Annotated in this window: 56 protein-coding genes and 1 pseudogene; 19 read left to right on the top strand and 38 right to left on the bottom strand. The window is 40.8% G+C overall.

Annotation, left to right across the window (positions count from 1 at the left end; all coding sequences use genetic code 11):
- Nucleotides 1–135: 135 nt before the first annotated feature.
- The 5 genes from VB836_RS26155 (at nucleotide 136) to VB836_RS26135 (ending at nucleotide 3,514) form a co-directional block, all read left to right on the top strand.
- Nucleotides 136–411 carry a zinc ribbon domain-containing protein gene (locus tag VB836_RS26155; RefSeq protein ID WP_072075579.1) on the top strand — a complete coding sequence of 92 codons (276 nt, stop codon included), beginning with the start codon at nucleotides 136–138 and terminating at the stop codon, nucleotides 409–411.
- 78 nt (nucleotides 412–489) lie between these two features.
- A complete protein-coding gene (rpmE, locus tag VB836_RS26150; protein WP_046279224.1) occupies nucleotides 490–738 on the top strand; it encodes a 50S ribosomal protein L31 in 249 nt (82 codons plus the stop codon).
- 243 nt (nucleotides 739–981) lie between these two features.
- Nucleotides 982–2,088 (top strand): peptide chain release factor 1, encoded by a 1,107-nt coding sequence (gene prfA / locus VB836_RS26145; RefSeq protein WP_046279225.1) that lies wholly within the window; start codon nucleotides 982–984, stop codon nucleotides 2,086–2,088.
- Nucleotides 2,089–2,412: 324 nt separating this feature from the next.
- Complete coding sequence (locus VB836_RS26140) at nucleotides 2,413–2,853, top strand: hypothetical protein (protein ID WP_235440939.1); 441 nt, start codon at nucleotides 2,413–2,415, stop codon at nucleotides 2,851–2,853.
- Nucleotides 2,843–3,514 (top strand): hypothetical protein, encoded by a 672-nt coding sequence (locus VB836_RS26135; protein ID WP_235440940.1) that lies wholly within the window; start codon nucleotides 2,843–2,845, stop codon nucleotides 3,512–3,514. Before VB836_RS26140 ends, VB836_RS26135 begins: the two co-directional genes overlap by 11 nt.
- Here VB836_RS26135 and VB836_RS26130 read toward each other — a convergent pair.
- A complete protein-coding gene (locus VB836_RS26130) occupies nucleotides 3,511–3,924 on the bottom strand; it encodes a hypothetical protein (RefSeq protein WP_046279226.1) in 414 nt (137 codons plus the stop codon). The genes VB836_RS26135 and VB836_RS26130 overlap by 4 nt on opposite strands.
- Nucleotides 3,925–4,032: 108 nt before the next feature.
- Between VB836_RS26130 and VB836_RS26125 the strand changes: the two genes are divergently transcribed.
- The gene (locus VB836_RS26125; protein WP_046279227.1) at nucleotides 4,033–4,239 is read left to right on the top strand and encodes a hypothetical protein; all 207 of its coding nucleotides are present in this window, start codon (nucleotides 4,033–4,035) and stop codon (nucleotides 4,237–4,239) included.
- 94 nt (nucleotides 4,240–4,333) lie between these two features.
- Here the strand turns inward: VB836_RS26125 and VB836_RS26120 are convergent, their stop codons facing one another.
- The 9 genes from VB836_RS26120 to VB836_RS26080 all read right to left on the bottom strand — a co-directional run bounded on the left by VB836_RS26120 (nucleotide 4,334) and on the right by VB836_RS26080 (nucleotide 12,594).
- Nucleotides 4,334–5,602 (bottom strand): RNA-guided endonuclease InsQ/TnpB family protein, encoded by a 1,269-nt coding sequence (locus VB836_RS26120; RefSeq protein WP_323223913.1) that lies wholly within the window; start codon nucleotides 5,600–5,602, stop codon nucleotides 4,334–4,336.
- A gap of 421 nt (nucleotides 5,603–6,023) precedes the next feature.
- Nucleotides 6,024–6,587: a hypothetical protein gene (locus VB836_RS26115; protein ID WP_323223911.1), complete on the bottom strand. Its 564-nt coding sequence runs from the start codon at nucleotides 6,585–6,587 to the stop codon at nucleotides 6,024–6,026.
- Between the two features lie 4 nt (nucleotides 6,588–6,591).
- On the bottom strand, nucleotides 6,592–8,367 hold the full coding sequence (hflX, locus tag VB836_RS26110) for a GTPase HflX (protein ID WP_046279229.1): 1,776 nt from the start codon (nucleotides 8,365–8,367) through the stop codon (nucleotides 6,592–6,594).
- Between the two features lie 121 nt (nucleotides 8,368–8,488).
- Complete coding sequence (locus VB836_RS26105) at nucleotides 8,489–8,809, bottom strand: hypothetical protein (protein ID WP_046279230.1); 321 nt, start codon at nucleotides 8,807–8,809, stop codon at nucleotides 8,489–8,491.
- Nucleotides 8,810–8,900: 91 nt separating this feature from the next.
- Complete coding sequence (locus VB836_RS26100; RefSeq protein WP_323223908.1) at nucleotides 8,901–9,977, bottom strand: coiled-coil domain-containing protein; 1,077 nt, start codon at nucleotides 9,975–9,977, stop codon at nucleotides 8,901–8,903.
- 60 nt (nucleotides 9,978–10,037) lie between these two features.
- Entirely contained in the window at nucleotides 10,038–11,021 is a 984-nt protein-coding gene (locus tag VB836_RS26095) for a coiled-coil domain-containing protein (RefSeq protein WP_046279232.1), read from the bottom strand.
- Between the two features lie 41 nt (nucleotides 11,022–11,062).
- Nucleotides 11,063–11,443, bottom strand: a complete 381-nt coding sequence (locus VB836_RS26090) for a hypothetical protein (RefSeq protein WP_046279233.1) — start codon at nucleotides 11,441–11,443, stop codon at nucleotides 11,063–11,065.
- 93 nt (nucleotides 11,444–11,536) lie between these two features.
- Nucleotides 11,537–12,241, bottom strand: coding sequence for a hypothetical protein (locus VB836_RS26085; RefSeq protein ID WP_323223905.1), 705 nt, complete (start codon nucleotides 12,239–12,241; stop codon nucleotides 11,537–11,539).
- Between the two features lie 92 nt (nucleotides 12,242–12,333).
- A complete protein-coding gene (locus VB836_RS26080; protein WP_323223902.1) occupies nucleotides 12,334–12,594 on the bottom strand; it encodes a hypothetical protein in 261 nt (86 codons plus the stop codon).
- 263 nt (nucleotides 12,595–12,857) lie between these two features.
- Between VB836_RS26080 and VB836_RS26075 the strand changes: the two genes are divergently transcribed.
- The 6 genes from VB836_RS26075 to VB836_RS26050 all read left to right on the top strand — a co-directional run bounded on the left by VB836_RS26075 (nucleotide 12,858) and on the right by VB836_RS26050 (nucleotide 18,411).
- On the top strand, nucleotides 12,858–13,196 hold the full coding sequence (locus tag VB836_RS26075) for a helix-turn-helix domain-containing protein (RefSeq protein ID WP_323223900.1): 339 nt from the start codon (nucleotides 12,858–12,860) through the stop codon (nucleotides 13,194–13,196).
- Nucleotides 13,197–13,886 (top strand): ImmA/IrrE family metallo-endopeptidase, encoded by a 690-nt coding sequence (locus VB836_RS26070; protein ID WP_046279237.1) that lies wholly within the window; start codon nucleotides 13,197–13,199, stop codon nucleotides 13,884–13,886.
- A 587-nt stretch (nucleotides 13,887–14,473) separates the two neighbouring features.
- The gene (locus VB836_RS26065; RefSeq protein WP_235440941.1) at nucleotides 14,474–15,778 is read left to right on the top strand and encodes an NAD(P)/FAD-dependent oxidoreductase; all 1,305 of its coding nucleotides are present in this window, start codon (nucleotides 14,474–14,476) and stop codon (nucleotides 15,776–15,778) included.
- Nucleotides 15,779–15,835: 57 nt separating this feature from the next.
- On the top strand, nucleotides 15,836–16,243 hold the full coding sequence (locus tag VB836_RS26060) for an ester cyclase (RefSeq protein WP_082172425.1): 408 nt from the start codon (nucleotides 15,836–15,838) through the stop codon (nucleotides 16,241–16,243).
- A gap of 116 nt (nucleotides 16,244–16,359) precedes the next feature.
- Nucleotides 16,360–16,797, top strand: coding sequence for a DoxX family protein (locus tag VB836_RS26055; protein WP_082172426.1), 438 nt, complete (start codon nucleotides 16,360–16,362; stop codon nucleotides 16,795–16,797).
- 66 nt (nucleotides 16,798–16,863) lie between these two features.
- Complete coding sequence (locus tag VB836_RS26050; protein WP_046276941.1) at nucleotides 16,864–18,411, top strand: mercuric reductase; 1,548 nt, start codon at nucleotides 16,864–16,866, stop codon at nucleotides 18,409–18,411.
- Nucleotides 18,412–18,514: 103 nt separating this feature from the next.
- On the opposite strand, the gene VB836_RS26045 is transcribed toward VB836_RS26050, so the two are convergent.
- The 3 genes from VB836_RS26045 to VB836_RS26035 all read right to left on the bottom strand — a co-directional run bounded on the left by VB836_RS26045 (nucleotide 18,515) and on the right by VB836_RS26035 (nucleotide 21,545).
- Nucleotides 18,515–19,723, bottom strand: a complete 1,209-nt coding sequence (locus VB836_RS26045; protein WP_323223896.1) for a NupC/NupG family nucleoside CNT transporter — start codon at nucleotides 19,721–19,723, stop codon at nucleotides 18,515–18,517.
- Between the two features lie 33 nt (nucleotides 19,724–19,756).
- Nucleotides 19,757–21,160, bottom strand: coding sequence for an NCS2 family permease (locus tag VB836_RS26040; protein ID WP_323223894.1), 1,404 nt, complete (start codon nucleotides 21,158–21,160; stop codon nucleotides 19,757–19,759).
- A 214-nt stretch (nucleotides 21,161–21,374) separates the two neighbouring features.
- The gene (locus VB836_RS26035; RefSeq protein ID WP_323223892.1) at nucleotides 21,375–21,545 is read right to left on the bottom strand and encodes a hypothetical protein; all 171 of its coding nucleotides are present in this window, start codon (nucleotides 21,543–21,545) and stop codon (nucleotides 21,375–21,377) included.
- 473 nt (nucleotides 21,546–22,018) lie between these two features.
- Between VB836_RS26035 and VB836_RS26030 the strand changes: the two genes are divergently transcribed.
- Nucleotides 22,019–25,711 (top strand): WD40 repeat domain-containing protein, encoded by a 3,693-nt coding sequence (locus tag VB836_RS26030; RefSeq protein WP_323223890.1) that lies wholly within the window; start codon nucleotides 22,019–22,021, stop codon nucleotides 25,709–25,711.
- Nucleotides 25,712–25,740: 29 nt separating this feature from the next.
- Here the strand turns inward: VB836_RS26030 and VB836_RS26025 are convergent, their stop codons facing one another.
- Entirely contained in the window at nucleotides 25,741–26,082 is a 342-nt protein-coding gene (locus VB836_RS26025) for an RNA-binding protein (protein ID WP_323223889.1), read from the bottom strand.
- A 262-nt stretch (nucleotides 26,083–26,344) separates the two neighbouring features.
- On the opposite strand from VB836_RS26025, the gene VB836_RS26020 reads away from it, so the two are divergent.
- Complete coding sequence (locus tag VB836_RS26020) at nucleotides 26,345–27,436, top strand: CHAT domain-containing protein (RefSeq protein ID WP_323223887.1); 1,092 nt, start codon at nucleotides 26,345–26,347, stop codon at nucleotides 27,434–27,436.
- 275 nt (nucleotides 27,437–27,711) lie between these two features.
- Here VB836_RS26020 and VB836_RS26015 read toward each other — a convergent pair whose 3' ends face one another.
- The 11 genes and pseudogenes from VB836_RS26015 to VB836_RS25970 form a co-directional block, all read right to left on the bottom strand.
- Entirely contained in the window at nucleotides 27,712–28,791 is a 1,080-nt protein-coding gene (locus tag VB836_RS26015) for a glycoside hydrolase family 64 protein (RefSeq protein WP_323223885.1), read from the bottom strand.
- A gap of 80 nt (nucleotides 28,792–28,871) precedes the next feature.
- Nucleotides 28,872–29,282: a CAP domain-containing protein gene (locus VB836_RS26010; protein ID WP_323223883.1), complete on the bottom strand. Its 411-nt coding sequence runs from the start codon at nucleotides 29,280–29,282 to the stop codon at nucleotides 28,872–28,874.
- A 129-nt stretch (nucleotides 29,283–29,411) separates the two neighbouring features.
- Complete coding sequence (locus VB836_RS30415; protein ID WP_407659770.1) at nucleotides 29,412–29,549, bottom strand: 3D domain-containing protein; 138 nt, start codon at nucleotides 29,547–29,549, stop codon at nucleotides 29,412–29,414.
- A 50-nt stretch (nucleotides 29,550–29,599) separates the two neighbouring features.
- Entirely contained in the window at nucleotides 29,600–30,589 is a 990-nt protein-coding gene (locus VB836_RS26005; protein WP_323223881.1) for a glycosyl hydrolase family 17 protein, read from the bottom strand.
- Nucleotides 30,590–30,695: 106 nt separating this feature from the next.
- A complete protein-coding gene (locus VB836_RS26000; protein WP_323223879.1) occupies nucleotides 30,696–31,619 on the bottom strand; it encodes a glycoside hydrolase family 19 protein in 924 nt (307 codons plus the stop codon).
- 263 nt (nucleotides 31,620–31,882) lie between these two features.
- Nucleotides 31,883–32,512, bottom strand: a complete 630-nt coding sequence (locus VB836_RS25995) for a response regulator (RefSeq protein WP_046276927.1) — start codon at nucleotides 32,510–32,512, stop codon at nucleotides 31,883–31,885.
- A 94-nt stretch (nucleotides 32,513–32,606) separates the two neighbouring features.
- The gene (locus VB836_RS25990) at nucleotides 32,607–32,741 is read right to left on the bottom strand and encodes a hypothetical protein (protein ID WP_281062882.1); all 135 of its coding nucleotides are present in this window, start codon (nucleotides 32,739–32,741) and stop codon (nucleotides 32,607–32,609) included.
- Between the two features lie 297 nt (nucleotides 32,742–33,038).
- Nucleotides 33,039–33,248: pseudogene (locus VB836_RS25985) on the bottom strand (IS701 family transposase); the annotation flags it as partial.
- Nucleotides 33,249–33,357: 109 nt separating this feature from the next.
- Nucleotides 33,358–34,146: a cobalt-precorrin-6A reductase gene (locus VB836_RS25980; protein WP_323223876.1), complete on the bottom strand. Its 789-nt coding sequence runs from the start codon at nucleotides 34,144–34,146 to the stop codon at nucleotides 33,358–33,360.
- Nucleotides 34,147–34,935: a DUF4058 family protein gene (locus VB836_RS25975; RefSeq protein WP_323223875.1), complete on the bottom strand. Its 789-nt coding sequence runs from the start codon at nucleotides 34,933–34,935 to the stop codon at nucleotides 34,147–34,149.
- 3 nt (nucleotides 34,936–34,938) lie between these two features.
- Nucleotides 34,939–37,332, bottom strand: coding sequence for an NACHT domain-containing protein (locus tag VB836_RS25970; RefSeq protein ID WP_323223873.1), 2,394 nt, complete (start codon nucleotides 37,330–37,332; stop codon nucleotides 34,939–34,941).
- A 170-nt stretch (nucleotides 37,333–37,502) separates the two neighbouring features.
- Between VB836_RS25970 and VB836_RS25965 the strand changes: the two genes are divergently transcribed.
- Entirely contained in the window at nucleotides 37,503–38,183 is a 681-nt protein-coding gene (locus VB836_RS25965) for a PD-(D/E)XK nuclease family protein (RefSeq protein WP_323223871.1), read from the top strand.
- 304 nt (nucleotides 38,184–38,487) lie between these two features.
- Here VB836_RS25965 and VB836_RS25960 read toward each other — a convergent pair whose 3' ends face one another.
- Together VB836_RS25960 and VB836_RS25955 are read right to left on the bottom strand one after the other, a co-directional pair.
- Complete coding sequence (locus VB836_RS25960; RefSeq protein ID WP_323223869.1) at nucleotides 38,488–38,961, bottom strand: hypothetical protein; 474 nt, start codon at nucleotides 38,959–38,961, stop codon at nucleotides 38,488–38,490.
- The gene (locus VB836_RS25955; RefSeq protein ID WP_323223867.1) at nucleotides 38,936–40,174 is read right to left on the bottom strand and encodes an urease accessory protein UreH domain-containing protein; all 1,239 of its coding nucleotides are present in this window, start codon (nucleotides 40,172–40,174) and stop codon (nucleotides 38,936–38,938) included. The genes VB836_RS25960 and VB836_RS25955 overlap by 26 nt, the downstream gene beginning before the upstream one ends.
- Before the next feature lie 115 nt (nucleotides 40,175–40,289).
- Here VB836_RS25955 and VB836_RS25950 point away from each other — a divergent pair, with 115 nt between their 5' ends.
- The gene (locus VB836_RS25950; RefSeq protein WP_323223866.1) at nucleotides 40,290–41,093 is read left to right on the top strand and encodes a DUF4058 family protein; all 804 of its coding nucleotides are present in this window, start codon (nucleotides 40,290–40,292) and stop codon (nucleotides 41,091–41,093) included.
- 29 nt (nucleotides 41,094–41,122) lie between these two features.
- Here the strand turns inward: VB836_RS25950 and VB836_RS25945 are convergent, their stop codons facing one another.
- From VB836_RS25945 to VB836_RS25930, 4 genes are all read right to left on the bottom strand, one after another.
- A complete protein-coding gene (locus VB836_RS25945; protein ID WP_046280330.1) occupies nucleotides 41,123–41,854 on the bottom strand; it encodes a class I SAM-dependent methyltransferase in 732 nt (243 codons plus the stop codon).
- A gap of 2 nt (nucleotides 41,855–41,856) precedes the next feature.
- Nucleotides 41,857–42,753, bottom strand: a complete 897-nt coding sequence (locus VB836_RS25940; protein WP_323223864.1) for a succinate--CoA ligase subunit alpha — start codon at nucleotides 42,751–42,753, stop codon at nucleotides 41,857–41,859.
- 187 nt (nucleotides 42,754–42,940) lie between these two features.
- Complete coding sequence (locus tag VB836_RS25935) at nucleotides 42,941–44,119, bottom strand: ATP-grasp domain-containing protein (RefSeq protein WP_323223862.1); 1,179 nt, start codon at nucleotides 44,117–44,119, stop codon at nucleotides 42,941–42,943.
- Between the two features lie 186 nt (nucleotides 44,120–44,305).
- On the bottom strand, nucleotides 44,306–45,802 hold the full coding sequence (locus VB836_RS25930; protein WP_323223860.1) for a glycosyltransferase: 1,497 nt from the start codon (nucleotides 45,800–45,802) through the stop codon (nucleotides 44,306–44,308).
- A gap of 487 nt (nucleotides 45,803–46,289) precedes the next feature.
- On the opposite strand from VB836_RS25930, the gene ebsA reads away from it, so the two are divergent.
- The 3 genes from ebsA to pirA all read left to right on the top strand — a co-directional run bounded on the left by ebsA (nucleotide 46,290) and on the right by pirA (nucleotide 48,518).
- Nucleotides 46,290–46,679, top strand: a complete 390-nt coding sequence (gene ebsA, locus VB836_RS25925) for a type IV pilus biogenesis protein EbsA (RefSeq protein ID WP_046280334.1) — start codon at nucleotides 46,290–46,292, stop codon at nucleotides 46,677–46,679.
- A gap of 233 nt (nucleotides 46,680–46,912) precedes the next feature.
- The gene (locus VB836_RS25920; protein WP_323223858.1) at nucleotides 46,913–48,007 is read left to right on the top strand and encodes a phosphotransacetylase family protein; all 1,095 of its coding nucleotides are present in this window, start codon (nucleotides 46,913–46,915) and stop codon (nucleotides 48,005–48,007) included.
- A gap of 358 nt (nucleotides 48,008–48,365) precedes the next feature.
- Nucleotides 48,366–48,518: an arginine synthesis PII-interacting regulator PirA gene (gene pirA, locus VB836_RS25915; RefSeq protein ID WP_323223856.1), complete on the top strand. Its 153-nt coding sequence runs from the start codon at nucleotides 48,366–48,368 to the stop codon at nucleotides 48,516–48,518.
- A 51-nt stretch (nucleotides 48,519–48,569) separates the two neighbouring features.
- Here the strand turns inward: pirA and VB836_RS25910 are convergent, their stop codons facing one another.
- From VB836_RS25910 to VB836_RS25880, 7 genes are all read right to left on the bottom strand, one after another.
- On the bottom strand, nucleotides 48,570–49,946 hold the full coding sequence (locus VB836_RS25910; RefSeq protein ID WP_407659769.1) for a TldD/PmbA family protein: 1,377 nt from the start codon (nucleotides 49,944–49,946) through the stop codon (nucleotides 48,570–48,572).
- 297 nt (nucleotides 49,947–50,243) lie between these two features.
- Nucleotides 50,244–51,581, bottom strand: a complete 1,338-nt coding sequence (locus tag VB836_RS25905; protein ID WP_046280336.1) for a hypothetical protein — start codon at nucleotides 51,579–51,581, stop codon at nucleotides 50,244–50,246.
- Nucleotides 51,582–51,625: 44 nt separating this feature from the next.
- Complete coding sequence (locus VB836_RS25900) at nucleotides 51,626–52,954, bottom strand: hypothetical protein (protein ID WP_046280337.1); 1,329 nt, start codon at nucleotides 52,952–52,954, stop codon at nucleotides 51,626–51,628.
- Between the two features lie 6 nt (nucleotides 52,955–52,960).
- Nucleotides 52,961–54,196, bottom strand: coding sequence for an SGNH/GDSL hydrolase family protein (locus VB836_RS25895; protein ID WP_323223854.1), 1,236 nt, complete (start codon nucleotides 54,194–54,196; stop codon nucleotides 52,961–52,963).
- Nucleotides 54,193–55,401 carry an SGNH/GDSL hydrolase family protein gene (locus VB836_RS25890; protein ID WP_323223852.1) on the bottom strand — a complete coding sequence of 403 codons (1,209 nt, stop codon included), beginning with the start codon at nucleotides 55,399–55,401 and terminating at the stop codon, nucleotides 54,193–54,195. Before VB836_RS25890 ends, VB836_RS25895 begins: the two co-directional genes overlap by 4 nt.
- Before the next feature lie 210 nt (nucleotides 55,402–55,611).
- Complete coding sequence (locus VB836_RS25885) at nucleotides 55,612–55,776, bottom strand: DUF5989 family protein (RefSeq protein WP_009782541.1); 165 nt, start codon at nucleotides 55,774–55,776, stop codon at nucleotides 55,612–55,614.
- Nucleotides 55,776–56,186 (bottom strand): SxtJ family membrane protein, encoded by a 411-nt coding sequence (locus VB836_RS25880; RefSeq protein ID WP_323223849.1) that lies wholly within the window; start codon nucleotides 56,184–56,186, stop codon nucleotides 55,776–55,778. The genes VB836_RS25885 and VB836_RS25880 overlap by 1 nt, the downstream gene beginning before the upstream one ends.
- Between the last annotated feature and the right edge of the window lie 622 nt (nucleotides 56,187–56,808).

Raw genomic sequence — 56,808 nt, 5'->3', positions numbered from 1 at the left:
TGGGGAGACTCACCCCTCTGGAGTTGATTGGGAAACCAGTATGCTGTAAGGGTTGTCAATGAATCAGTAATCCAAAGCCGTGAGGCTTGGAGAATCCCCTTTCTTTAGAAATGGGGAGTATGTCAAGGCTCCGATTTGATTGTTGTTTCCCGTTGGGAACCCTCAACTAAGCGATGCTCAAATTGCAGGACGCTTAAAGATTCAATGCCTTTATCTGAGCGAATTTATCGATGCGAAAACTGCGGTATGACCTGCGATCGCGATCTAAATGCTGCTAGAAATTTAGTAGCAATGGCGGGTAGCTTGCCCGTGTCAGCCTGCGGACTGGATAGTGCCGACACTCCCAGAATGAAGCGGGAAGAAAACATCTCATCTATCCAACCCTGTCTAGATTTGGGCGATTTTGGATAGTTTTGAGTAAGTTTTTCAGAGCGGTCAATCCTCGTTAGAATAGTAATCAAAGCAATCCCTATTTATTCAATTAAAACGATGCCTAAATCTGATATTCATCCCGAATGGTACCCTGAAGCTGAAGTGTATTGCAACGGCGAATTAGTGATGACCGTTGGTTCGACTCAGCCGAAAATTTCTGTTGATGTCTGGTCGGGAAATCATCCCTACTACACCGGAACTCAAAAGATTATTGATACAGAAGGTCGGGTAGAACGCTTCCTGCGTAAGTATGGCATGATGAGTGAAACTCCGGCAACAGAAATTGCTGAGGGAGAAGAAAAATAGCTGAGTTGTCGTTTGTCTGTCGTCTGTTGTCTGTAGTGTTTTCTACTGACAACTGACTCTCAAAATATTTTCGGGTTGATCCGTGAGTCGAGCAATGTGTTTCCATAACATCAATTAGACCGTCTGAGGAGTAACGCACTGGCTTTGAATGCTAGTAGATTTTCCTTCCTAACGGCCTCATACCTATCAACCCCAATTCATCAACTCTTGTGACAACTGACAACTGACAAAGGACAACGATCAATGGCTGAAACTTATTTAATCGAAAAATTAAAGTCTTTCGAGCAGACTTTTAATGAATTGACTTTGCGCCTTGCTGATCCGGATGTGTCTAACAACCCGACGGAGTTACAACGGATCGCTAAAGAGCGTTCTTCTATTGAGGAAGTGGTCGATACTTATCAGCTCTGGAAAACGGCTCAGGAGCAGCTAGCTGAGGCGAAACAAATTTTCAGAGAAGCTGGAGACGATCCGGACATGAAAGAGATGGCGGCTGTAGAAGTTAGCGAACTTCAAGACAAGCTCGAACAGTTGGAAAGTCACTTGAAAGTTCTCTTGTTACCCAGTGATCCGAATGATGATAAGAACATCATGTTAGAGATCCGAGCCGGAACAGGCGGAGATGAAGCGAGTATCTGGGCGGGTGACTTGGTGCGAATGTATTCCCGCTACGCCGAAAGCCAAAACTGGCAGGTGAAAATGATCAGTGAGTCCCTCGCTGATATGGGGGGTTTTAAAGAAGCCATTCTGGAAATTAAAGGCGATCGAGTCTATAGCAAGCTGAAATTTGAAGCGGGAGTTCATCGGGTTCAACGGGTTCCCCTGACTGAAGCGGGAGGGAGAGTTCACACTTCAACGGCAACGGTGGCGGTGATGCCGGAAGTTGATGACGTTGATGTGGAAATTGATCCCAAAGATATCGAAATGAGTACGGCTCGTTCTGGGGGAGCAGGCGGTCAAAACGTCAACAAGGTGGAAACGGCGGCTGATCTCTACCACAAACCAACGGGAATTCGGATTTTCTGCACGCAAGAGCGGAGTCAAATGCAGAACAAGGAACGAGCCATGCAGATTTTACGCGCGAAACTCTACGAGATGAAACTGCGTGAACAGCAAGAAGCGGTGACTTCTATGCGGCGATCTCAGGTGGGGACGGGCGCTCGTTCTGAGAAAATTCGCACTTATAACTATAAAGATAACCGTGTCACGGATCATCGCCTGGGTCAGAACTTCTCTCTATCACCTGTTTTAGAGGGGGGTTTGGAAGATGTGGTTGATGCTTGTGTCTTTACCGATCAGCAAGAACGACTGCTGGAACTGGCGAATGCTTCGACTCCTGCTTCTGTATAAGGTTATTGGGGGTGTCGGGAATGTGTTGTAGGGGCGGGTTCGACAAAAATGTATGCTTCCCAGAAATAACATTAATAAACCGCCCCTCTTGCACTGAACAGCAGAGGGCAGTCGTGCAAAAGTCCTCTGCGCCATCTCCCTTTGAGGGGGCTGGTTTGTAGATTTTTGACAGAACCTGCCCCTACGCTTACTGCTGACTGTAAACTCCTTCGTTAACTTTCGTTGACTTTTAAATCATTTTTTTGTTTTCATCCGCTACAATAGAGAGAGTTCTGAAAAGCATGGATCGGAAAAATTAGTAATAATAGTATTGCGGTGACAGTGATGAATGAGCAAGACTGTTTGACCGTTTATGATGAATTGGTCGAAATATTAAATCAACTGCAATTAGGCTGGGTTTCTCAACAAGTTCTTGAGGTAATTAGTGCTGGGAAAACGGTTGAAGAAATGGTATCAGGACGCAAATCTCCTGATTTAAAATTAACTTATCATACGCCGAAAGAACAACTTTTGCTGTTAATTGATGCAATTGAAAAAGCGGTTGTGAATGCGGTTGATATTGAGTTAGAAATTGCTAGAAGTTTCAGTGAAGAAGCGACGACTTCTGATCTGCAACCTGAACTGAAATTTACGTCTTCTTTTGAGAAGAAAAGTCAATTTATTAAATTTCCAGTTGAACTGGCAACCCATCGCAAAAAGGAAGCTGAAACGTTGCTAAAACTGCTTCATAAATTACAGAAAGAGGTGCAAAAAGATGCCAATTAATACAACTCTTATTCAAGATATTAGCCAACAGTTAAAACAGACCCTTCATCCCGAAATTCAAACAGCTACAGAGATTTCTGAACTGTATAATTTTTATATTTTTTGTATTCTGGTCAAAGCGGCTCGTAATGAAGGAGCGTTGGTTTATTATAAAGATGTTCTCAAACACAATCCTGAACAATTAGTCTTTCGTAGACGCGCTGGACAAATTTATGAGACTTCTCAACCTTATACTCATGCGGTGATTGAATTTACAAATAAACCCCCTTTAGAAATACATATGGGGGTAAAAATTCATGGTCGCTTGCGAGTTTTGTATGATTGTGATATTTGTGTATTGTATAAGATGGAGGCGGATAGCTGTCGGGCGAACCAACGACAACCCCGTGCTTCTCGGATTTTAATGGCGGTTGATTGTCAATATTATACGTCTCAACTTAAGTTGGAACTCGCACAAGCTTTCATTGCTTTTTCTTCGGAGTTGAGAGTGTCTGGAAACTGTTACTTTGTTTCTAATAGTTCATCGGATTCTGTGGCTAAACTTTTGGCTAGCCGAAAGCGAAAATGGGAATATGATATTTTTCCGAGGGCGACGAATAATGTGAATCGGTTGATGTATGAATTTCAAACGAGCTTTAAGGATTTTAAGGCGAGAAGTTAACGCCAATAGGGTCTTCCCTTCCAAAAAACCCCGATTAAAATTCCCATTAATCCTAAGCTTGATAAATCGACTAAAAATGTAGGGAGGGGGAGTAGAGACTTAATAAATAGTCCTAAAAGCAAGCACCCGACTAAAGCCCAAAGTGTCGATGAATTCAACAAGAATCGTTGCTGCCAGATTTCTAACCAATAGACGGTTAATGCTCCCATTCCGATGGCGATCGCGACTTGGGTTAATACGCCTAATGGCGGCGAGAACAGCATTTTAAGGACATTACCCACGACGGGAGAGTGAACGACTCCCCAAAAGAGTAAGATTTCTAAGGCTGCAATCAAAAGATTGCTGAGAGTCGCACTTTGCAGTAGCGATCGCCAGGGAAAGTTTTTTAGCCGTTGCATCCAATGATTCATAGGATTGATATTACAATTTTTGAAGAGAGACTTGGATTTGTTCAGGGAGCTTATCAAATCCCAACATTACCAAAGTCAAAAGCTGATTAAATTTGAGAGGAGACGACTGTGGAAGCAAATAATATAAATTGTGCTGAAGCCTGCGTTAATGGCTGTGTTCTCGGCGATAAATGTCCGAATCGGGAGTACGCAGAAAGCACAGAAAGCTTCATCAATGGCACATCCTTAGACAAAATGCTGAATATCGCGGAAGAAGCGGTTCGTAAAAAGCGTATGGAACCCCCACAGTGGGTGATTCCCGATTTTCCCGAATAGCCTGAGAATCATCAAGCGATCGCCATAAAACGCATACATCTAGTTTAACTGCACTTTGACACTCCCACGTCGTAAACGACGGGGATTCTTCATTCTACGACTCAACTTGCTGAGACAGGATTTCTCCTATCACAGTAGAGGTAAAATCTCCTGAAGCGTTTTGATCTAAGATCCAAGTTCCGCTATGCCCTAGCGTACTCAAAGCTGAATTCAGAATATTAATTGCGGCATTATGATCCCTGTCTAACTCGCACCCACACCGACAAATATGAGTTCGAGTTGATAGGGATTTTTTAACGGTTGTTCCACAATTAGAGCAATTTTGAGAAGTATAAGCGGGGTTAACAGCAACCGTTACCCGACCAAACTTGCTTCCAAAATACTCTAACCATTTTCTGAATTGATACCAACCCGCATCATTAATTGACTTGGCTAGACAATGATTCTTTACTAAGTTCTTAATCCTCAAATCTTCGTAGGCGACCAAATCGTTAGATTGGATTACGCAACGCGCCAGTTTTTTAGCGTGTTCTAGCCTTCGGCGGGCTACGCCTACACGTTGTCTACTTATTTTGAGGTGTGCTTTTCCCAGTCGTTTAATGGCTTTTAAGCGGTTAGCACTGCCAATATTTTTTCTTGAAACACGTCTTTGATAAAGCTTTAATCGCTTTTCGTTTTTTCTGTAGAAACGAGGGTTTAACTCAGTATTGCCATTACTGTCGGTGTAGAACTCTTTCAACCCTACATCCAATCCAATTGTTTTCCCTGTCGGTTGTATTTTTATTTTCACATCGACTTGGATGCAAAATTGAATGTAATAGCCATCAGCTTTTCTAACCAACCTCACTCGTTTAATTTGTTCAGCCGGATAGAATGCCAAGTCCCAAGTCCCAATAAGCTTGAGTTTTCCAATCCCTTTTTTGTCGATAAATTCGATATGTTTGGGGTCTAAAAGTTTCCATCCGCTCTGTTTGTATTCAACCGAGCGAGAATTCTTCTTGAATCTTGGATAACCTGCTTGTTTCGCATAATCTAGCTGTACAACGGCGAGTTGCGAATCCGCTTTTTTGCCGGGTATTTTCTCTCTAGGTGCGCGTTTCTTGCAGTTATCAAAGAACCTAGCAATAGCTGACCAACACCGTTCTACAGACGCCTGACAAGCGTGTGAATTCAAGTCCCTGACAAAAGGGTACATAGCTCGGAGTTCGGTGTTGTATCGATACAACTCCTTTCTTCCAAGTCCACGATTATCCATCCAATACCGCAGACATGAATTCCGAACAAACTGAGATGTTTGGATGGCTTCATCGATTGCTTTATATTGATACGCTTTTCCTTTTGCTTTAAATTCGTAGACGATCATTGACACTGGCTTGCTTGGCGTATAATATTATTATACCACATAGATGCTATATGCAGAAAGTAAGTTAACCGTCGTAAACGACGGGGCTTGCATCCCGCTTTTTTTCGGTCAGATTTGAGAGTGGGGAATGGAAAAGTCGTCAATCCCTTTCCCCTTCTTTTGTTTGATTAATTTTAGATAATATTTTTCTATTCTGCGAGGACATAAAAAATTTGAGATTCTGCTAAACCGGATGGGAGCGCGAAAATCTCCTCCTGTATTCGCCAGATCAACTCGTCGCCAGAAATGCCCTCGCTGATCTGGGCGAATTTCTCTTGTGTTCCACTCGTTATTCGATCAGGGTGTTTAATTGGGGGTGAAAGTGTTGAGTTTGTTGTTTTTGAGTAAGAATCATCCAGTCGGGAAAATTTTGAAGTTTGGGTTAAGATTGAGCCGATTTTCGTCTTCCCCAAGGTTTAAGAACTGAAATGGCAATCAGGGCTAATAGACAAATTGTTTGAACAATTCCCCCCATTATAGTGGCTCGATCATCAAACATATAAAGGGGATTTTGTAAAGCTTGCGATCGCAGTTCTTGGGAAATTGAGGTGATCGCATTTGTCCAGGGGCCAAGCCAGAAGGTGCCAAAAATAATCAGAGAAAGGGTGGCGATCCATTTTGTGATCACCCAATAATATTTGACAAAACCCCAATTCGTTAAACCTGATAACAATGCACCTGTGATTAATGAAGCAGTCGCCGCCGGAATAATCACGACTTCATCGAGTAATTGCATCACGGTATTGAGGATATAAAGTTCATCCCCATTGGTTGTTTTTAAATTGTGTAGGGCAATAATCACCATACACAATCCCGTTCCAAACCAAATTCCTGCTGTTGCGATATGAGCAGAAACCAGCCAATTTTTTGGTTGAACATTGAGTTTAAAACGGGCTGATTTTTTCTGCTTTTCTTCTGATTTTGTGGGTGTAGATTGACTGCTCATCAACTTAACTCAAACTTGAGACATAATGAATAAGCTGACCAATTCGCTGACGTAATGTTTCCAAACCCAAAGCTTTACCCGCCGAAATAAATGCAGCTTGAGGATATTCTTCTTGAGCAAATCTCAAGGTTTCTCCATCGACTTGATCAATTTTATTAAACGCCAATAAAGCAGGCCCGGGAGTAATCGGCATTGACATCAAAATTTTCATTACCGATTCAATTTGACCTTGCCAAGCCGGATGAGATAAATCAACCACATGAACGAGCGCATCGGCATCACTCACTTCTTCTAAAGTGGCACGAAAAGCATCAATTAACGCAGGGGGTAATTCATGGATAAATCCCACTGTATCGGTTAAAACAATAGTTTGGGGTTCGTCGGTGATGGCGTCAGGAATTGCTAAACGGCGACTGGTGGGATCAAGCGTTGCAAACAGTTGATCTGCCGCGTAAATTTCTGAACTGGTGAGAACGTTTAACAAAGTCGATTTTCCGGCGTTGGTATAACCGACAATGGCAACGGTGGGTACTTCTTGATGCTGACGACGTTGACGCAGGCGAGAACGATGGGCTTGCAATTGATTCACCTCTTGTTGCAAGCGGGCGATGCGACGTTGAATGGCTCGTCGTTCGGTTTCTAGCTTGGTTTCACCAGGGCCTCGAGTTCCTATACCACCCCCAAGTCGAGACATGGCTTGACCTCGCCCAGTTAGACGGGGCAAACTGTATTCGAGTTGTGCGAGTTCGACTTGCAATTTTCCGGCACCAGATTGGGCGCGTTGAGCAAAAATATCGAGAATCACCTCAGTTCTATCGACAACTCTCACGCCTATTTGGGTTTCTAGGTTGCGAACTTGAGCCGGAGACAAACTCCGATCAAAGACGATTAAACTTGCACCAATGGTTTGGGCGGTTAAGGCAATTTCTTGTACTTTTCCTTCCCCTACAACGGTTTGAGGATGAGGACGCGATCGCTTTTGGCGTAGGGTTTCTATGACTTGACCCCCTGCTGTATCAACCAGTCGCACCAGTTCGAGTAACCCGTCTTCAAAGCGTTGAGGGCTGATGTCTTCAGTTTTGACGCCCACCAACAACACTTTATCGCCGTCAGAATCAACGGTTTGGGCGACTAACTCTCGTTGCAGTTCGGCTTCGAGGTTATCCACCAAGTCGAGAAAATCCTGGGTGGAGAGCATATCCAAACTTTGCGGCGGCGATAAATAATGGGGAATTGTGGCTTGAAGGGTGGTGATGTTGCCATTATTATCTTCTGCGGTTGGCGGAAGCAAGTGAGCGAGATAGGCTTGTTCAATGTATCCGGTTCCGCCACCACCTCGACGCTGAAAACCGCTTCCCGTTAGGGTCAGAACAACTAACACATCCAACCGTTGAATCGCCATTGCAGTTAAGGCGGATTCGTTGGGGGGTTCTGATTTGATTTGAGTGGCAATGCAGCGAATGCCGCTTAGACGCCCGCCCCCATAACGAGGCAATTCTAGGGGGGGAATTTGAGTTTGGCGGGGTGTTCCGACTCCCACCCGAATCACTTGTCCCCGACGGTTGAGATAAGCACAGACGGGTTGACCGATTTCTGTACTGCTGGCGGCTAGGCGTTGAGCAAACTCTGGGGTGGTAATGCGATCGCCGGGTATCCGTTGATGGTACAGACGTTGTAATCCTTTGAGTTGACTCGGCTTTAGCCCTTGAAGATTACCGTAAATCGTTTCGATAGGCCCTCCTGACCCGTTTTCTGGGTATTCAAAACTTTTATTGATCATTTTAACATTTTCTCTTGAAAGGGGGGACTCTATTGACTTTTAATGCTTCTGGGCTTTTCTCTGCTTTTATTTAACACAAACTTAGAGTTATTTTAATTGTATTTTTTCCGGTAAGCTTGAGTTAAATATAGCTGTCAAAACTCATCAAATTTCTAATTTTTTTCGACAAAATTAGTCGTTTTTCCTCCGTTATTCCTTCAGATGTTTCAGTTTGCAACTTCTTTAGATTTTCACTTAAAGCTTTATAAATAGAGGGATTTACATCACAAAAATCGATAATCGCATCGGATAAAAATTCAGTTTTATTTTCTTCTGGGATGTACTCAGCTTGATCGATAGCGATGTCGAGTTGAGTTAAATCCTGTTTGGCTTCTCCGGCAAAGAGTTCGGGCTGACTATTGATGACTTCAAAAAAAGAAGCCGTAATCTGTTCGGGTTTCATCTGAGCATTTTCTCTATAAATCAGTTAGGTTAATTATAGCATTCTTTAGTCCTATTCCCCTCTCTTTGTCGGAGAGGGGCTAGGGGTGAGGTTACTTGCCTTTCTGTTGGTTTTTGGCTTGTTCTATCGCAATGTCTTTCATGGCTTGGAATGAACTGGCGTTGGAACTGCCTTCAATGGCTTTCACCGCTAAATCTTGAACTTGTTTGAGGGCAGAATCAAGTTGTTTGGATAAGTTTTGGATGCGGTTTTCTTGATTTTTAATCGTTTCAGAGAGAGATTTAATCCGCAGTTCAAAGAATTGTTTTTGTCCTTCGACTTCTTTAGCGAATAAGTCGGCTTTGATTTTGGCTTGAGCGTTACCAATATTTCGCCCGATTTCTTTACCCCGTTTAATATTATCTTCTAACTTCTGGGCAAATTCCTCTACTTTTGCTTTCACATCTGCATATTCTTTTTCTTTCTCAATTAAGGCTTTTTCCCGTTCTTCCCATTGTTTTTCCTGTTGTTGTTGCAACTCCTCTAACTGTTTATACAACGTTTGTTGATTCTGTTCATATTCTTCGTGATCTAAATCTCGTTTAAGCTGTAAGTCATACTGATAGGATTCTTCATCTCGGGTTTGACTGGTTTTGTAGTTTTCATTGCGTTCTTGAGTGGCTTTTTGATAGTCTAACTGTTCTTTTTGCCAAGCTTTTTGTTGTTCTTGAAATTGTTGTTCTAAAGTGTCCTGTTGTTGGGTGAGTTCTTCCGTAAATGTCTTAGCGTTTTCTTCGTAGCGTTGAACCAAAACATCTAACGTTTCATCATTAACGTCTTCTAAACTATGTAAGGTTTTGAGTTCTTCTAACTCCAGTTCTACATTTTTTTTAAGTTCTTGCAGTTGAGTCGCTTCACGGGTTAACTGTTCAGATAACTCACTGACTGCACCGCCAAAACCTGATTGTAGCAGCGTTAAACTTTCGAGGACTTGCTGCATTTTAGGCTGATTCGAGGATGATGAATTTAAAGTTTTTATCGGTTCATAAACAACGTTACCATTATTGCCATTACTGTTACCATTACTCGATTGTTTAAATTGAGATTCAAGAGAAGCTTTTTCATTTTCTAACTCTTGATAAGCGGCTAAAATTTCTGCTTTGGTGTTGCGATCGCTAACTTTTGCCATTGTTTTTCTCCGTTTAATTTAGGTTGAGGTTTGATGGTTTTCAATTAATTTCGTGGCTACTTAACTTTGACTCGAAGAACTCGCAAAAGCACGCATCGCTAAATCTTGTGCTTGTTTCATTGTGGCTTGTAACTGAGCGGATAAATCGGCAATTTGTTCATTTTGACGTTGAATGGTTTCGTCTAAAGAAGTTACTTGTAGTTCATAGCCTTGTTTACTAGATTCCCATTCTTTCTCAAATAGATCCGCTTTAACTTTCGCTTCTCGGTTCGCTTCTTGAATCGCTTCTTCCTTCGCCTTGTTATGCGCTTTTTTCAGTTCTTCTTCAAAGCCTTCAACTTTCTTTTTATTAGCCTCAAATTCCGCTTTATTCTTCTCTAAGATCGCCTCACGCTCTGACCAATTTTTTTCTTTCTCTTGAGCGTTATTAGCTAACTCTCGTTCTAACTTGCGGCGTGTTTCTTCGTATTCATCTTGTTCAATTTTACGAGTCTTTTCCAGTTCATAGTTATAATTTTCCTCTTCTTGCTGACGAACTTTCGTTTGTTCTTCCTGCTGTTGTTGAACGGTGGCTTCAAACTCCTGTTGTTCTTTTTCCCAAGCTTTTCGTTTGGTGATTTTATCTTTATCCAAAGCTTCTTGACGCAGGGTTGCATTTTGATTGAGTAAATTCAGTTTTTCCTGATGTTCTTGACTCAACAAATACAACGCATCAGCGACTACGCGAATTTTTTGTAACTCTTGAAGCTGTTGAGTTTCGATTTCAATAGATCGCTTCAGTTCATCGAGTTTAGAAGATTCTGTTTTAAGCTGTTCAGAAATTTCAACAATCGTGTTGCCAAAACCAAGCTGTAAATCTGCTAAACTTTTAACAATGCTATCAACGGTGTAGGCTGATGTTTTTTCAAGCAGTTGTTTACCTTTTTCTTTTTCAGCTTCTTCTTCTTTGGTAGCGATTTTAGAATCAACTTTTTTTCGTTGTTCTAAAATTTGCTGAAATTTGACAATGATTTGAGTTTTGCTATTTTGAATTGTAGTTTGCATTTTGCACTTGACCTCAAATATTGAACAGGGTTGACTCTATTTTACGCTTTTATCTGGGACTGCCGCTTCCGTAGTTTTTCGATAATTTCTTGGTGATCGGATACAGGCTTTGAGGGTTCCTCCGTATTTTCACGTAGAAGTAAGTTGACAATGCGTTGACAGCGATCGCAACGATTTCCGGGCCAACAATAACAGTTATTAACCAAATCTTTCAGCGTTGATTTTAGGCGTTTATTTTCTTCTAAAACCGCCTGATAATTTCGTTGAACAGATTGAACAAGCATCTGCATATGTTGAAAATCTGCACACAAACTTTCTAAATCGTAAACGGCATTTTCTCGAATCCGATCACTGAGTTCATGTTGATTCACAACCGGAGAAGGGGACGAGGTTTTTTGGATTAACTTCAGAAAGTTTTTCATGGTTTAATGTTTCTAACTCTGAACTAAAAACTCAGATTCAGGAAAGGAGGAACACAAAAATAATTGCATCCTCCATTCCTGTTAGTTCAGCAGTTAAGAAACCTCAGCCGGAACTTTTTCTGATGCCGGTGGAAGCACCATTTCTCGACTCGAATTTAAGGCAAGTTCTTCCGGATCACTGGCTTGGCTATGAACCGCAATCAAACAAGCAATGTCGTGAGGCGATAAATTATCCAAACAAACCATTGACTTTGTTCCTTCTAAATCAATCATCCGAGACAAGTTACTTTCATCTGAAAGAACCGCCGCCGCTTGCTCAACAACTGACCAATCTGTTCGTTCCTGCCAAGACCATTTCAACGAATAGTAATTGATTGGTTTTAAAGTACCACTTTCATCGGGCTTTTGACCAGAATGTTTGGTAAATTCAGGGATAAAAATCCCGGTTGCTGGTTCGACTCCTCGGGCTTGAACGGAGGCAACTAAACGGTTAAAATCATTCAAGCTGCGACTTTTGATATAAGTCACCATCACCACGCCCTGCGGGAGATCGCCGGATTCTGCAACGAACCAAATTTGACCCCAAAGACAATTCTGAGTTTGACCAAGACTCCCGAAATATTTGCTAAATTTGAGAATGGTCATCGAACATTTGGAGTTATATTCTTCATCACCAATTGTCCATTTGCCAGACTGACAGTTATTACGAACGGCGATGGGCATTTCGGGAACCAGGATGGCTTCTTTATGTTTTGCCCCAAAGACAGAAAAGTTAAAATGATCAGGCATTTTTGACATTTTCATCTTCCTTTTTTTTGGTTTTTCGTTTACAATTGTTGATGTTGAGTTGAGGAATTTATTTTCTCTCTCTCCGAAGGATTAGCCTTGAACTATCTAATCAAATGGCTTTGAGTTTTAGGTTCAGGATAGGTATACAAAGTCTCTTGTTGTGCTTTAATGATTCGTAAGGTTGCAATCAAATTTTCCAGCATTTCTGTATGAGCAGGAGTAAAATGAATGCTAAAACCTTCACCATCTCGGGCATATCCTGGACAAACTAGAGACGCTGAACCTTGTTCTTCGTGAGCAGCAATATACATCCAATCTTCGTCGTCTAATTTGTAATGCGTATCCGTCCAAGTTCTCAGCATAGAGGTTCATGCTCCTCTTAATTTCAAGCAATTACGGTGTTTGCATTTTTAATGATTCTTCACATCCTTTAATCTCAACGGGAGTACACCTGATTTAGAGTACCGTTAGAATTGACGTAAGTTTCAACTCTAAAGGAGGATTGAGATTAATGTTGAATTTTTGGTCAACAACTCCCATATTAGCCAATGTTGATTCAATCGTCAAGTTACAAGTTGAAATTTTCATCAAACTGGCATAAGATCGAGCATAGGAGGGAAATACCGTGGAACAAACATTTGGAAAACTGATTCGTCAAGCCCGCAAGGACAAGGGATACTCCCAACGACAGCTTGCGGCGCTACTCAAGGTTGATTTTACCTACCTATCGAAGCTCGAAAATGACCGTGCGGACTACCCCCCCAAAGAGGAGGTCATTCGGGGACTGGGGCGAAATCTCGGTATAGACGAGGAGGAATTAATCTTTTTAGCGGGTCGAATTCCGCAGCATTATGAGAGTTTGCTCAAGCAAAATAACAAAGAAATAACGGCTTTATTCCGTAGATTGCAGGAGAATCCGAGCTTTGCTAAAAAGATTTTTGATGCGGCTCAGGAGACTGAATAAGTGAGTATTCTAAAGCCATACCGTTATTATCCCAAAGAATCAATTGAACGGCGGGCGCAGGATATTCTCACCCGAATGCAAACTCAGTCAAATGTTGCTCCCCAGTGGCCGTTTGAGTCGTCTTTGGTGGCTGATTTTCTGGATTTAGGAGTCGTTTGGGATTGCATTTCTCCTGATGAAGAAGGCGAAATTGCTGCCCGTATTTTACCGACTGAACGAACCATTGAAATTAACGAAAAGATCCTCGAAAAACCCCAAGGGTTTATTGAGTCTACCATCGCCCATGAAATCGGTCATTGGGTTCTACACATCAATCAAGATGAAGTCGATGGTGAGGTTAAACAATTGGAATTGCAGTTAGGAGAATATGGAACAAAACCAACGGATTCTGATCAACCTTTTGTCTGTCGGGGTTCAGCTTATGACTCAAAAATTGCCTCAATAGAATGGCAAGCCCAATATTTTGCGAGTTGTTTGTTGATGCCCCAACATATATTAGAAGAGAAACAACAAGGGCTAGACCTAACAAAATGGACAGATTTATATAAACTGCGTGATGAGTTGGGCGTCACGATTTCTAATCTGACCAATCGCTTGCAAGATTTAGGTTGGATTACTATTCCTAAAGGCACTCGAAAAATTTATCGAGGTCAAGGGGTAACAGAAAATCAGCAGCGTTTGTTTGGGTAGTGAGAGATGGGGCGGGTTTATTCAGATTGTTTGTGAGATGAATAAATCTATTTTGAACCCGCCCCTACAAAATAAATAAATTTTTAAACAAAGTTGCTTCAGGGTGTTTGTGAGATTAATATATCGTGGAAAACCGTTAATTTTAAATAACTATAACGAAAAAATATTCTCCCTAATCAAAATTTTGAACCAATTTTGTATCTAATTAATCCCGAATTATGATTACTGAATCAACAACAAACTATGATATAAATCTCTATCGAGAGAGAGAGAAAAACTTACACACAATAACTCAAGAGAGAGTCGAGTTCAAAAGCCCAAGTCTTCCTAAAGTTAGAAATCAATAAAATTTGGTTCAAAATACAAAATGTGTGTTTTACAATAGAAGAGAAATTGAATACTTTTAGCTTAAGCTCATTTGGGAGCGGTCAGGGTGCCTTTTTTAGTCTCGGAAAATAGATTTTATAATGTAAGCACTTTGTCTTTAGTAGATTTGAGATTAGAGTGCGATTTTGTCAATCAAACCTTTTGAACAAAATCCCCACTGACTCAGATGTTGATTGCCAAATTTTTAATTAAAAAGACAAATGATGATTAACTCAAACGATAATTCTCGAAAGAGCGAACATTATACAACGGCAATTGTCGGTGCAGGGTTCACAGGTTTGTTTACGGCTTTGCATTTGTGTCATCATAACTATTCGCGACCAACAGTTCTTATCGATCCGAAAGAACGTTTTGTGTTTAAACCTTTACTCTATGAAGTTTTAAGCGGGGAAATGGAAGTTGATCAAGTTTTACCTCGTTATGAAGAACTTTTAGACTGTGGTAATATCACCTATATTCAAGGAAGTGTGGAGGAAATTGATCTGCAAAAACGTCAACTAAAACTCTCTTCAGGTTTGGGATATTCCTATGAAAATTTAGTTTTAGGTTTGGGGAGTGTTGCCAGTTATTTTGGCATAGAAGGAGCGAAAGAAAACACCTTGGCATTTCGGGATGGTGAGGATGCGATCGCTTTAAGAAATCACCTGCGACAACGTTTGCAACTTGCCACACAAACCGAAGATGAAATGATACGGAATCAGCTTCTTACTGTTGCTGTTGTCGGTGCGGGGCCATCAGGAATTGAAATTACCAGCACGTTAGCAGACTGGCTACCAGAATGGTATCGTCAATTGGGGGGAAATCCTTCAGAAGTGCGAGTGATTATTCTGGATATGGTGTCTGAAATTCTTACAGGTGATATTAACGTTCATCTACGAGAAAAAGCCCAAGCCGCCTTAAAACAGCGAGTGGTTCCTGTAGAAGTGCAACTCGAGGCAAAAGTTAGCCGAGTTTCCCCTCAATATGTGGAATATCAGCAAAATAATCAACCGCAAAAATTAGCAACTGAAACTGTCATTTGGACGGCGGGAAATGCGGTTCATCCGTTGAGTAAAACATTACAAATTTCTTCAGAACAACGCGATAAACAAAGCCGTTTGCGAGTCACACCGACATTACAATTACGAGAGTTTCCCGAGGTGTTTGTTGGGGGAGATAGTGCAGTTTTGGATGAAGCTTTACCCCCAACGGCTCAAGTGGCTTATCAACAAGGTATTGCCATTGCTAATAATCTCATGGCTTTGGCTGCAAATGAACCACTTGAACCCAGTCAAATTAAGCTGCGAGGTACATTACTCAAGTTAGGACTCGAAGTTGCAGCAGCGAATTTATTTGAGCGATTTTTGATAGCAGGTCAACCCGCTCATTTAATTCGTCAGGGAACTTATTTAGAACTCTTACCGACTCCGATTCATAATTTTAAAGCTACAGTAGATTGGATAATGGATGAGATTTTTAATGATCACGCTCCACCCAGTCCATCTAAACAGAAAGTTTCCCGTTAAGTCAAGACATAAAGAATAATATTTTCGTTTTTTGTTGTAAGTTAAAGGAAAAAAACAATGACATCTATGGTAGAGTTAGAACGGTTAAGTGCAAAAGTCGTAAATGAGGCGATTGTCCGGCGATTTTGGAATCGAGTTTGGAATGCAGGTCAATTGGAAGTTATCAATGAATTGGTGTCGGAAAATTGTACATTATACTGCGGTGGAAATCCCATAGAAAGCAGAGAAAAATTGATGAACTTGATTAAACAGTTTAGAAAAGACATCATCAATTTTAAATTTTTGATAGAAGATCTATTTGTTTACAATCAAAAAGTAGTAACTCGTTGGAAAATTAAGGGTTTAAACAATGGATTTTCCAAGGAAATTTCAAAGGGAGAACCCATTGAATTGACTGGAATTACGATTTTTGAGTTGGAAGGGAATACCATCAAAAAAGGATGGCTCGAAAAAAGTTCAACCTGAGTTTTTATCTCACTAATCATCAACCCGGTTTCTGAAGTTCACTTTAACATGAAACTCTTAATCGCCAATTAACCGGGTTGTTTACGGATAAATTGAGTTATTTTAAATTAAAAATCATGAGAATGGAATCAATCCAAAAAAACAAAGAATTACTCCGAGTTATTTTAGCCGTTACTCTCGGAGGTGTAGGAATTCTACATTTTGTGGTTTCTGAACCTTTTATTAGAATTGTACCCGGTTTTCTGCCCGCACCTGCGGCTTTAGTTTATATTAGCGGCTTTTTTGAAATTCTCGGCGCAATTGGATTGTTAATCCCTCCCGTTTCTCAATTGGCTGCTTGGGGAATTATTGCATTATTTATTGCCGTTTTTCCTGCTAATATTAATATGGCAGTGAATCACATTCATATTGATGGGATTCCTGATGGGGCTTGGTTTCAGGCGATAAGGCTTCCCTTTCAAGGGGTTTTAATTGCTTGGGCTTATTGGTATACTAAATTTGATGATAATCCCCAACAAGCTTCTATTATTCCGGGTTTACCCCGCAGCCAATAGTTGCTTGAAAAATATCCGGGAATTTTTAACGATAGAAATCGTTTTATTTTAGAGGTTGAAAGAAGAATGACTCAGTTTGAGACTCAGCCTGTTAGGGTTTCTCCGATGGATGAATTCAATCAAACTTTAGTTGAAAATTTGCATCCCTCGAACTGGAAAAACCCTCAACCCGCAAGCTGTTATAATTTAGTTGTAATTGGCGGCGGTACAGCCGGATTAGTAACAGCAGCAGGCGCAGGTTTATTAGGGGGAAAAGTTGCATTAATTGAAAAGTATTTATTAGGGGGAGACTGTACAAACGTCGGTTGTGTTCCTTCAAAATCATTAATTCGTTCTGGGCGAATAGCCGCCACAGTGTCTCAAGCTTCTGACTACGGAATTCGGGTTCCTGAAGGGGTGGAAGTCGATTTTTCAGCCGTGATGGAACGAATGCGAAAAGTGCGCTCTGAAATTAGTTCAAATGATTCTGCGAAGAGATTTACAGAAGAATTTGGAGTTGATATTTTCTTCGGAGAAGCTCATTTTTTGAGTCAAAATACAATTGATGTAGCTGGACAAAAACTGCGATTTAAAAAAGCGGTTATTGCAACAGGTTCTCATCCTACTATCCCTCAAATTGAGGGTTTAGAAGAGGCGGGATATCTGACGAATGAAACTGTATTTTATTTAACAGAACGTCCTGAACGTTTAGCGATTATTGGTGGGGGTTATATTGGCTGTGAACTAGCTCAAACCTTTCAACGTTTAGGTTCAAAAGTTGTTTTATTGCAAAGAAGTTCTAAACTTTTAAAACATTCCCAACCTGAAGTTTCAGATCTGATTCAAGAGGTATTTGCTCAAGAAAAAATAAATGTTGTTTTAAATGCTGAGATTAAGCAAATTTCCACTCAACCTGGAGAAAAAACGCTGTTTTATGAAGTATCAGGAATTGAACAAAAATCGACTGTTGATCAGATTATTGTCGCCACTGGACGACAACCGAATATTAAAGGCTTAAATTTACAAGCGGTTGGGGTTCAATCTGATCCCAAAACTGGAATTATTATTAACGATTATTTACAAACAACTAATCCTAATATTTATGCGGTTGGAGATGTTTGTATGCAGTCTAAATTTACCCATGCGGCGGATGCGGCGGCGAGAATTGTCATTCAAAATGCTTTGTTTTCAGTGTTGGGAATTGGGCGAAAAAAACTCAGTAATTTGATTATTCCGTCTTGTGTTTATACTGATCCTGAAGTCGCTCACGTTGGAATCACGGAAGCTGAAATTCTGGCAAAACCGGAACGAGTGAAAACGTTTTATGTAGCCTTAAGTGATGTAGATCGAGCCTGTATTGATGGACAAACAAATGGGTTTGCGAAAGTTCATGTTCGTCATGGTAGCGATAAAATATTAGGGGCGACAATTGTAGCCGCTCACGCTGGAGAAATGATTAATCAAATCACCTTAGCAATGGTGGGAAATCTCGGATTAGGAACTCTGGGAAATACCATTTATCCCTATCCAACGCAAGCGGAAGTGATTCGCAAAGCAGCCGATCAATATCGCTTTACTTGGCTGAAAGAATGGGTGAGAAAGTTGACTACAATCTGGTTAAGTTTGCAACGTTAAAAACTATTTTCATTAGAATTCAATCACCGTTTTTCAAATCTAAAACCCAATTACAGTGATCAGTAATCCGTTATCACTTTTGCCTCTTGCCTTTTGCCTTTCATTATAACAGAAATCCTGCCGTTGCAGCAACAATTAAATTGGTTAAAACTGCACCTATCATCGCTCGAATTCCTAACTCTGCGAGTTCACTACGGCGTTGAGGTGCAATCCCACTTAAAGCCCCAATTTGAATCCCAATTGAACCAATATTTGCAAAGCTACAAAGGGCAAATGTTGCAATTCTAATTGAACGTTCAGAAAGCAGATTATTTTTAACAAGTGCTGCTAAATCAACATAAGCAATAAACTCATTTAATATTATTTTCTTGCCAATTAACGCTGCAACTTGACTCGCATCACTCCAAGAAACACCTGTGAGTAATGCTATCGGATACAATACCCAACCTAAGATTAAATCAAAGGAAAGTTGAGGATAACCAAACAATCCCCCAAACCAACTTAATATGGCATTTAAAAAGGCAATTAACGCTAAAAATGCAATAATAACCGCAGCAATATTAACCGCTAGTTTCGCGCCTTCGATAGCACCCGCCGCCGCCGCATCAACGACATTTGTAGCCGTTTTTTCGACTTTTAATTCTAACTTTCCGGCGGTTTCAGGTTTTTCGGTTTCAGGATAGAGTAATTTAGAGATTCCTAACGCACAGGGTGCCGCCATTACCGAAGCAGAAATCAAGTCTCTCGCGGAAATTCCAAAAGATACATAAGCCGCTAAAACTCCCCCCGCAACCGTGGCAAAACCTCCCGTCATTATGGTGTTTAATTCTGATTTAGTCATGGTGTTGATAAAGGGTTTCACTAAAAGCGGTGCTTCTGTCATTCCGACAAACACATTCGCCGCATTAGAAAGAGATTCCGCCCCCGATGTTTTTGTGGTTTTTAGCATCACCCAAGCAACTCCTTTAACGATTTGTTGAAGGATGCCGAGATAATATAAAACCGAAACGAAAGAGGAGAAAAAGATAATTGTCGGTAAAACTTTAAAGGCAAAAAAGTGTTCTTCATAGTTTTCGCCAAAGACAAATTTAGCCCCCTCAACGGTAAAGTCTAAAAACTGGGTAACAACTGCACCAATAGCATCAAAAACTAAATAAGTACCGGGAATTTTGAGAATAACTACAGCGACAATAAATTGTAACGCAATTCCCCAAATAACAGGACGCCAGATAATCGCTTTACGGTTCGCTGAGATGGCATAACCAATCCCAATAAACACAAAAATGCCAAATAGTGAGATGAAACTTTCCATTTAATTAACTCTCTGAATAGTTCTGAAACAACATTAACCGAAGCGTAGCGTCATAAACACAAACCGCACCACAAAAACACTTGCTAAAATCCAAGTCGCTAAAGTAACTTCGTGGCTTTTTCCTTGACAGGTTTTGAGAATAGGATAACTAATAAACCCTATGGATAAACCCTCAGCAATTGAAAAGGTTAACGGAATTGTGAATAACGTTAAAAAAGCGGGAATAGCTTCGGCTAAATCCTGCCAATTAATCTGGGAAATACTAGATAACATCAATACACCGATAATCACTAATGTCGGCGTTGTTGCATAGGCGGGAATGGCTTGTAAAAGCGGAATAAAAAAAATAGATAACCCCAACAAAATCGCCGTAATTACAGCAGTAAATCCTGTTCGTCCCCCTTCAGCTACACCCGCCGCAGATTCAATATAACTGGTAACACTAGAAGTGCCTAAAATCGCGCCTGAAGTTGTTGCAATAGCATCCGCCATTAACGCTTGATTTGCCCGGGGAAGTTCGCCATTTTCATCAATAAAACCTGCTTTCATTGCGACACCTGTGAGCGTGCCAATCGTATCAAATAAATCAACAAATAAAAACACAAATGTCACCGCTAAAAAATCTAAAAAATTATCAGCATTCAGGTTATAAACTCCGAATAAAGCTTGTGCAAATAATTCAGTCGGAAAAGGAGGAATTTCAAGAATTCCTTGGGGCCAAGGAGTCACGCCTAAAATCCAGCCTAAAATTGCAGTGGCTAAAATCCCCCATAATAAAGCGCCTTTAATACGACGAACCACAAAAGCAGACGTGACAAAAATTCCAGCAATTGCGACTAAAGTTGGTGCTTCTCTTAAGCTTCCAAAGGCAGTTTTGGTGACTTCATTTGCCACAATAATTCCAGCACCCCCTGTTTCAATATTACTCGCTAATCCAAGATAAGCAATAAATAAACCAATTCCGGCTGCGGTTGCATTTTTTAAGGACATTGGAATTGCGGTAATAATCTGGCGGCGAATATTACTGAGGGTTAATCCAATAAAAATTAATCCTTCTATAAACACTGAACTCAATGCTAATCTCCAGTCAATTCCTAACCGCAAAACAACAGTATAAGCAAAAAAAGCATTCAGTCCCATTCCCGGCGCTTGTGCAAAGGGATAATTGGCTAATAATCCCATCATTAATGTACCAATCGCCGCAGAAATTCCGGTTGCGACAACTAATTGATCAAATAAATCACCGGGCTTATTAAGATAAATTGCATCTGATAAAATCATAGGATTAACAGCTAAAATATAAGCCATCGTCATAAACGTTGTTATTCCGGCTAACGTCTCGGTGCGAAAATTCGTTGTCAATTGTTCAAACTTAAAATAACGAGTAATCCTACTTTTCAAGCTTGGGTTCGGTGGAGGATAATGATCGGAACTCATTGAAACTGACTCCCTCAATATATTTTGATCTTTTGTGATTATATCAAACCTCAATCCCTTTTCATAATCTATCACAAAATTTTTAGAAAAAGAGGTTTTTACTGGTCACTTCATCTATAAAATGATAGACTAGAAAATATCAAGACTAATAGGAAGGACACGAGTTTTAAGCAAACATCTGAAGGGGTAAAAAATTAAAATAAAGTTCACCGCCTTAGGTTTCAATGAGATTGAGATCAAATTCTGACAAGTTCGGGCTACTAACGATTACAGTTGTTCCTGATGCGGTTGGTGTTGGATTCAGGCTAAAGTTGTGTAAGGAAACAGTTTCCTCAGATTCGATGAGCAATTGGGGTGAGGTGGTGAAGCTGACTGTTTGAATCATCCTTTTTGGGTAATAAAATGATTTTTGATTATTGATGTAGAGACATACCTATGGGGTACATCTCTACTTTCACGATTAATTAACCGAATGTTACAATGCCGAAAATTTAGCAGCATAAGAGCAGTGCTTTATACTTTTGTACTTCAAAAAGGGGGAGCTAATGTTATACTGCTATAGCGCTACTTGAATCGGGAACAGGGAACAGGGAACAGGCAACAGCAGACTATGAAAGGATTCTAGGATGTAGAAATGTCCTAACCGAATTTTGTACTGCTATAGATAATCCAGCAATAATTCAAGGCGCAGGGATAGAACCGTTGTTTCTCAACCAACTTTCCCGAGCTATGAGAACTGTTGCCGAGTTTCTCGACAGTCTTTTTATAACTATCTGCGGTGCTGTGGTACTTAATCTTCAACTCAGGGTTTTTCGTTTTAGATGAGTAAACAGAGGCTAATTAAAATTAGGTTTTTATATGCCAGAAGAACAAGAAGATCAAAAGATTATTATCGAAGGAGATCCAAGTACAGTTTTAGGAAATCGGGCAACTAATAATAACATTTATTCTGAAGATGACCGCAGTGTAACAATTAACCGGGATGCAAACAAAAGCATCATTATTCCCGGCGATCGCAATACGGCTACGATTACCATCACCAATTACTATTACCATGAAAGTAAAACAGTAATTCCGATTGAATCTACGGATACGACTGATGAAAATCTACCCTGTCCTTATCGCGGTTTGTTTCACTTTGGCCCCAATGATGCGGAGTTTTTCTTTGGACGTGAGGTATTTATACAAGAACTATTCACTACAACTCAAACCCGTAATTTTATACCCGTCTTAGGTGCATCAGGAAGCGGAAAGTCTTCATTGGTTATGGCTGGGTTAGTACCAAAACTACAAAAAGAAGGTTATTGGAAGTTTACCCATTTCCGTCCCAGTTCAGATCCTTTTCATGCTTTGGCTGAGTCGCTCGTTCCACTTTATGAACCGGATAAAAATGCAACTGAACAAATGCGTCAAGCCCGTCAGTTAGCCGAATATTTTGTTGAGGGTTCAGTTCTTCTTCAAGACGTTTTATCCCAAATTGAACGAAATTATCCCAATCATAGAATATTGTTGATTGCCGATCAATTTGAAGAACTTTATACCTTGTGTGCGGAACAGAAAACTCGCTATCGTTTTCTCGATATATTATTAACCAGCTTTCAATTATCTTCTTCTCAATCCCAATCTTCTCATGTGTTAGTTGCAACAATGCGAGCGGATTTTCTGGGAAATGCTTTGTCCTATCGTCGATTTGCAGATGTGTTGCAAAATGCTGATATTAAGTTGGGGCCGATGAACCGTGAGGAACTTTCACAAGTAATTGTTAAGCCTGCTGAGAAATTGGGAGTAACCTTTGAAGCGGGATTGAGGGAACGGATATTAGATGATGTCGAAGATGAACCGGGAAATTTACCTTTGTTGGAGTTTGCGTTAACGGAGTTGTGGAAACGGCGAAAAGGTAAACAATTAACCCATGCAGCTTATGAAGAAATTGGTCAGGTTCAAGGCGCTTTGGCTCGTCATGCAGATGAGAATTATAGCAAGCTCAGTACCGCTCAAAAAGAACAGGTGCGGCGAATTTTTATCCAATTAGTACGTCCCGGTGAAGGAACCGAAGATACCCGCAGACTCGCAACAAAAGTGGAATTAACTGGTGCTAGTTGGTCTTTAGTCAAACAATTGGCTGATGCGCGATTAGTTGTTACCAGTCGAAATGCAGCCTACCAAGAAACAGTAGAAGTTGTCCATGAAGCGTTAATTCGCAATTGGAGTGAACTGCGACAATGGATGGATACAGACCGCAGCTTTCGCACTTGGCAAGAGCGATTAAGAGCAGCAATGTATCAATGGGAACAAACGCAACGGGATGAAGGGGGATTATTGCGGGGTGCTGCGTTAGCGGAGGCCGAAGAGAATCTCAAACAACGCCGAGAGGATATCAGTTCGGAGGAGCAAGAGTTTATTGAAGTTAGTTTAGCACTGCGCGATCGCTTACTGAAAAAAGAGGAGAAACGTAGAAAGCGTCTGTTCCTAATTACTTCTATTACATCGGTGGTGTTTGTTAGCTTGTCTATTGTTGCTGCATATCAATGGAGGGAAGCAGAAATCGCTTTAATTGAAGCTGCAACGGAATCTTCACAAGCTGATTTCAAAGTGAACCGAAATTCTTTGGACGCTTTGATTCATGCACTAGAGGCGGGAGAGCGTTTGCAACGACTACCTTGGGGTAGTAAAGACCCAAAACTCCAAGCTAGTGTTCTCAGCACTTTGGCACAGTCTGTGAGTTGGGTGAGAGAGCAAAACCGCTTGGAAGGACATAAAAATTGGATTCAGAGTGTTAGTTTTAGCCAAGATGGTCAGATGCTGGCTACAGGCAGCTATGATAACACCGTCAAGTTGTGGCGGCGGGATGGAAGCCTATTTAATAAAACTTTAGAAGGGCATACAAAACCGGTTACGAGCGTTCGTTTTAGCCCTGATGACAAGATAATTGCGTCTGGAAGTTGGGATGGAACAGTTAGGCTTTGGGACAGCAACGGAAATTTGAAACGAATGATTCAAGCTCACGATGATCAGGGGGTTATAAGCGTCAGTTTTAGCCCGGATGGAGAGATTATCGCCTCTGCCAGTTCTGACAAAACCGTAAAACTGTGGCGAATGGATGGTCAATTGCTTCATACCCTGACGGGACATCAGGATCGGGTCAGACAGGTGAGTTTTAGTCCTAAAGGGGATGGGATTGTTACGGTTAGTGATGATCAAACCGTAAAGCTCTGGAGTCAGGATGGCAAACTACTTCAAACTATCGACAAACAGTTAGGTAATGTTATGAGTGTAGATTTTAGCGGTGACGGTCAGATGTTTGCTACCGCCAGTAGAGATGGAACAGTGAAGCTTTGGAGTCGAGAGGGAGAACTTATCAAGACCCTTGAACATCCTAAAGCATGGAGTGTTAGCGTCAGTAGAGATGGACAAACAATTGCTTCTGGTAATGCGGATGGAACTATAAAACTCTGGGTGCGAAATGGTAAAGATGTTAGATTACTGGATACTTGGGTAGGTCATCAGGGAGAAATTCCCAGCGTCACTTTTAGCCCAGATGGACAAATACTTGCCACTGCCAGTAACGATAGTATCACAAAGCTTTGGCAAGTAAACCGAAGCGGGTTGACTGTTTTATCTGGACATCAAGACAATGTGATGGATGCTGCGTTTAGCCCAGACGATAAACGAATTGCCAGTGCAAGCGCTGATGGAACCGTGAGGATCTGGAGTCGAGAAGGTAAACAACTGTTGACTTTGAAAGAGCATCAAAGTCAGGTTAATGCGGTTAGCTTTAGTCCCAATGGAAACATCATTGCTAGTGGTGCCAATGACAAAACAATCAAGCTTTGGGATGTAGACGGACAACTCCAGAAAACGCTGGAAGGGCATGAATATAATATCTTTTCCGTTAGCTTTAGTAATGATGGACAGACCATCGCCTCTGCTAGTGCTGATGCAACAGTGAAACTTTGGAGTTTAGACGGAAAAGAACTTATAACCCTAAAAGGGCATAGCAGGAGAGTATTGAGTGTGGCTTTTGCTTCTGATGGACAAATTGCCACTGGCTCTGGCGATGATAATGCAAAATTGTGGAGTTCTGAAGGTAAAGAACTCCAAACGCTGAAAGGGCATACAAGTACAGTTAGGTCTGTTGGTTTTAGTCCTGATGGGACAAGGATTGTCACTGCTAGTGATGACGAAACCATCAAGCTTTGGCGACGGGATCGGACGTTAATCAAAACACTGACGGGACATACTGCTGCGGTACTTGATGCCACCTTTAGTCCTGATGGAAAAATCATCGCCTCTGCTAGTAGCGATAAAACCATTAAATTGTGGCAATCGGATGGAACGTTAATCACAACGCTGGCGGGACACGAAGCTATTGTGAATAGTGTAAGATTCAGTTCCGATAGCAAATGGTTGGCTTCTACGGGTGCAGATCAACTTGTTTTGCTCTGGGATGTGTCCGATATGAGTTTACAAGGGTTACTAGAAAAAGGATGCAGCCATATCCGCGACTATTTGCAAACTTCATTAAAAAGTTCAAAAAAACTATGTAATTGATAGATATATTGCTCTATATTTCGCTATTGTTAGCAGCCTTCATCCTCGTTTGTTTGACCACACCCCACAGGCTGTTTCGGCTTCTGAGTGTCTTCCGGCTTATCAGATGATATCTCTTGATCAAATGATATCTCTTGAACAGCAGTAAAATAAATAGTATATTCCTTACCCTGTATTGTATGCTTTCTATGATTTAGTTCTTCAATAGCAATTTGTTCATTTTCATTTAGCTCTAAAAAAGCCCATGTTTCATCCTTTTCTATTTTGAGAATAAGAGAAGTTTTATTAATTTGAATTATGCCGTAGATCTTAAAAAGTTCATCCAGATCCGATTTAGTAATATTAACAGGTAAGCCACTAACTTTAATCATTCTTTTAAGACCTATGATGAAACAAAATTTAAACTTTTACAAAAATAGATGCAACACCAAGATAAAAAATTAGAACTTTCTAATTTATTGTTTCCTATTGCCTTTAAATCAAAAAGATTTTCCTAACATATAGGAAATCATGGCACTCTTATCTAAAATTAGAATATCCCATACCCGATTCGTTTGTCAATATATTTGTTGGCTCAGATGTACTTAATCTGTTAAGCTGCTGATCGAACCGGATTTGGTATTAAATGACATCGTGAAAAAGATCCTTATCCTCTCTGCAAACCCCAAAAATACAAGTCATCTGCGCTTAGATGAAGAACTGCGAGAAATCAAGAATACACTGCAACTCTCTCCCAATCAAGATGATTTTAAAATCATTACTGAATCTGCGGTACGAGTGGATGATTTAACTCGCTTTCTGTCCAATCATCAACCAACAATTGTCCACTTTTCTGGACATGGTTCGGGTAGTGATGGATTAGCCCTCGAAGATCATTCTGGACAAATGAAACTGGTCAGTACACAAGCTTTAGCAAAGCTATTTGATTTGTTTCAAGAACAAATTGAATGTGTCTTACTCAACGCCTGCTACAGCGAGGAACAAGCCACAGCAATTCATCAACATATTGATTGCGTCGTGGGAATGAATCAAGCCATTGGAGATCAAGCGGCGATTAAGTTTAGCATCGGATTTTATACTGCTTTAGCCGCAGGAAGAAATTATCAAGATTGTTTTCAAATGGGTTGTACCTCCATTGATTTACAAGGGATTCCAGAATTTTTAACCCCCGAGATTAAATTTAGGCGACGGCGTTATCAGACACCAGTAAACTCTGAGAAAGATAATAGTGTGAAAAATGATAAGAAGAGCGGACAAGAGAGTTCGGTTTCTGTCGGGGGTCGTGCCAAAGATAGTGTAATCATAATAGGCGATCGCAAAGTCGGACAAGATCGTTCAGTTTTTGTCGGTAATGATATCACTGGTGGTGCAATCATAACGGGAGACAATAATGCTACAAAGGTGCATTATCAAAAAACTAATCGTTTACCTGCACCTGCAAGCGTTAACATAGAAGCAGAACTCAACGCTTTACAGGACATATTGGCGAAGTTAGAAACTTCAGATCGTCGTAAAATTGACAACGCTTTTGAAGATGCACAGGAAGAAATCAATAAGCCACAACCCGATAAAGATGAGGTCGGTAAAGCGTTAGATAGAGCTTTTGATTATGCCAAAAAAGCCGAAGGGTTTGCTTCGATTGTTGCGAAACTTCAGCCACACGTCGCTAAAACGACTGCTTGGTTAGGTGAGAATTGGCACAAACTTTTAGGCTTAGTGAATTAAACACTTTGCAGAGAATCTGAGGTAAATCGTAACGTATATTCTAAGGTGTTCATGCTTTTCTCCAAAAAAAAGTTAAGATGAGAGTTACTTTAAACTCACTTCAACTTCTATTTCCTAATGGGATTAATAAAAGACTTGAGGTGAGTTTCTTTGAGATTACTGTCATTGAAATATGCTGCAATTGGTCAGGATCATCCTAGAATTTTGACAAACTTTATTGTCAATCGTAAATTTCGGGTTGATTTTTGTTCATAAAATCCCAATATTGGTGGTGATTAATCCCAACTGATAACTACCTTTAATTCTTTCGGGTCACGATGTTCAAGCAAGGTACTTTGATCGCAGACATCATCAAAGGGAAATCCATAAGCTTTATTATCTATGCTGTGAAGATGCCAGAACTGTGCATAGTAATTAGCCGGAGCATTTTTATAATACTCTTGGGGATTACACCGATTTTCTGGGCTACGCAATACGTGCCTGTTGAACATAGCGCTAACCTGAGATTGAATCACCTTTTCCATCGCATTTCCTTGAGCAAATACTCCCGCACACTCAAAAACTTCCCAAGAAGTGGGATAGTGAATCTTATATTTCGTATTCACATCACCATCCTTTGTAAAAGTGAAAACATTGTCTTCTACTTTTCCTGTAAATGTTCCCTCATGGGTGCTAAAAACCAGTGGATTTGACGTATAATATTGCCACATTTCAGCAATGTAACTATCAAAGTATTTTTCGTCTTGTTGACCCCGAGCAAAACTGCCTTTAAAAGGTGCTAAAATTCTGTAGGGTTGCTGAACCAGAGATTGAAACTCGGCGGGGACGCTTTTCATATACTCACTGAACAAGATACTTCTAGATTCAGTTATTCCCAGTTTTTTTGAAACTCCATCGGTTCCTATCAATTCAATGGTCATTGGAAAACCAAACTGATCGACTTGAGTTGTATTACCGTGAAAACCAGCATCGTCAATGGTAAATTCTAGCCAATCAAAATAAACGTCTGTATTGGGGTCAGATGGATTGGCTGTATTTGGGCCAACAAAACCATATCCATTGTTAACAATTTTCAAATATACTGGTGAACCGAGACCAATATATGCGCGACCCGAATTGATTTGACCAACTTCTATTTCCGGTAATTCACTGAGTTTATGTAAATAATTGCACCAGTTTTGTCCATTTTTAGTCAAATGACCGGGCGCATCGTTATCACTCTCTTTGCAGGGAATTAAACTACCATTTTTGTCTACATGACCAAATTGACCCGTAGAATTTTTTCCGAGAATGACAAAGTAAATTTGTTCGGAGGAATACTGTCCTTTGGTGTTGTTGGTGAATGAAAATTTCATCAGGTTTACCTAATTAAGAAGCGAGTTTGTAATGATTGGGAAAAGCCAAATATTTGGCTATAAAGGCTTTTCCCTGGTCGTTATCTTGGCGAGGCAAAAACTTGTGTCCAATAATGTTTGTAGTTAACTTCCCCAGTATCATTGGCTAGAAAATAATAACCAACACCAATTTCTTTTGAATCAGGACTCAGAATATTTTTGCGATGTCCATCACTGTTCATCCATCCTTCTACAACTTGCTCTGGAGTTGAGCCACCAGCGTAGATATTCTCCGCACAATATGACCATTGATAACCTGCTGAATTAATGCGATCGCCGATTTTAGAACCCGTTGAACCTGTATGACTAAAAAAGTCATTTAATGCCATATCTACAGTATGTTTTTGGGCTACTGCTCCTAACACTGGATTAAACTTTAACGGTGATAAACCCGCTTGAGAACGCTGAATATTTGTGAGTTCTACAACCCGCATAATGTCTTGTGGATTCATTGGTAACAATCTCCTAATTACTAATGTTGTGAACGGATTACAGTTTTGAGAATTTGGAAAAATTTAAGTGCAGAATCGGGAACTTTTTGGGGATTATTAATCCGCCTAAAGATAAGTTTGGAGGCGAAATCAAAGGATTACACTAACAGGCTTTCTACCCAAATTAATCGCCTCATTAACAGTATCAACAAAGATATCAATCTTGTTGTTTATAACTGCCGTACCCTTATCTAACGCCGTTGCGGGAACTTCCCTTCTATCCCACAATACCAATAGGTTTGTTGAGTAGACATAACTTAACTTTTCCTTTTTTGTAGTTAGATTTTCTTCTGCATATACTCACCCTGTTGGTTGAGATACCAAAGCCCATAATGCCCTTCAGCGCCATTGGGTCCTTGCCAGGGGTTGGTTGGGGGAATTTGAGCATTGCGATCGCTTTTCCAAGGTTCATCGAAGGCTTCAAACAAGTAAGTTATTACCCGATTTTCAAATGCCCACTTGTCAATTGCTTGATAATAAGCGAGGAGGTTTGCCACATTATTGTTTGTGTTGTTAAAGCTAATTCCCTCTGATGGCCACCCCGTTTCGCCAATCATTACTTCACACTGGGGATTAATATTTGCAACCGCAGTTTTGATTTGATAAAAAGCCTGACCCACTTGATTTACACCGTCGGCTGGGGTAGCAGTGTTCGTAGCCGGATAAAGATTGCATTGGATAAAATCGCAATTCTGGATTAATGTTTTTAACTGAGTGTAATAGGGGCTGTTTGGATTGGCGATTTCTCCAAAAGTATGGGAACGAACACCCACTTTAACACCCAGATTGTGAGCTTTTTGTTTATTCGTCACAATCATCTGGTTAACAACATTTGCTTTCTCTGCATCGGTGACATATTCATTGGTAAAAACTAATGAAGTTACCGTGTTGGGATAAAGACTATTCGCTTCGGAAACCGCAGAAAAAGCCGCTTCAATTTCTAACTGTTGGTGTGCTGGATTATCATGCTGATATATTCCCTGAGCAACTTCAATCGCAACTCTGCCTGTTTGTCGATTTAACTGTGCCGCAGCAATAGCAACAAAACAGTTAGAATCAAGCTGATTCCAAGGCGTTGTTGGTGGGTAATATCCTGCATAACCCATGCTGTAGGTGCTGATTTTATTGAACTGAGGTGCGATGATTTCCAGCATCCGAATAATATCTTGCTGGCTGTATGAGTTCCAAAGGGGAACTTTGGCATTTGGAGGCGTTCCTGTCCATTGACCCACATAAGGACTAAAAGCCACACCCAGAAATTCAGACATAAAATACTTTCCTCAATGATTGAAATGTATTCTGTAGCCACAGTAATAGTTAAGTTTTTAGCTGTGCGTTTAGAACAGTTTCCAAAAACTTTTTTCAACAGAATCTTTAGTAGTGCGCCATGCGATCGCAGTAGATATTATCGCCCTGACTCACACCCAACATTTGGGTAAAACGCTCGTAGAAACCCACCCGATCGCGAACTTTATCATTGGTAGGGATACTACATTCAAGACCACCATTGATAATATTAATAGTCATGCCAAACCCGGGTACACGTCCCTTGCTGGCATCATCGGCAGAGGGTGTCCAACCGCCAGTCATTACTTCGTGACAAGAAGGCTTGGGTGGCTGCGGGGTCATCCAAAACCACAAAGCTGTTCGGAAGGCAATCTCTCCATCGGTCTTAACCAAGTCCGGGTTATTCAGCAAGTCTAAACCCAAAGCTTGACCGACTTGACCATAATTGTAGTTCCAGGACAGTTGTATTGGACCGCGACCGTAATAGGAGCGACCTGGCGCACAAGGATAGGTGGTATTTGATGGGTCACAGTATTGACTGGTCGGGTTTTGTTCTTCAATAAAGTGTAAACCCCAAGCAAAACGTCCACCGGGAGCAGTATCCCAGCCTCCGGTTGTTTCGTGGGCAATATTTGCTAAGAAAGCGGCGGCTTCTTGTTTGCGTTGCTCATCTGAGCCGGAGTTGCAAAACTCGCCGTAGTGCTTGGTTGCACTCACTAAACTGTCGTAAGTGTAGAGGGCGTTCCGGTTTGGGAACATGGCTTCATAAGTCTGAGATGATATCAGACCTGCAAAACCATTACCACCGGGCGACGGAGGGGGAGTAGTAGAACCGGGAAGACAGATTTCCTGACCGACTTGCAAATTGCTGGCATCATTATCTGTCATTGGGCTGCCGTCTGGTTTTTGAATTTCACGCCAACGATTACCATCACCTAATTGTTGCTCGGCAATTTTGTAAAGCTCATCTCCAGACTTAATAATGTAAGATCTGCCGACTGTACAAGACATAAACATCCTCAATTTATAGGTTGAACAACTAAGCTTTTAGGCTACTGTTGCTGGTTCTCTACAAAACCACTGTACAGCGCTCGACTCAAGGAATGTACTAACCCATCGGTTAGTTTTTTACCTAGCCAAAAGTACAGGTATTAACTAAGGCAGGGTACGAGTCATCCGCATCAACATCAATCCGTCTGTTGCTGTAAAAATTTCTACTTCAAATCCGATGCAGAAACTTCGCGTAACTTCTAACCGTATTGCAACCGACTCAACTATAAACTAGCAATTCCTCGTTTCAAAGCAGCGATCGCCGCCTGGGTTCTATCATTGACATTCAACTTACTCAAAATATTATTAACATGAAACTTCACCGTACTTTTGCTAATATGCAAAATATCGCTAATCTGCTGATTACTTTTCCCCGCAACAATCAGGCGAATGACTTGCAATTCGCGATCGCTTAATTGACAGTTTTCCATACGTTCAGCCAGTTTTGCTCCCACAGGAGATGGAATGTACTTTTTCCCCACAAATACTGTACGAATAGCCGCAAAAAGTTCGTCGGGTTCGGTATCTTTCAGCAAATAACCTTTAGCACCCGCCTGTAGTCCCCGATAGATGTCTTCATCGCCATCATAAGTCGTCAGTACAACAATTTGAGGGTTAGTACACCCGGCACGGATAGCGGTAATTGCTTCAATTCCATCCATTTGAGGCATTCGCAAATCCATTAATACTACATCGGGTTGATGTTGATTAAACATTTTGACCGCTTCTTGTCCATTACGCGCTTGCCCGACAACGGATAAATCAGGTTCCTGCTGCAACAATGAGACTAAACCCTGCCGCACAATCGCATGATCATCAGCAATTAATACACGAATTGAATGATATTTATTCATCATTTTTACCCCAGATTAAAAACAACCGATTTCCCTATATTTGGGAATCACAACCGTCAAATTCATCCAATCAAAGCTGAACATCAACAATAATTTATGTATAAGACTCTTCAGTTTCTTTTAGATATTCTGCTGTTGCTGTAAGCTCATTAACACAACCTTTCAATGGGAAAACTGAATCTTGATATTTGTCAATACTGACAAGAAGTGCATAGAAATTATCAGTCATATACATTGCTCCCTTTTAATTTTGAATTTCTCTAGAGTTGTTGTCTTCAGAATATCTACATGAACTGCACCGAAGCAAATTGAAAAACAAAAGGCTGAATGTGGCTTCAGCGTTGAGTTGGAGCAGTAGGGGAAGTGATTTAACTTCGGGGATTCCCCGAACTTTCGATCTCAACCTACACTCAAGCAACACGGCTTAGTTTATTTTTTATTTAACTACATCTCCTGTATTTCCAAATTTATATTAACTTTCCTCAATCCTATGCTCTCTTAACTCCTCTATGTCCCAAGTTGATCAGGTTAAAAAGTGATGTAATATTTGATGATTTTTTAGTCCTAACACTTTCGCGATCGCTGGCAACATTTTACGTTTTATATCGGACATCATTCCTAGATGCAAATACTTAAAAGCTTCAAAGCTTCTCACCTCTGGAAACAGGTTTTTGTACAACTGGCAGTATTCGTCCACAAATTTGACTGTGGGCGCGGATGGGCGTGGCTCAACCATACACTCTGTCTCGATTTTGGCGTTCGCGAAGCGTCTCAATCATGAGAATCGCTACTAATTATACTTTGGCGAGAGTGACAAAAGAGGGATAGATTTCCCAAAAATAACCTTAATAAACCCGCCCCTGTTGATTGCAACAAAATATAATAGCAGTCTCTAAATCACTCGTTTGTTGAGGATAATTGAGTTTAGGACGGTCAATAATAATCAACGAAATTCCCAATTCTAACGCAACTTTTTGCTTGGTTTCTTCTCCCCCAGCGATGCCGGATGCTTTGGTAACAACTAAGGAAATATTCCACTGTTTCCAAAGTGCTTTTTCTAGTTCTGGCGAAATTGGCGGACGGATTGCTATAATATGATTGGGGGTAAAACTTGCATCTAAGGCTGCTTTTAAGGAAACCTCAGACGGAAGGATTCTCACAAACAAGGTTGAACGATCTTGCCAACTTTTAAAACGCGCTAAATTGCGATATCCTAGAGTTAACATTACCCGTTGTTGGGTGAGGTAATCTCCCGTTAACAAGGTTTCAAAGCTGTCTAAATGAATAATCTGTGAATCTTCTGTTTGATAGCAGGGTCGTTCGTAGCGTAAATAGGGGATATGATATTCTGTAGAGGTGGCGATCGCTAACTTGGAAATTTCGACAGCATAGGGATGAGACACATCTAATATAGCGATGATATTTTGCTGTTGAATAAATGCAGAAATTTGATGATGATCGAGTTTTCCCACCCAAATTTTTAGCAAGGAAGACTCAGAAGGATAAAGGCTTTTAGCGCTATCTGTTGTTACGCTAATTATACAGGGAATTTGTGCAGAAGCGATCGCATTGGCTAAGGTTGCACTTTCACTCGTTCCCCCAATTAACCATATTTTACCAGAAGAAGTAAACATCTATTCTCTTAATTCAATTTCTTTTAACAAATTATCCACCCAAATTGTATCGGGTTCTGATAAAGGCGGTACAGGTTCTAAGGTATAATCGAGTTTAAGATCATAACCTGCGCGATCATAAACTTGATTTAATAGTAATTGTAAATCTAACATCGGTTCAGTATCTCCCAAACGCAAAGGTAAAGGAAAATCGGTAATTTTTTCCTGCAAATTAAACGCATATAAATCCGCACTAGGACGAGTTTCACCCCGACTGACTAAAATTCGATAATCTGATTCAATTCCCTCCGCAAATATTAGCATCGGTTCCCACATTCGCAGCAAATCTATTTCGACAAAATGAGTGCGACTTCCGAAGATTTGTTCTCGTTTATTGTTGTAGGTTTCTCGTCCTTTTCCGGGTCGTTTGTTAACGGGTGAAAGCAGTTCAATAACGGTGACGACTTCCTTTGTGGAAACTTCCCGTATTTCGAGATAACCCTGTCGGATACTTTCGGGAACGGGAACTATGACTTTCTGCGGTTTTGTAGCGGGTTCAGCAACCGCAATATTGATTTTTTCGGTTTGAGAAACTTGTCGAGAACGTTGTACCGAAACATCAGGAATTCCCACTAAAAGCGACTGTTCGCCGGTGGTTTCATACATTCTAACTTCAACGGAAACTGAATATTTTGGGCGAAGTTCAGGCGTTAGGAATTCTGCAATATTAGCAATGAGGAATAAATGAAAACCCGGCCAGATTTCGGGATGTTCAAGGTAGGGGTTCATTCCAGGGAAAGGTGATGGCATAATTTATCCTCTATCATCTGATTGTCTGTTTTGTTTCCACTTTTCAATTTCCTCTATAGGCAATAATAACGTTTCTTCTATCTCTTGTCGAACCTCCCGACTCACATAACAATCACTATTTAAACATTCAACCAGTAACAGATTAGCATCATAATACTGTTCTAAGAGGTCTTGTTCAGCTAAGTTCAAGTCCCACTTATGTCCAATATTACGCCACATAATCATTAAGCTTCTGAGATCTTCGCACCATTTTTGACGAACAGAAGCCCATAATTTTTGAAATTTTTCTGGTTCTTGACAAGGGTCAGGAAACTCTCTAAGCAGATTATTCAATTCTGTTTTAAGGTTTTGTAATTTCATTTTAATATCTGAACTCAAAGTATAGTGCTTGCAAATATCATCAATGCTGGTTATGATAGCATCTTTAGGTAAAAAACAAAGACAATCACTTAAATCATGTAACATATAAAGCTCATAATCTAAATCAATTTCAGGCTCGCACTGAATATCAACATGAAATTCTTTTACCATCTCAATAAGTTGAGCCTCGTAAAAAATGCCAAATGAATAAATCGATTCAGCACAGAAGTAAAAAATTTTTATTGCTAAATTAGGACTGGCTCTAATTTTTATAGAGTCTACTTTGTGATATAGCCATAGGAGAAATTTCTGGAATTCTTCACTATTCTCTACTAATAAATCTATTGAGCTTTTTAAATTTAGTAAAAAACAGTCAGCACTACCTAACATCTGAACGGTCAGAAGAAATACCTCTCGCCAGTTAGGTTCTGTAATATGACTAACTAATTCTCTCAAAGTTGGATCATTAATATCGTCTTGATTACAATTGGTGACAATCTTACGAGCAGTTAAATACTCGTGAAATGTTAGATGGGAGAAAGAATAAATATTTCTTGCTCGTTCTACTAACAAGCCGTGCTGTGCTTCGATGGATTTTAATACAGCTTCACTGTCTAGCTCTAATGCTTTAGGATCAGTCTTTGCATTTCGTAAATTTTGAATATATTCACTAATATAACCTTCTATTTCCCGTGTTTTAAAAATGTAGTCACCTGCTTGAAAAGTTGTGTGAGCGATTCGACTCAGTAAGTCTTCCTTCCGTTTTAGGGATAATCCTTTATAAACTTGATCGCGTTCAATATTACGGTTTGCATCCCATTTTGTCAGCAAAACATCAAGTCCATTTTTATAAAGGTCAGCACGATTACTGGGAAAACTACCCGCATCTTCAAACACCAAACACAATAAAGTTAGGAGTAGAGGATTGGTTGCGAGTTCGAGAATGGGTTCATCTTGTTTTAGCTTTTCGAGAAAACGTTCTGCTTTTACTGGATCGTTTTTACTGTGAAACCATTTCTGAGAAAAATCAGCAATTTGTTCTTCGTTAAAATCTGCAACTTCAACGTCAGTAAATTTTTCAAATGTGTATTCTTTTGCTGCGATACGACAAGTGATTACAAATTGGTTTTGAGGAAATTGCTGTGAAAGCTGTTTAATCTCTCTCAAGATTCGGCTAGAGTCAATTTCTCTAACTTCGTCCAAGCCATCTAATAAAATCAGAAATTTTCCTGCTTTTAACAGACTTGATAGAGTCACAATATCTTCCATTTCATCAGAATAACGTTTCAATAAATTTTGAAGGTATTCCAATAAATTTGGGTGTTCCTTAATATCTGCAAAATCTTTTAATGTGATGAATACTGGAACTCGTTCAGCTTGAAACGCTCCACCAATACACTGAATTGCCAAGTGCTTGAGAAATGTTGTTTTCCCCGCTCCTGGTTTTCCCAATATCATCAACTTCGAGAACTTTTCAGCCGCTTCTATACCGGGAATTCTTTCTTCTTTTACTGTACCCCGACACCAACGTTCAAAATTTTCTCGACTGACTTTTTCTTGCAATTGGGCGATTTCCCGCCAAGTTTTCCCGGTAATTTTCTCTAAAATATTAACGTTTGTGTAGATTTTCCCTAACTTAATGGGTTGCGTCATATCAAGTACCCGCATCGTACCGCAACATTCTTGAATATAGGGCTTAATTTGTAGGCGTGTCTTTTTTACTAATGTTTGGATACTTACATCTGTGTTCTCAGTCAACAATGAGCTATTAGAGTTCTCAGCTTGCCAACGTTGATATCGCTTATTAAGATCACTCTTTAATCTACTTTCTTTTCCTGGGCCATTTCCACCAATTTGAAACCTCGTGTAAATTCCACGCAAACGCTCTTTAAGAGATCCTTCACTAATATTTAATTGCAGTGTAATTTGTATTCTACTCAGATCATCTCCGAACAGTGGAAGAAAAACCTCTTTTTCTTTGTCAGTTAGTTCCTTCTCGTCGGCTAACTTCTCTAAAAAGTCTTTTGGGAACCCCATCTGCTACACCAACCACTTCTCTAACATACCAGTTTAACTGCTTTTTTGGCTGTTAACTCAGAAAGTCAGGCTAAGTCAGGAAAGTCAGTATAAGTCAGTTTCAAGTCAGGGAAATAACTCCAAAATAAAAATGCGACAGTTAACTCAGTTGAATTCATTTCATTAAAAATATGAACAACAAATTCTGGTCAAATAACCCCCTTCCGCCTTACTTTGGAAAAGCCTGCACTAAAAATGGTATGGGTGGGATGCAAGACAGTCGCGGAAATTTTCTTCCGAGTTTCACCACAATTCGCGATAAAATGCGATCGCCTGCGGAAAAAGCACGACTCGCCTCTTGGAGAAAAAATAAAGGTTCTGAAGCGAATTTAGCCTGTCAAATTGGCAGACTCGGACATCGCCAAATTGAAAGCTATTTCAAAAATGGGGATAAATCTTGTCCGGTAATTCTTCAACGTCATTGGGAACAAGCGTTACCCGTCCTCAACAAAATTCATCATATTCGATTGCTAGAAAGTCCGATTTTTCATTATTATGAAGGCTACGCCGGACGAGTTGATTGTGTCGGAAAGTTTGATAACTTACCTAACGAAATGGTTTTTGAGTTTAAATTTTCTGATCGCATTCGCATCTACGACGAACAAAAATTACAAATTGCGGCTTATATTGGTGGATTAAATCGACATTATCGCCATCCCTATAACGTGCAAATTCATCATGGTATTTTGATTACGATTACTCCAAATGAAGTCGATCTGACGTTTTTAGACAGTCCAGAAGTTGATCAATATTGGGAAAATTGGAAACAAGAAGTTTCTCAATTCTGGTCACAATACCCAAACATTGCTTAATCTATTTTGTAGTCGGAGGGCAGGTTTAAACAGTGACCAGTAATCAGTGACCAGTAACCAGTGAACAGTAACCAGTGACCTGTTACCTGTTACCAGTAATAACTGTAAAAACTGGCAACTGTAAACTGTAAACTGTAAACTGTAATGAACCCGCCCCTACAGAATAATTGTTGATGAATTTGACATCATATTACTTCTCCCTCTCCTCGTAGGAGAGGGTTGGGGTGAGGTTAATTCAATTTCTCCTCGTAGGAGAAGGTTGGGGTGAGGTTAATTCAATTTCTCCTCTGTAGTTTTGAGCTGATTATCGAACTGTTACCGAATAACTCAACTTAAATGGTTTAAAACTTGTGTTTCCCTTGGGTGTTCCACTCAACTCTAATTCATAACTACCTGCTTTCGGAAAAATAACATTCGCCCCAGGAATTCCTTGATATTTTTCGGCGGAAATCGCTGTTAATGGGGGTGTGATCATTGGTTTATCCTCTGCTTGACGCGGTTGAGCATAAACGGCTAATTTACAATTACATTGTTCTAGTGGAATAATAGCACCGCCTCTGCGAGTTAACGCAAACCAAACTTGAGCGGTTTCTCCCGCTTTTGGATTATGATTAGGTTCCAGGTGAAAAGTAGCCGCAACATCTTCAGAAACTTCTACTTCATGGGCTGAACTCGGAACCATTAACTGAGGCTCAAAATAAGTCATAGCGGGAAAACCAATTAACCCTAAAATTACAACTTTTCTTAACCGTTTACTTTGACTTACTCGGTGAAACATAGAACTGATCCAGTGAAAATAAACACCAAATTGAACGCTTTCTAATTAATAACACAAAAAGGCTGATTGTTACTAACATTCCAACCCGAATTTGATTAGCAACTGTCCACTCAAACCCCCCGAAATAACTAGACCCACTTAACACAATATGAACCACAACCAAGATGAACGCCGGAACCGCTAACAGATGGATTTTTCGCCAAGATTTTCCTAAATAACTTTGAATTTTATCAAAACTGGTTAACGCGGCTGGAGTGATCAAAATTAAAGCAATTGTTCCCAGTCCTATTCCCCATTGATGTTGAGGAATCATAAACCAAAAAGCATCTATTTTCCAGTTCAAAGTATGGTCAATCATTTGACCCATATGAACCAATGCTAAAACAAAAGCAGCAACTCCAAAAAAACGCCGATATTGTAACAATTGCGGAAAAAATCGACTGATTGGACGAGCAATTAAAGCCAACATCAAACAAATTAACGACCCATGACCGGTATAATCTACATGATTTCCCGTTCGTAATAAGGTCAGAATTCCAATCGTTAGCGTAATCCATCCTCCTAACCTATATAACTGACTGCGACGATTTGCACTCAATTTACTGGTTAATAAACCCACGCCTAACAGGGTGGGAAATGTTCCCAGTCCAAAAGCTAACATTGTCACCATTCCCATCTTTAAACTTCCCGTTTCTGCGGCTTTTATTTGAGCCGTATACAGAAAACCACAAGGAATTAAACCCCAAACTAAACCTAAAAATAGAGGAGTCAATAGGTTATTTTTCATCGACAATTTAACCATCGCCCCACTTAAACGATTGTGCATAACTTCAGGGGAAAGGGGATGCCAAATCGGTAAACGCGGAATCAAATCAGGTCGAATTTGTGCCAGTCCTAACGCAATTAACATCAAGCCTGTTAAAATCGCCATTCCCCGTCTAATAACGCTCCCTAATCCCGCCATTTGTCCACTGGCAACTAATACCGAACCTAATCCCCCAATTGCAGCACCGACTAAGGCATAACTGAGAATTCGTCCGATATTTAATAATAAATGAAACTGCCAGGACGGTTTTTTAGAATCATTTGTATTGGAGAGAGAAAACGCAACCGTTAGAGGGCCGCACATCCCCACACAATGACCAAAACTTCCTAAAAATCCTAACGTGCTAATTAACACCAGATCAATCATTTTTTGATGTGAGTTATCCAATAGTTTTCTATTTTAGACTCTTCGTCACCAATCTTGAATCGAGTCATTTAAAAAGGATGAAAATTGATCTTGATTAATGCTAAACTACTAAAAGAGGGAATTAGAGGATTATACTATGCCTTCACCATTTCCGGGAATGAACCCCTGTTTAGAACATCCCGATTTTTGGCCGGAAGTTCACAATCGATTAATTGTTGCAATTGCTGACTCTCTAACTCCCGAGGTTCGCCCGAAATATGAAGTCGCGATCGAAAAGCGAGTGTATGAACTCAATGATACGAACACAGATTCTCTTTTAGTTGGGGTTCCTGACTTAGCGGTGAAGCGCCAATCTCAAACTTCAGAAGGTTTACAATCAGAAAGTGTACCATCCAACGTTGCTGTTGCTGATCCTGAAACTCAGAAAATAACAGTCACCGTTCCGATCCCTGAAACGGTTAGACAAGCTTATTTAGAAGTACGAGAAATAACCACTCGTTCAGTCGTAACGGTGATAGAAGTGTTATCTCCGGTGAATAAACGGGCGGGAGAAGGACGAGAAACCTATCTCAAAAAACGTCAACGGGTATTAGGCAGTTTAACGAATTTAGTTGAAATTGATTTACTGCGAGGATGGCAACCGATGCCGATTTTAGGGGAGGATATTCAATCCGATTATCGAGTTTTGGTGAGTGATCAAGAACATCGTCCCCGGGCAGAACTCTATCCGTTTAATTTGAGAGATAGATTACCCCGTTTTTCTATTCCTCTGCGTTCAGAAGATGTTGAACCGATGCTGAATTTACAAGAATTATTCACAACAATTGATGATCGAGCAGGTTATGATTATCGGATTAATTATGATAATTATCTCCCCGAATTAGTGCCACCCTTAACTGAGTCTGAACAAAGTTGGGTGCAAGAGTTATTACAGCAATAAAAGGTTGATTTTAGATTTTTTTTCACATTTTAAAAGCAAATTTTATACAGTTGAAATAACTCCCCAGGTTTCTTTTTAACAATCTTTGCTCCCGTAGATTTTATCGTTTTTTCCCAATCTTCTAACGATTCTAAAAAAACTTCTGTTCCCAAATAAGTTTCTAAAATCGCCCAATCTTCGGCTAAGGGTGCTTCCGGGTTTAAGACATCAAAAACAAATTCTCCAGTCGGTTTCAGGACTCGTTTCACCTCAGCGAGAACCTCCGCCCAATATTCAAGAGGATAATAACAACTAAACCCCGTTGCGATCGCCAAATCAAACTGATCCGCCTCATATTCTAAATGATGAGCGGCTCCCAATTTAACCCCTTTAAACAGTTTAGAATTTAACTGCGGCCCCCGTGCATTTAAAGCATCTATTGCCACTGTACTAATATCTTGACCATAAAACAACGCATTCCAATCTCGCCAAGGATAAATCAAAAAACTCACCCCACAACCGATATCTAAACAATGCTGATTTTTCTGAATTTTAGCCAATTCCCAAAAGGGAGAAGTCATTTTAGCCTGTAGCGTTCCGGCGATGCGATCGCGAAAAATCGGTAACATTTCAACTTCTTCTGGAAGTTCAAAAGCCTCACCTTGATATTCCCGGTTAAAGCGATAGGAAACGGCATTGATGAGATTGTGCCATTGATCTGAAAGATAAGCCGAAGAACTCGAAGTCAAAGATTGAGAAGAACGATCAGATTTTTTAGACATTGTTATTTATTTTTGAGGCATTTTTTAACCAAGGCTGGAATTTTAGAAGGACGATCAGCCAAAGGAATTTTAGCTTGTTTAAATGCAGAAATTTTGCTATCAATTGTGGGAGGACACATGGTTTGAGCAATCAGTTTAGAGGTTGCCAAAGTACAAGAATGACCCATTGCTTGACTGTTCGGTAAATGAAGTCCAGCGATATAAGCAATCACAGGCTTATCAATCGTTTCGGCAATATAGGAAGCCGCTTCTTCCTCACCATGACCACTCACTTCTCCCACCAAAACAATCACGTCTGTTTGATCATCTTCATCCAAAATTTGCAACCAGGGAATGAAAGAAGAACCGATCATCAAATCACTGCCAATACTGATGCCAATTGACTGTCCCAGCTTGGCTTGAGTCAGTTGAAAAGCAATTTCATAAGTCAGACGGCTACCGCGACCAATTAACCCAATCGAACCGGGAGTATAAAACTCGCCGGGATGAACCCCCCATAACAGTTTATTCGGTATAATAATCCCGGCACAATTGGGGCCTATCACAATCGTTTCCGCAACTTCTGCTTTGCGAATTAGACGCACCATATCGAGAGGCGGCATACCTTTGGTGATAATCAGCAGTTGACGCACACCCGCTTCAATAGCTTCTAAAGCCGCATCTAATACTTGATAAGGGTTTACCCAAATGATACTGGTTTCCACCGGGCCGACCTTAACTTGTGCTTGTTCAACCAAATCAAAAATCGGAATGTCCTGGAGATAGCCTCCACCTTGACTCGGGCTGACACAAGCAACAATATTCGTACCATAAGCCTTCATATTGAGAACTGCATGGATCAAAGCTTGAGAAGCTGCATTCCCCTGAATTAAAACTTTACTGTCTGGCGTCAAATTCATAGTTATTCGTTTAACTCGTACACCCTAAACTGATACACCAATAGGAAATCTACTGTAACCGTTGACGCAATCTGCTGAGAACGGACAGTTGATTGAACTGCATGGGATGCAAGATTTCTCTATTCTAATCCTTCGCCATTCTCCAAGTTGCGATCGCGAGTCCAATCAGACCCCAAACCCCCCAGGATTACTTCGCCAAAGAAACCGCTAACTTCACCGCTTCATCCAAACTTTCCGTCACTTGAACCGGGAGTTGCGTTAACTGATCTTGGATCTCCCGAGAAGGGTTAACCGTTAACCGCAAAACAAACTGAGGTACATCACCGATCTGAACTTTTCGGGTGAGATAATTGGCAATTTCTGAAACCGTTTTCTCAGCCGTGACAAAGTGACTGAGAAGATTAACCAGAACGACTTTCACCTTCTTAGACTGACTCACCAACTCTAAACCCTGGTAAAGACGATCTCGCCAATTGTCCGTCAGTTCAGTATAATCCTCGGCCTGCAAATCGAGGAAATGAGCCAGTTTTCCTTTCTCTTGAACAATCAGATCGACCGTTGCCATCGTCAGATCCACCCCATTGCATAAAAGGCCAATATTACCTTCAGCTTCCATCCATTTCAGTTGGGGTTGCAACATTCGATCAAACTCACAGGGAAAAGCAAAAGAAGGGATATCTTGTCCTGTGACTTGAGGAAGAAGATGATGATTTTCAATCAAAGCCGCTAAGTCCTCATGGCGTCCAAGAGCATTGTCATTCAAGATCACTTTGCCATCGAGAGCCATAACTTCACCACTGGGGCTAATCCCGAGTGGATTGATCTCCACCAGATCTAAATCCTTCTGTACAAACAGATGATACATCTTTTCAATGATGTTACTCACCGCCAAGATCAAGTCTTGCTGTAATCCCATTTTAACGCTCAAATGACGAGCATAGAACGGCGAAAACTCCCGCTCAACAACGACTTTCTGAACTTCTGAGATCGATTCTTCCACTTCTACTCCGCCTTTACTCGATCCCAACAGAATCGGACGGCGGCTAACGGGATCTAAAGTCACCGCTAGATAAAACTCTTGATCGGCATTATATTTTCCTTCAGCCAGAAGAACTTGGGGATATTCATCCCGAATGGGTAGATTAAAAATAGCATTAGCGGCGGCAACAGCATCAATTGTATTTTCCACAAACCGAATTCCTCCAGCTTTGCCCCGCCCTCCTGAACGCACCTGAGACTTGAGGACGACTGGATAGGGAATTCTCAATCCCTTGAGATCTTGAGCGCGATCAATGCGTTGTGAGGGCAAAACTGGAATGTTCATCTCACGAAATAAAGCTTTGGCTTGATACTCTAGCAAATCCATAGCTGTTCACCCTTGAATGGCAGATTGAGTTGAATATCCATCCTAGCAACACCGTCGTAAACGACGGGGCTTGCATCCCGCTTTTTTTCGGTCAACCCACTGAAATTGACTGGCACGCTCCTGTGTCGGTACTTCTGAGTCTAGCGGATTCAAAACGAAGACTACCGTGATTTAAGCTTCTGGGATTTAGGTTTGGGGGGTTCCTGACATTCCTTGATGAACTGTTTTTACCCACTTCAAACGCTTCGGACGGACAGAGATGCGGATCGCGGTACTGCCGATGACGATAAACCAATGCAACATATAAAGAGTTCCGCGTATGCTTTGCAACCCCGCCATCAACCAGGTCATTAAAGATTGATTTGGGGATTGAGAGGTTGGGGAAGCCATCTTTTCCGGGTTGTGGATGCGACGCAACCCCATAAACATTCCCAAAACCGACAGCGTGATCGCCATCAACGACAAGGGGCTGGTAATGGGCAAACGACGCAACAGCGCTGCCATGATCAAATCCGGTACGGCGGCGGTGGGGACTAGATATTGCATGACTAAAAACCCGAATAAATCTAGAGTTTTGCCAGTCCCGAGGCGATTACTCAACAAAGGTTTCCAATAATCGAGATAGCGTTGATAGCCGCCTTCAGCCCAACGGTTGCGTTGATGCCATAATCCGATTGCTCCTGTTACCCCTTCTTCGTAGACCGGCGGTGAGGCTAAAAATTCGATATCCCAATCGTTAAGATGGAGTCGAATCGTCAAATCGAGATCATCTGTGATGGTTTCTTCGTTCCAACCGCCACAGCTTTCAATCGCGCTCCGTCGAACAAACTGACCATTTCCCCGCAATTCTCCAATTCCGCCGAGAGCGATTCGTTGCTCTTGAAAAAAGGCATCCAGTGCCATTTCTGCGGCTTGGCAATGAGTCCAAAAGTTGAGTGAGGCGTTGGAGATCGCTTTTCGCATTTGTACCGCACCAATGCGATCTTCGTCAAACAGAGGAATGACTTTCCGCAATAAATCCGAGGAAACTTGAGCATCCGCATCAAATACCCCGAGCATTTCACCTTGGGTTAAGGGTAAAACTTGATTGAGCGCCCCCGATTTTCCGCCCCCGCCATTGCGACGATGCAGAACTTTGAGGTGATCGAACTTTTCTGCAAGCTGATCTAACACCCGAGGCGTGTTATCGGTGCTTTGATCATCAATCACCCAAACTTCGTAGGCATCGGAGGGATAATCTAGAGTACATAAATTCTCAACTAAATTGCGAATCACGGATTCTTCATTTTTCGCCGCCACCAGCAAAGAGACAAAAGGCCAATAGTCGCGATCAGATGCTAAAGTTTGATTTGATTCACCCTGGGGTTGCTTCAACAGAATACGCAACGCATGAATCGAAAGCAATCCCGTTAAACCGAGAATCAACCACGATCCCCAAGAAACCAGATGTAGGGTGATTGTTCCTCCCCAAATCATACTGAGAACCACAGCCGCCTTTCGACGTCGCCCCTGATAGATTAGGGGTGAAATTGCCATCGGTTCAACTGGATGTTCAGATAACAAGTCAGAATCAACTTGCTGATCGGCTTCTACGGTGTTGCACTCTGGTTGATAATCATGGCGATCGCCGTAAGAATGGTTTTGATTAGATGAATTGGTTTGTGTTGATGTCAATCGTCTCATGTCTGCGTTCAGCTTGTTGCTTAATCGTTTTTCAGGCCAAGACTTTTTGGGCATGGATAATCTAATTTCACCCTCAATACTGATCTAAAATCAAAGAACTCGACACTCGATCTGATTTGTCAGTTTTCCCCGGGTGTTTGCATTCAGGTACTCTCCGCACTCAGCCCAATCAGAAAGCAGCGCATCAAGTGTTTCAAGCTGTTGCGGCGTAACTTCCCATTGGCAAGATCTTGTGAGAACTTCAGGCATTTTCAAAGCGTGAGTTTACAGCTCTGATTATACCGTCGTCTTGAGCGTTTTTCGGGGCATTGAACCTGTGAACCCGCCTGGCATTTCTCAGGAATGCTCATTTTCTACACACTCTAGTATCTAACATTGTTGTCTTCTGTGTGTCGGTGGCGATCGCGCCGAGATCGCTGTTAAGCGATGGCAGGAAGTCCAATGTCAGCTAAATTGGAAATGATCGGTCTTTGCAGGAAATCTAAGAATGTCACACTCCGCCACAGTCATCAGTCAACTTAAGCCCGCCGACAAGCGAGAAGTGATTGTCTATCAGCCTTATTACGATGAGAAGAGTCGTAGATATTTACCCCTGTCGATTAGTCTCTACAAAGAAAAAAGTTTGGAAGGCGCTCGTAAAATTGATAGCGGTGAGGATATTCCGTTTGTTGCGACTTGGACTGTTTCTTCTCTTCCGGCTGATTTAACTCGCTGTCGGGTGCAGTTTGATGGCAATGCGGATCTCAGTTATGAAGTCACGATGTCGAATTATGAATTTATTCGCTATCTGATCGAAGTGCTTCAGAATTTTAGCCGCAATCGCACGATAGATTTCTCTCAAGAGTTCTACAAGCGGCTACTCCACTATCTCGATTAATCTCCGTTAACAACTGCTAAAAACTTGATTGGCTGTTCTCGAAACCCTAAAAAACCCGTATCTTATCTAACAGTTGTTCAAGTCGTTGGTGTATCATAATCGCAGTTATACGATCGCATAATCCTTCTTTTTTAAAGTTTACAGGGTTAGGTTGATTGAACAACGTCACATCGGGTAATGGTCATGTTGGGCATTGCCATTAGACACATTCAACGCATAGAGGAGTCGGTTACGTGGCTAAGTCCGCCAAGTCCCTTTTAATCGGTTCAACACAGCCTTTCAGTGGTAAATCGGCAATTGCACTGGGGCTAGCCCGTCAGTTGCGAACGCATCATAATATTCAAGTTGCTTATGGTAAGCCCCTGGGAACAGAAATCGGTAATGCCGCAGAACCTTTCGATGCTGATGTTCAGTTCGTCGCGACTACTTTAGAACTGTCGGCTTCCCAGGTGGGTTCACCTGTCGTCGTCCTTACAGACAACACCATCCAGGCTCAGTTACAAGCCGAACAGGCGGCAGATTCTCGTCAGCCTCTAGCTTCTTATTTACAGGGGTTACAGGGTGATTTAATTTTGTTAGAAGGGCCGGGAACTTTAAACCAAGGTCGTTTATTTGATCTGTCTTTATCGCAGATGGCCCAAGAACTCGATGCCCCCGTGATGCTCGTTGAACGCTTGCAGTCTTTAAACGCGATTGATGACTTCCTTGCTGCTCAAGCCCAATTGGGCGATCACCTGATGGGAGTTTTGATCAATGATCTGCCTGCCGAGCGTCTAGAAATCATGACGAATTTGATTCAGCCGTTTCTACAGCGCTCAGGCATTCCCCTACTGGGGATTATACCCCGAAATGCCCTGTTACGCAGTGTGGCGGTTGAAGAACTCGTAAAACAACTGAACGCTCAAGTGCTTTGCGGGGGCGCTCATTTGAATGTCATGGTTGAAAGTCTCACGGTTGGAGCGATGAATGTCAGTGCGGCGATGAAATACTTTGATCGCGCCAGGAATATGGCTGTCGTTACTGGGGGCGATCGCACCGATATTCAGCTTGCTGCCCTGGAAAAATCAACCCATTGTTTGATTTTAACCGGACAAATCACTCCCGATCCGATGGTTTTGACTCGGGCTGATGATCTTGAAGTCCCGGTTTTATCCGTTGATCTCGATACCCTGACGACGGTAGAAATTATCGATCGCACCTTTGGTCAAGTTCGTGTCCATGAACCCAGTAAGGTTGAGTGTATCACCCAACTGATGGCTGAACATTTCGATCTCGATGGCTTTATGAAACGTTTGGGTTTAGAAGCCCCTATTCCTTCTAATCTCTAAGTTCAACATCAGTTGATCGCTTGATCCGCCCCCTGAACCTTGGGGGCTTTTCAGTTTACAGTGACCAGTTACCAGTTACCAGTGAACAGTGACCAGTGACCAGTTACCAGTGAACAGTGACCAGTGAAGACAGTTTACAGTTATCAGTGACCAGTTACCAGTGAAGACAGTTATCAGTTAACAGTTTCTCCCCTGCTTCCCCTGCTCCCCCCTTGCCTTTTCCCTCTTGCCTAACTAATTTGCTGTAGCTTAAGTTACAAAATTTGAAGTTTTCCCAAAGGAACCCTACCTGCTTGAGAGAGAAAGGTTATACTGAAAGTAATGAACCAGCACAATAAAAAAATTAAAACTGTCCAAAATGAACAAACACTCCAAGAACAGCAGCCAATTGGCTCAAACCCATCGTGCCAATATTCAGAAACGTTTAGAACACCGTCTGGAAATTGCCAGAGCCAAAGGCGATCAGAACTTAGTACGACTCCTCGAAGCAGAGAAAGAACAATTACTTTGACAACAGCAGGCGGGTTAGCTTAAAACCCGCTTTAATGTTTTTTCAATACGCTTATCGACCGCCAACCACAACCTCTTTCATCCGAACGTGTGGCCCCCCTACACTGACAGGGAGAGGCATTTGACCGCTTTTCCCACAGCCGCCATTAGAGTAGCTTAAATCATTGCCGATCGCTTCAATATCCTTGAGGGTTTGAAAGACATTTCCTGTTAAAGTAACATCGCTGACAGGTTCAGCAATCTGACCATTCCGAATCATATAACCTTCTGCCGCCGCAAAGGTAAACATTTCGCCATTGGTCTGACCGCCTAACATTCGCACCGCATAAACCCCTTCATCAATATCAGAAATCATCTCATCAAACGAGCGATCGCCTGCTTCTATCGCAGTATTTGTCATGCGGACAATGGGCGGATAGGTGGCATTCAAAGCGCGAGCATTTCCGGTGGGAGCTTCTTTGAGTTTACCTGCGGTTTCCCGATTATGCAAGCGTTGAGTTAAAATCCCATTTTGAATTAAATATTTACGTTGGGCGGGAACACCTTCATCATCATATAATATTGAACCGGGTAAGTCGGGAATGGTGGCATCATCAATCACATTAAGCTGTTCAATTGCCATCGGTTTACCCAGTTCTAATAACTCCTGCATTCGAGGATTTTCATAAACAAAATCGGCTTCTGAGAGATGACCAAAGGCTTCGTGAATGAACACTCCCGCTAAATAAGGATCGAGAACGACTGTATATTGACCCCCTTTCACAGACTGGGCTTCTAACTGACGAATGGCTCGTTCTGCTGCACTTTGAACGCGATCTTCAATGCCGATTAAAGCGTTATAATCAGAGCGAGAATTAATGGTTTCAAAGCCTTGTCTGACCGTACCATTATTTGTGGCGATCGCACCAAACCGACCATTCACATCCAGACGTTCTTGCGTGATACAACTGCCTTGAGAATTGACAAAATAGGTGATGCTAAAGCTATCACTATAACTCACGGCTGTCGTTTGAATACGGGAATCAAAATCTAACAGAAGTTTGTTATAATTTTCGATGAGTTGACGTTTTTCTTGCAGAGAAATTCCGCGCGGATCGCAGCCTAATTTAACCGATACTTTATCCTGAATGGCTTCAATTTCCGCCAGTTGAGTGGTTTCGTGTCCGACTAAATAAGCTTGAGAAATGGCTTCGGTAATGCGATCGTCAAGTTCAGATAACCCATTAAACGTGACAAAACTCCAACCGCCTTTATGACAAGCGCGAATACCTCCGGCTAGGGAAAAACTACGGTTCACGGCGTCTAAACGAGAACCCCGAAAGGAAATAGATGTGCTTTCGCTTTGTTGGAGGCGAATTTCCAGATAGTCTACGCGATCGCTGTGGGTTTTGATACGATCAAGCAATTGGGTTTCAATAGCAGTATTCACCTGTTTTAGTCCTTGCAAAAGTGTTACATCCTTTACGATAGCGCGTTAGGTTCAGAAACAGTAGGATTGATCGGTTTAACTTTAACGTTAATTATCTAACCCACCCTTGGATTGAATTTTATGAACAGTTTCTAGAAACTCAAGAACGTTATCTACAAGAAACCGTCAACCACTAGAACAAATTTAAATTAATATCGCAAAAGTTGTCAAGGCATAATCTAAGATAGAGTGAGTCCTTCCTATCTTTTAGGTTAACACAAATCTAACGGCAATAAACTCTTTACTTTGTTGATCTTATTAGTCTTGAGTTTTATTCTCGAAAGGTTTACCTGTTAATTTTTCTACAATGGAACGCCCAATATAAGTTGAAAAAATCTCTTCTCCTTTGGCATTGTAGTGACAACAATTGTCTTTGTAAACGGGTTCTGAAATCTGATCAAAAATATTCACTGCATTAAAAATATTAACATTATTCGCTTTCAATTCATCAATTCGCTCTAATAACAAAGGATAGCCAATCGTCACCCCTTTTTTGTAGGGACTCACCTCATTTAAAGCAATTTTCTTTTCAGCTTCACTAAATTTTCGGTTAGTTTGCCAATATTGATTGGGTTGAAAAAAGTGAAAATAGGGAATGTTATTAGCGGCTGCGACTTGGTGCATTAAAAGCGATGTTTTCACCCAATAATCAGCCACCTGTTCAAAAAACACAGCATCCGGTAAAACCTCATCCTGATTATAAAAGAAAACGACACTTTCTTGATCATCATCTAGGGGTCTATTTCTGTATCTTTCAAACTTTTGCAAGTTTTCTCGATAGTTTTTCACTAAAGTTTCAACATAAACCGACATCACCGCATTACAGGAGGCGAGTTGACAGTCTTGCAGTCTTTCTAACCCATCCCCTAACTCTTCTTTATTTTCCTTGATTTCTAATAATGTTTTTAAGGCTTTATCAGATAAACTATTATTAGCAAGTCCGGTTAAAGGTTCAATATGAGCGGGACTTGGCATGGCTAAATCAAGCTGACGTTCATTGTTAAGATTAGACAGTGCAACTTCGTTAAAACCGTCAATATTAATAATTAAATCAAACTTTTGACCCCTTGCTAACATATAGTTTAAAATCAACAACTGTTGAGGTTGTTTGTATCCACCAACGGCAAAGGATAAAATAATAACTTCCTTATCTTTATAGCCTGGCATTTGCCGAATTGCTTGCTCTAACAGGTTATTTTTTACTTCAAAAATGGTGTAGTTAGAAGCCACCGAACCTCCAAACACTCCCACAATAATTTGATTCTCATTGGTTTTTTCAAAAGGATAATCGTAAGGCGTAATAAACCCATAATTATTATACTTAAAACCCGGTCTAAAATCGGGGCCAGGTTTCTGCACAAAGCCAAAAAAAGGATGTAAACGTTCAACAATCGATTCAGCCCTGACTCGCACACCTTCTAAATTAATTCCCAAATCTTGATAATCTTCTGATTTTTCACGAGTATAAAAAAACTGTTTATTTTTGATAAAATAAAAGGCTAAAGAACCCAATTCAAGAAATATAAATAAAATCACGAGGTTAATCAGTGTTAACTTGAGTCCTTCTTTGATGAGTTTTAAATTCAATTTATTCATTGTTTATCCTTTGTTTTTTAGGGAACGGTTAGAGAGGTGAAAACTTAGTTGAGGTTGTTTGAAGAATTAAAAGTTTCTATAATTGATTGAGCAACATAGTCAGTTAGGATATCCTGTCCGAGTTGGTTATAGTGACAACAACTATCTCGATAAACGGTTTCTGAAGTCTGATCTAATATTTTAGCAGCATTCAAAAGATTAATACCATCTTTTTGCATCTGTTCACCTTTTGAAATTAACAGAAGATAACCCTTTTCAGCCGCTTGGCGATAGGGACTATCTCGCATTATTCGCTGTTCTTCCAACGAAAAAACGCGCTGAGTTGGGTAATGTTGATTGGGTTGAATCACATGAAAATAGGGAATCTGACGCATTGAAAGTAAATGATACATCATCAAGGAAGATTCAAACCAGTTATTCACAACTTGGTTCATGGCGACTGTATCTTCTATAACTTCCGACTGTTTAGATAATGCAATTAAGCTTTGTTCGGAATGAGTCGTTATTGATTGTTTCTTGATTTGTTCTTGATCAAAAACTGTAACTTGTTGTTGGTATTGTTGTGATAAAAATTTTAGTTTTAAGAAATTTATCGCATAACACCAAGCCAGTTTACATTGATTTAACTGTTCATGTGCGTTGGCTAACTTCTGTTTGGTTCTCAGCATTTCTCCCATTGATATAATAGCAGATAAATCAGCATTAACTAAACTCACTAACGGTTGAAAATGTTGAAAACTGGGCATTGAAAAATCCAGTTTAGCTTGATTATTTAAAGGAGATAATGCTATTTCATTAAAACCGTCTAGATTAATCACCAGATCAAACTGTTGACCCAGTGATAAAAAATAACTTAAAATTAAAAGTTGCTGGGGTTGTTTGTATCCCCCATTAGAAAAATTTAAAACAATAATTTCTTTATCCTGAAACTGTGGTAGAGATTTTAACTTTTGAATTAACGTTCGAGGATGAGAAGGATCAATTGTTTCATTCACACTAAAATCACTCGCCACTGAACCGCCAAAAATCCCGATAATAAATTGATTGGAATCCGTTTTGATATAAGGATAATCATAAGGGGAGAAAAAGCCATAATTATTAACCTTTAAACCCGATAGTTCATGGTTATACACACCGGGTTTAAGAACATAACCAAAAAAGGGATGAAAGCGAATTAATATTGAGTTTTCGGGAGAGTTTTCTGAATAATATTCTGTTGGGGTTAGAGTATTTTTATGATATATCATTCGCTTTTCAGTCATCCAGACAAACAAAAAGAATATCACTTCGGTAGCAATTCCTAATAAAATGAGATTCACTAAACTAACCGTTAACCCAGGTTGAATTTTTTTCAAAAAGGCTTGTATTTTCATATAAAATCATGGTTTTTTATTTTGTTTTTTTAGCGACTGCGGAGATGTGATTCCTTGACAAATTTGATCAGCCATTAATTCAGCCGCTACTCGATTTCCTTCTCGGTTCCAATGACCTTCACAGGGGTACGCATTCTCAAACCCATGTAAACACTCACCTGTTTCTTCTGCTACTTTTTGCAGAGGTTCCGCTAATCTAAACACGGTAAATCCTTCTCGTTCACCTAATGCTTGAATGCGTTTATCCGGGTAAAATAAATCTTGAATATTATGCTTTTCCATGAACTCTTCGCGTTTTTTGGGCTTGGGATGAACTTGATAGGAATCACTCACGGTAAATACCATAAAATCAACCCCTTTTGCTTTCACTTCATCCTGAATTAATGTAATCAAACCTTCGGTAATATTCCACGCTTCCTCCCATTTTTGATTGGGAGGTTTTTTATAGAAATTAATATTTGTTTGTTCATAGTCTTGTTCAAACTGACGACGTTTTGCTGTCGCTTCCGCTTGACGAACGAGTTGTAAAATCAGGGAGTTTTCTAACAACCAACGGGGTAAATAATCAACCCTAGTCGTAGCATAATAATCCCGTTCAAGTTGGGTCATCTCTTTAAAAGAATCATCAATCACCCATTCTCCATTTTCTAGGGTAAAATAAGGACGAAAATGATCATGTTCTAGGGGTTTATAATTATTGCGGATATCATTTCCAGGATAAAACCCTAACAATACTAAATCGGGGGAAAATTGCCAAACATGATGGCGTAATGTCATCAATTCTTGGGCGGTACCATAACCCTGAACTCCAAAATTTAAAACCTCAACAGTTTTCCCTTTTAACGCCGAACATTCGGCTAATTTTTGTTCCATAATCGCCGCAGCCGTATATTCTAAAGGAACATGAATCGCCTCAACAAATGAATCGCCTAAAAATGCAATTCGATAGGTATTTTCGGGCTTATTAACACTTCGTTCTTTATCTCGCATTCCGCTACTATTCATCTGAACCCCGGTTCTCTCCCCTTCCCCCGCCCAAACTGTCACCGCATTCGCCCGAGGCGCCCAACCGCGATAGGGATCGTCAACTCGATAAGCGAGGGTTTCTGACTCAGGATCAGGCGGTAATGGCGCCTCAATTCCCGCCAAACGTAAACCGATTTCACCAACAAAAATCCCAAAGATTAAACTCCCACAAACTAAGCCTAAATTAACGAGAAAGGGTTGCAGTTGTTTGTTCATTTTTTCACCTGTTGACATAACTGATTAGCGATTAATTTTCCTGCAAATTCATGTCCGTCGGGGTTCCAATGTCCCGCACAAGGAACTGCTGTTTCAAACCCATGTAAACAGACTTGATTTTGTTCAGAATAGGTTTGAAAAGGTTCGGCTAAATTTAACACGGGAAAACCTTGATTATTACCTAGTGTTTGCAGTCGTTTTTCAGGATAAGATAAATCTTCAATTTGATAATTATTCATAAAGGATTGACGAAAAGCTGGATTAGGGTGAACTTGGATCGGATCGGCAATGGTTACGAGTAGGAATTCTGCATTGTTTTGGTTGACTTCCTGATTCATCATTGTGATTAAATCTTCAGTAACTTTCCAGGCTTCTTGCCAAACTGGATCGGTAGGTTCTCGAAAGTTTTTAGCAGTGAGTTTGTTTAAATGTAGAAGTAAATTTTTCTGCTTTAAATCTCGTTCTGCTTTTTTAGCAACTTGTAAAATTCTCGAATGATTCACTAACCACATTGGAAGCCGATCAACAGTTGTAATCCAATAGCGATCGCTATGTTCAAGCGATAAATTTCTAAAGGAATAATCGGGTACTAATTCCCCATCTTTGTAAACAAAAAAGGGTCGATAATGATTGCTTTCGAGTCCCGGTGAATTATCAATAATATCATTGCCAATAAAAAAGGAAAGAATCACAATATCGGGGTTATAATCCCAGACCTTTTCACGCAACATTAACAACTCTTGGGCGGTACCGTAACCATCCACCCCAAAATTCATCACCTCGACTGTTTTTCCCTTAAGCCCTTGACAAGATTTTAATTCATTTTCTATCACGGACCAATAGGTTTGTTTAACATCGACTTGAACAGCTAACGTAAAAGAATCCCCTAAAACCGCAATTCTTACCGCATCTTTTGCTTTGGTTTTTGGGTGAATATTATCTCGCAATCCTTCAATATTAATCTCAATATAAGCTTTCCCTTCTTGTTCCCAAATTCCTGAAGCCCCTGGTCGATTAACCCAACCCAAATCAGGATGAGACATGGTATAAAAAGAAGGTGAAAAATTACCATGACCCGGTTGAGGTAGCTTTTTTAAGCCCTCAATTCCCGCTAAACGCAAACCTATTTCCCCAATGAATACGCCAAACAAAACACTTCCCAGTGTTAAACCTAGATTCAATATCCAAGCCTTGCGTTTACCCATTTACTGTACCTGTTTATAAAATAGAATCAGGCTTAACTTGCTTACACATTATTTTTGATCGCATATTTAATTATAAATAAGGAGAGACATTCCCTCTAAAACAATGTAGCCAAAAACCCGGTAACTCCTACGAAACCGGGTTTCTCAGGTTAACGTCCATTCTACAGGAATGTCAAATTTTCTGATAGCTTCCGTCCAATTTGTTCAGATTTAGAACAACGTGTAAATAAACGGCGCGATCGCAGAACCTTGAGACAAAACAATCAACGCCCCCAACAAAACCAAAGTAATAATCAGAGGCAATAACCAATACTTTTTGCGTTCTTTCATAAACGCCCATAAGTCTTTTAAAAAGTCTAATGTTGCTTCAAACATCAGAAAGGACGCTCCATACTTTCACGATTTCTAGCTTGACTTCCAACGCGATAAGTTGAAAGATTTGGGTTGAGTTCCCGTTGCATCGCATCACTACCGAAAATTCGTTTGATCAATGCCATCGGTGTCATCATAACGTAAAAAATGACCCCGAGAATAATCCTTGTATTAATCCAGCCTAACACCAGACCAACGCGCATCCAACCGTGATAAATCGGATCAAGGGTACCCGGAATAATCAGCGCCCAAACCGCCAAAATTGACCCCAAAATCCAAGGCCAAAGCGGGGGTGGCCAGTGCCGAAATATTAAAGGAAGAACGAACCCAAACAACCCCGCACAAATGGCGCCTGTTGTTAGTCCGAACTCTCGTAAACCTTTTTTATCAAGCTTGGGAATATCGTGATCCATTGTTTGTTTATTGAGTGTAAAAAACTAAACTGATATGATTTCCTTTCCCTCTCTTTTATCCCCCCTAGCCCCCCTTCAAAAGGGGGGAACAGAAAGCCGGGGTTGTGTTTCAAGTCCCCCTTTCTAAGGGGGATTTAGGGGGATCGTACACTTTTCTAAGGGGGATTTAGGGGGATCGTACACTTTTCTAAGGGGGATTTAGGAGGATTCCAAGTCCCCCTTTCTAAGGGGGATTTAGGGGGATCGTACACTTTTCTAAGGGGGATTTAGGAGGATTCCAAGTCCCCCTTTCTAAGGGGGATTTAGGGGGATTCCAAGTCCCCCTTTCTAAGGGGGATTTAGGGGGATCGTACACTTTTCTAAGGGGGATTTAGGGGGATCGTACACTTTTCTAAGGGGGATTTAGGGGGATTCCAAGTACACTTTTCTAAGGGGGATTTAGGGGGATCGTACACTTTTCTATGGGGGATTTAGGGGGATTGCAAGTCCCCTTTTCTATGTGGGATTTAGGGGGATCGTACACTTTTCTATGTGGGATTGAGGGAGATTGCAAGTACGCTTTTCTATGTGGGATTTAGGTGGCTTACAAGTCCACTTTTCTAAGGGGGATTTAGGGGGATTC

Origin of the sequence: Limnoraphis robusta BA-68 BA1 (assembly GCF_034932365.1) — a bacterium.
Classification (GTDB): domain Bacteria; phylum Cyanobacteriota; class Cyanobacteriia; order Cyanobacteriales; family Microcoleaceae; genus Capilliphycus; species Capilliphycus robustus.
This window is presented reverse-complemented; position numbering and strand designations above follow the sequence as displayed.

Coding starts and splice junctions, on each gene's coding strand:
- pirA (WP_323223856.1), top strand. CDS start 48,366: ATGAACAAACACTCCAAGAACAGCAGCCAATTGGCTCAAACCCATCGT.
- VB836_RS26040 (WP_323223894.1), bottom strand. CDS start 21,160: ATGAGTTCCGATCATTATCCTCCACCGAACCCAAGCTTGAAAAGTAGG.
- VB836_RS25885 (WP_009782541.1), bottom strand. CDS start 55,776: ATGTTTGAAGCAACATTAGACTTTTTAAAAGACTTATGGGCGTTTATG.
- VB836_RS26120 (WP_323223913.1), bottom strand. CDS start 5,602: ATGATCGTCTACGAATTTAAAGCAAAAGGAAAAGCGTATCAATATAAA.
- VB836_RS25895 (WP_323223854.1), bottom strand. CDS start 54,196: ATGAACAAACAACTGCAACCCTTTCTCGTTAATTTAGGCTTAGTTTGT.
- VB836_RS26025 (WP_323223889.1), bottom strand. CDS start 26,082: ATGATTAAAGTTAGTGGCTTACCTGTTAATATTACTAAATCGGATCTG.
- VB836_RS25945 (WP_046280330.1), bottom strand. CDS start 41,854: ATGTCTAAAAAATCTGATCGTTCTTCTCAATCTTTGACTTCGAGTTCT.
- VB836_RS26090 (WP_046279233.1), bottom strand. CDS start 11,443: ATGAAAAACTTTCTGAAGTTAATCCAAAAAACCTCGTCCCCTTCTCCG.
- VB836_RS25995 (WP_046276927.1), bottom strand. CDS start 32,512: ATGAATAAATATCATTCAATTCGTGTATTAATTGCTGATGATCATGCG.
- VB836_RS25930 (WP_323223860.1), bottom strand. CDS start 45,802: ATGAGACGATTGACATCAACACAAACCAATTCATCTAATCAAAACCAT.
- VB836_RS26135 (WP_235440940.1), top strand. CDS start 2,843: ATGCCAATTAATACAACTCTTATTCAAGATATTAGCCAACAGTTAAAA.
- VB836_RS25905 (WP_046280336.1), bottom strand. CDS start 51,581: ATGAATAAATTGAATTTAAAACTCATCAAAGAAGGACTCAAGTTAACA.
- VB836_RS25990 (WP_281062882.1), bottom strand. CDS start 32,741: ATGACTGATAATTTCTATGCACTTCTTGTCAGTATTGACAAATATCAA.
- VB836_RS25935 (WP_323223862.1), bottom strand. CDS start 44,119: ATGGATTTGCTAGAGTATCAAGCCAAAGCTTTATTTCGTGAGATGAAC.
- VB836_RS26100 (WP_323223908.1), bottom strand. CDS start 9,977: ATGGCAAAAGTTAGCGATCGCAACACCAAAGCAGAAATTTTAGCCGCT.
- hflX (WP_046279229.1), bottom strand. CDS start 8,367: ATGATCAATAAAAGTTTTGAATACCCAGAAAACGGGTCAGGAGGGCCT.
- VB836_RS26105 (WP_046279230.1), bottom strand. CDS start 8,809: ATGAAACCCGAACAGATTACGGCTTCTTTTTTTGAAGTCATCAATAGT.
- VB836_RS26015 (WP_323223885.1), bottom strand. CDS start 28,791: ATGAAATTTTCATTCACCAACAACACCAAAGGACAGTATTCCTCCGAA.
- VB836_RS25890 (WP_323223852.1), bottom strand. CDS start 55,401: ATGGGTAAACGCAAGGCTTGGATATTGAATCTAGGTTTAACACTGGGA.
- VB836_RS26095 (WP_046279232.1), bottom strand. CDS start 11,021: ATGCAAACTACAATTCAAAATAGCAAAACTCAAATCATTGTCAAATTT.
- VB836_RS25960 (WP_323223869.1), bottom strand. CDS start 38,961: ATGTTTCACCGAGTAAGTCAAAGTAAACGGTTAAGAAAAGTTGTAATT.
- prfA (WP_046279225.1), top strand. CDS start 982: ATGGCTGAAACTTATTTAATCGAAAAATTAAAGTCTTTCGAGCAGACT.
- VB836_RS26085 (WP_323223905.1), bottom strand. CDS start 12,241: ATGTCAAAAATGCCTGATCATTTTAACTTTTCTGTCTTTGGGGCAAAA.
- VB836_RS25950 (WP_323223866.1), top strand. CDS start 40,290: ATGCCTTCACCATTTCCGGGAATGAACCCCTGTTTAGAACATCCCGAT.
- rpmE (WP_046279224.1), top strand. CDS start 490: ATGCCTAAATCTGATATTCATCCCGAATGGTACCCTGAAGCTGAAGTG.
- VB836_RS26000 (WP_323223879.1), bottom strand. CDS start 31,619: ATGTCTTGTACAGTCGGCAGATCTTACATTATTAAGTCTGGAGATGAG.
- VB836_RS25975 (WP_323223875.1), bottom strand. CDS start 34,935: ATGCCATCACCTTTCCCTGGAATGAACCCCTACCTTGAACATCCCGAA.
- VB836_RS26065 (WP_235440941.1), top strand. CDS start 14,474: ATGATGATTAACTCAAACGATAATTCTCGAAAGAGCGAACATTATACA.
- VB836_RS26010 (WP_323223883.1), bottom strand. CDS start 29,282: ATGAATCCACAAGACATTATGCGGGTTGTAGAACTCACAAATATTCAG.
- VB836_RS25940 (WP_323223864.1), bottom strand. CDS start 42,753: ATGAATTTGACGCCAGACAGTAAAGTTTTAATTCAGGGGAATGCAGCT.
- VB836_RS26140 (WP_235440939.1), top strand. CDS start 2,413: ATGAATGAGCAAGACTGTTTGACCGTTTATGATGAATTGGTCGAAATA.
- VB836_RS26030 (WP_323223890.1), top strand. CDS start 22,019: ATGCCAGAAGAACAAGAAGATCAAAAGATTATTATCGAAGGAGATCCA.
- VB836_RS26080 (WP_323223902.1), bottom strand. CDS start 12,594: ATGCTGAGAACTTGGACGGATACGCATTACAAATTAGACGACGAAGAT.
- VB836_RS25970 (WP_323223873.1), bottom strand. CDS start 37,332: ATGGGGTTCCCAAAAGACTTTTTAGAGAAGTTAGCCGACGAGAAGGAA.
- VB836_RS26035 (WP_323223892.1), bottom strand. CDS start 21,545: ATGATTCAAACAGTCAGCTTCACCACCTCACCCCAATTGCTCATCGAA.
- VB836_RS25980 (WP_323223876.1), bottom strand. CDS start 34,146: ATGTTTACTTCTTCTGGTAAAATATGGTTAATTGGGGGAACGAGTGAA.
- VB836_RS26055 (WP_082172426.1), top strand. CDS start 16,360: ATGAGAATGGAATCAATCCAAAAAAACAAAGAATTACTCCGAGTTATT.
- VB836_RS25880 (WP_323223849.1), bottom strand. CDS start 56,186: ATGGATCACGATATTCCCAAGCTTGATAAAAAAGGTTTACGAGAGTTC.
- VB836_RS26130 (WP_046279226.1), bottom strand. CDS start 3,924: ATGAATCATTGGATGCAACGGCTAAAAAACTTTCCCTGGCGATCGCTA.
- VB836_RS26050 (WP_046276941.1), top strand. CDS start 16,864: ATGACTCAGTTTGAGACTCAGCCTGTTAGGGTTTCTCCGATGGATGAA.
- VB836_RS26005 (WP_323223881.1), bottom strand. CDS start 30,589: ATGTCTGAATTTCTGGGTGTGGCTTTTAGTCCTTATGTGGGTCAATGG.
- VB836_RS26060 (WP_082172425.1), top strand. CDS start 15,836: ATGACATCTATGGTAGAGTTAGAACGGTTAAGTGCAAAAGTCGTAAAT.
- VB836_RS26045 (WP_323223896.1), bottom strand. CDS start 19,723: ATGGAAAGTTTCATCTCACTATTTGGCATTTTTGTGTTTATTGGGATT.
- VB836_RS26115 (WP_323223911.1), bottom strand. CDS start 6,587: ATGAGCAGTCAATCTACACCCACAAAATCAGAAGAAAAGCAGAAAAAA.
- VB836_RS25965 (WP_323223871.1), top strand. CDS start 37,503: ATGAACAACAAATTCTGGTCAAATAACCCCCTTCCGCCTTACTTTGGA.
- VB836_RS25900 (WP_046280337.1), bottom strand. CDS start 52,954: ATGAAAATACAAGCCTTTTTGAAAAAAATTCAACCTGGGTTAACGGTT.
- ebsA (WP_046280334.1), top strand. CDS start 46,290: ATGTCACACTCCGCCACAGTCATCAGTCAACTTAAGCCCGCCGACAAG.